Genomic DNA, 57070 nt, shown 5'->3' with positions numbered 1-57070 from the left:
AAACCGGGTGGATTGGGTAAAAGCAACAGGGAGCCGAGTGGCTCCCTGTAAGATCAGTCAATGCGGACTGTTGATGGCCCCTTAACAGGCAGCGATGGCGCTGCGCAACTCCTGCCAGGCGCTGGCCACCAGACGATAGTCAGGATCTTCCAGCTCGCGGGTCGCCTGACTCAAACAGGCAGTCATCTTCTCATCCAATGACACCAAATCTGTACTGCCTTCACTTTCCATCTCAGCCAGTACCACCGCAAAGTGGCCCTGCAGATAACCGCTGGCAAACAGGGCATCGTCATCACCACTGGCCACAATGGACTCAATCCAGTTATCCAGTGTCTGTTCGTACTTCTCTAACATGATGTCTCCGTCTTGCTTGAAATCTTCACTGTGGGTCACACCAGCGCAGGACTGGCAACCTGATACATTACATAATCATGGAACCCGGTCGTTACCCGATAATAACCACACAGTTCCTGATCCAGTTGAGGGTCGCCACTATCCACGATCAGCGGCCGACCTTCAAGTGCTTTAAGTTTGGTTTTGGTAGCGACCAGAACAATATTGTCTTTGCCAACCCGGCGGATAAGCTCTGGCGATAACTGCTGATTCCCCCGCCCCAGAATATGCCCCTGACCGCCGATCAGGGTGATCACCAGCTTGAGCGGTTCTCCCTCGGTTTTTTCCAGCAACTGGGCGGCAGTCAAATCGCTCGCCAGCAGTTGTCGGTCTTGCACTAAATCGACACCCAGCAGGGTGTTGTCCAGCCCAAGTTCATCCATAATGGCCGCCACAGTGCTGCCCGAACCCATGATGAACAGCTCATCCTCCATCTGCTCAATCACATCGGCGGCAATATCAGCCAGCACCAGTTCATCGACTTCACGGCCGCCCATTTTCACCGCCTGCACATATCGAGGTTCAGCCGGCACCCGCATTTCACCGAAACGGCGGGCGCGCACAGTGCCCTGGCGAAACGCCACTTCGTCAATGTCCATGACATCGGCACTCATCAGGCTGACCAGCTCGCCCTGCAGCAGCATTCTGACGACTAACCCGGCTGCCAGCGGGGTTATGGCATACACCCCTGAATGGATTTTCACCCCGGCAGGCACGCCCAATACCGGCAAGGTGGTATCTACTATGCTCAGAATGTCTCTGGCAGTGCCATCGCCACCGGCAAACAGCAGCAGATCCGGCTTGACCTCCTGTGCAAGTGCCCTGGCCAGAGCCTGAGTGTCCGCCTGCGAGCTCGGCTGTGCACTTTGGTGCCACACCTGAGTTTCAAAGCCCATTTCCCGCGCCAGGGTTTCCCCCAACAGGCCACTGCCGGTGTGGATCTCTATGCGTTCTTTAAACGGCAGGAGTACCTCCAGCGCACTGCGCATACGCGCCTGCGCTCTGGGTATCGCTCCCTTTGCCAGTGCCAGCTGCGCTACACCATCGCTGCCTTTAAGGGCGACACTGCCGCCCAGTCCGGCCAGCGGATTAATCAATAGTCCCAGTTGAAAACGTCGGTCCATCATCTCATTCCCTGAACAGTGATTGCATCAGCCGTGGACTGGCAGGGTACTGCGTTGCAGTCTGGGTTCTCTGGGGATAAAGCATACCGCCAGCATAGACAGCAATGCGCAGCCTGCGGCAAATATCCAGGTCCAGGTGGCACCGCTGCCATCGCCCCAGATATAGCCGCATACCCAGATCCCCACCGCGCCGCCCAGACCAAACCCCAGACTGGCGTACAGCGCCTGCCCCTGACTTTGATGACGCTTGTCAAAATGCTGATACACAAACTGAATGGAGGCGGCATGCACCAGACCAAAGGTAAAGGCATGCAGCAACTGGCTGAGGGCAATAATCCACAAATGCTGGACGCCAAAAGCCATCATCAACCAGCGTATGGCGGTCAGCAGAATGCTGATGGCCATCAGCGGCATCACACCATAGCGGCGCAAAAGACGCGGTGCCAGCATAAACATGCCAATCTCCGCCATGACGCCCAGAGCCACCATGATCCCGGCCAGCGATTCGCTGTAACCGGCCTGCTTGAGATAAAGCACAAAGAAACCATAGAAAGGTCCGGCGCTCATTTGTAGCAGCAGGGCCGACAGCAGGAACCAGAAGATCGCTGGTGTCCAGATCTTGCCTGACGATTCAGAGCGCTCAGCCTGCTGTTGTCGCTCGGCGCGCAGCGGCATGGCGCAGGCCAGCATCCCCAGAAACAATATCATCCCCAGATACGGCACTATGCCGGCACCAAAGTACTCAATGGCAAAGCCGCCACCGACTACCAGGCAGATATAGCCGACACTGCCCCAACTGCGAATAGCGCCGTAGCGCTGGGGATTGTTGCCCAGGGTATCCAGGGTCACCACCTCCAGCTGGGCCAGAATGGCATTCCAGAAAAAGGTGTACACCACCAGACTGGCCGCCAGATACAACAGACTGCCTTCAAAAAAGAAACTGGTGTAAGTGACCGCGGCGGCAGCGGCGCCGATTTTCACCAGCTCGACCCGCATGCCGGTGCGGTCAGCCACCCTGGCCCAAACATTGGGCGCTATGATGCGGGTACCCATCACAATCGCCAGCAAGATCCCGATTTCCTGGGGATTAAAGCCGCGACTTTCAAAAAATACGCCCAGGTAGGGCACCATCACACCGAGAATAGAATAAAAGAAGAAGTAACAGGCGCTGAGCCAGAACAACTGCCGCGCCTGAAGGGTTTCACTGGGTAAAGCCTGGGTCATTTACGCATTCCCAGTACCGGTGTGCCGCTGTTGACGCCCTGATTCTGGGCGCGGTGACGCAGCAGATGATCCATCAGCACAATCGCCAGCATGGCCTCAGCAATCGGCACGGCGCGGATCCCCACACAGGGATCATGGCGGCCTTTGGTCACCACCTCGGCAGATTCACCGCGAACATTGATACTCCCCCCCGGCACACTGATGCTGGAGGTAGGCTTAAGCGCCATATGGGCGACGATCGGCTGACCGGAAGAGATACCACCGAGAATACCGCCGGCGTGATTGGACTCAAATCCGGCAGGCGTCATCAGATCTCTGTGCGCTGAGCCCTTCTGGTTCACCACAGCAAAACCATCACCGATCTCCACGCCTTTGACGGCATTGATACCCATCAGTGCGTGGGCAATATCGGCATCCAACCGGTCAAATACCGGCTCACCAAGCCCCACAGGCACATTGGTTGCGACCACTGACACCTTGGCGCCAATGGAGTCACCGGATTTTTTCAGCTCGCGCATATACTCATCGAGCGCTTCAAGCTTGCTGGCATCGGGGAAGAAAAACGGGTTCTGCTCAATTTGCGCAACATCGATATGGTCGGCCGAGATGGGGCCAAGCTGCGACAGAAAACCGTAGATTTCAATACCATGCACCTGACTTAAGTACTTTTTGGCCACTGCGCCGGCCGCCACCCGCATAGCAGTTTCCCGGGCAGAGGAACGGCCGCCGCCGCGGTAATCCCGCAGACCATATTTTTGCTGATAGGTATAATCAGCATGCCCGGGACGGAACAGCTCTTTGATATTGGAGTAATCCTGACTGCGCTGATCTGTGTTTTCAATCAGCAGACCAATGGAGGTACCTGTGGTTTTACCTTCAAACACCCCGGAGAGAATTCGGACCTCATCGGCTTCGCGCCTGGCGGTGGTGTATCTTGAGGTACCCGGGCGACGACGGTCCAGATCCTGCTGCATGTCCTGCTCAGATAACTCCAGCCCCGGCGGGCAACCATCTATGATGCAGCCCAGCGCCACACCATGGCTTTCACCAAAGGTGGTCACCACGAAATTCTGACCTATGCTGTTTCCCGACATCCGTTTTCTCTTCCTCTTATGCTAGGTTTTCTCAGAGTTAGGGTTTCTCAGAGTAATATTATTTTCAGTCGTTTACCTTTTCGCTGCAGCCTGTTGTGCTGTACTAAGCCAAGAAGCACTCAATCGCACTCATTCACATGGAGTGACACTGAGCCACACCACAAAGCATCAAATGCCGCAGTAAGCCGCAGGGAAAAGAGGGCTGCAAGCAGCCCTCATCTGACAGAGTGATTATTCCCTATCCTTATAGATGGCGAACAGTGATTCATTTTCAAGCAGCTGATCACGGGTCAGAATAAACACCCCGTCACCCCCATTTTCAAAGTTCACCCAGGTAAATGGCACTTCAGGGAACTGTTCCATCAGGTGCACCATGGAGTTACCCACTTCCACCACCAGTACGCCCTCTTCAGTCAGGTAGTCGGCAGCATTGGCCAGAATGCGCTTGGTAATGTCCAGGCCGTCACGGCCTGATGCCAGACCGATTGCCGGCTCATGATGATACTCATTGGGCATATCATCGATATCTTCCTGATCCACATAAGGAGGATTGGAAACAATCAGATCATACTGTGGGCCTTTGGGAAGCGCGCTGAACAGATCCGATTGCATCGGGAACACCCTGTCCATGACCCCCAGGTTCTCGACGTTAATCTGCGCCACATCCAGAGCATCTTCGCTGATATCCAGCGCATCCACTTCGGCATCTTCAAACTCATAGGCACAGGCGATGGCGATACAGGCACTGCCGGTACACAAATCCAGAATACGTTTCACCGGCTTGTTATACAGCCAGGGCGCAAAACCGCTTTGGATCATCTCGCCGATGGGCGATCTTGGTACCAATACCCTTTCGTCCACATAAAACTGCAGACCACAGAAATAAGCCACATTGGTCAGGTAAGGCACGGGCACCCGCTCACGCACACGACGCAAAATCATCTCAACAATCTTGTGCTTTTCGCTGCTGGTCAGATTGGCATGGATCACCTGCTGTCCCAGTTCATCAGGCAAATGCAGGGCATGCAGCACCAAAGCCACGGCTTCATCCCACGCATTGTCGGTACCATGACCATAATAAATACCCGCATCGTTGAAGCGACTGACCGCCCAGCGCAGCATATCGCCAATGGTTTTCAGCTCAGTAACGGCTTCATCTACAAAGATCTTGTCCAAAACAGACTCCTGCAATCAATTTACCGCCATTGTAACTGATGAGAGGCTACAAACGACAGCAAACATTTCCCGCCCGGCAGTGGCTTTTGCTGACCTGATAACTCACATAAATGGCGAGTTTAAGGTAAAATGGCGCCATGAATACTAAAAACCCTCATCAAACCAACGACTCCTTCGCGGACATCTTCGCTGATGTCAAACCGCTTGCGCAGGACAGGCAGCACTTTGGCACGCCGCTAAAAGACAAAGTTAAACTGGTGGAAAAGCTGGTGACCATCGAAGCTGACAGTTACTTTTCAGACACTTACCAACCGCTGTTGCCCGTCGAAGGGCCAATGCGCTGGATGCGACCGGACTGTGACAGTTTTGAGCTAAAGCGACTGCGCCGCGGTGACTATGTACCGGATTTACTACTGGATCTGCATGGCTACCGGCAAAGTGAAGCCAAGCTGGAACTGGCGGCATTAATTCATGCCTGTGTGAAAGAGAACATTCAGTGCTGCTGCGTGATGCATGGCTATGGCAGCGGTATTCTTAAACAGCAAACCCCTATGTGGCTGGCCCAACATCCCAAAGTGAAAGCCTTCCATCAGGCGCCCAAAGAATGGGGCGGCGATGCTGCGGTGCTGGTGCTGGTGGATATCGGCGATGAGCCCCATCGCCGATGATGCTGTTCTGGCGCTATTATGCTGGCAGACAGATAACACACCAGCGTTATTGGTGACGGGAATAGAGCAACATCAGCAAGATAACGCTCAACGGTTGCCGCGCAAACCCGTCTGCTGAGCTTAAGCGGGTATTTTTAATGGGCATTTTGGGTGGTCATTTAATGACCAGCAACAGAATGCGTCGCCGGCTTTCAGTCATATAAAAGCAAAAGCGCCATTGGCGCTTCTTTGCTTTGGGTCATAACAACAACTCACTTGCTGCGATTCCCTTGCGGCAATCGTCCTGCAGATGACCACCCCCTCCAGGCTGTTTGGCCCAAGAGTTTTCAGACATGCGCAAAGAGCAGAGATAGCCCGCAGACAGAACTAATCCGACTATACCAGCCCCCGCCCCGACTGAATGATGCAGCGACGTGTCTACTGCGCCTTTAGCCTTTATTTATTTGGCCTTTGGACGTTAGCCAATAGTGTGCGGCGCTTCGAGCCAGCCCAAACTGGCACGCTCACCATGCACGTCTATCATGCTGATGGCCGAGGTAGCAAACAAAGGCGGCTCTATGCCTCTGACAATATCGCTGACCAGATATCCCAGCAGCGGCATATGAGAAACCACCAGCACTTTATCGGCTTTGCAATGCATGGCGTAAGCCTGGATAAGAGACGCAGCTTTAGCCGGATCAGCATTTGGCACCAGTTCATCCAACATCATAAGCTTGCGTGGCTGGGGAAATTGACTGGCCGCCTCCTGCCAACTTTGCTGAGCACGCAGATAAGGACTGACCAGTACCAAATCAAATGCAGCAACACGACCGGTCAACCAATTGGCCATCTGGCGGGTTTGGTAACGACCCAAATCAGTCAGTACACGCTCTCGGTCTGACAACGCATCGAAGCTGGCTTCACCATGCCTCATTAGAAACAGCTGCATTATTGTCTCGCTTCAGGATTGTTTTTGCTTTTTGCGCAATTGTATCCCCATTTATCGGCGGTAAAAACCGCTCGAGGCTAAATCTTTAGTCGAGCATGTCCAGTTTGTTTGCCAAACGTCGCGACTGGTCTCAATATATAAGCTGACTATTCCAAAGGAGCCGGCTCTTGTCTTCTCAATCAGCGCTCATTTCCAGTCCCAATGACAACCGCCAATACCGTTATCTGACGTTACCCAATGCCCTGAGAGTATTGCTGGTTCAGGATGAGCAATCGCAGCAGGCCGCCGCATCAATGGCAGTGAATGTCGGTCACTTTGATGATCCTCTGGACCGTCCGGGCATGGCGCATTTCCTCGAGCACATGCTGTTTCTGGGCACAGAGCAGTTTCCCGATCCCGCTGAGTATCACGCTTTTATTAACCGCCATGGCGGCAATAACAACGCCTGGACAGGAACGGAACACACCAATTTTTTCTACAGTCTGGATGCGGACGCCTTTGAAGCGTCCCTGGAGCGTTTCAGTCAATTTTTTGTCGCCCCTTGCTTTAATCTCGATCTGGTAGACAGGGAGCGTCAAGCAATTGACGCCGAGTACAGCATGAAGCTGAAGGACGACATTCGCAGGGTTTATCAGGTCCACAAAGAAACCGTCAATCAGGCTCATCCTTTTTCAAAGTTTTCAGTGGGGAATCAAATCACTCTGGGAGGAGATAAAACCCAGCTACGCAATGAGTTGCTGCAATTTTATGATACTCATTACAGCGCCAACCTGATGACTTTGTGCCTGGTTGCCCCACTGCCCCTGGATACCTTGGAGCAACTATCACGTCAATATTTTGACGACATTAAAAACAAGCAGCTCATCAAATGCTACCCTGCTGAGCCTCTGTACCAACATGAAGAGCTTACCCGTGAAGTCCTGATCGTTCCGCTGAAAGAGCAAAAACGGCTGACCATCAGCTTCGCACTGCCCGGAATAGACAGTTACTATCGTTCCAAACCCCTGACGTTTATCAGTCATTTGCTTGGCAATGAATCACAGGGAAGCCTGCTGCATTACTTTAAGGAACAGGGCTGGGCGACGGCTTTGTCTGCCGGTGGTGGGATCAATGGTTACAACTTTAAAGATTACAACATCAGCGTTCAATTGACAGACGCTGGTCTGGCGCAAATTGACCATTTGACGGAAGCCTGTTTCGCCTTTATCCAATTGGTGCGGGAGCACGGACTACAGGACTGGCGTTACAACGAGCGGGCCAGCCTGCTGGAGGTGGCTTTCCGGTTTCAGGAACCAATAAAACCAATGGATTTGGCCAGCCATTTGAGCATCAACATGCAACATTATGAGGCGGCAGACACCATCTATGGCGATTATCGGATGGATGGACTGGACAGGGATGAATGTCTGGCGCTGCTGCAATATATGACGCCATCCAATATGCGGCTGCAGCTGATTGCCCCTGAGCTTGACACCGACAAACAGGCAAAATGGTATCACACGCCTTATCTATCAAGGCCTATCGACCCCGCGCGACTGCAGCAGTGGCAGCACCCGGTTTGCATCCGTGACCTGGCATTGCCACAGGCGAACCCTTTTATCGTCAGCAATCCGCAGGCTCGGCCCGGAGGCAGTGAGTCGCCGGTTCCAATAATCGTAGCCGAAGGCAAAGGCTACCGGATATGGCACAAGAAAGATGATGAATTTCAGGTACCCAAAGGTCATCTGTATCTGTCCCTCGATTCAGAAAAAGCCAGCTCTACCCCCAGAGAGGCCGCGCTGACGCGTCTGTATGTTGAAATGCTGCAGGACTATCTGACCGAGTACACCTATAACGCCGAAGTTGCCGGTCTGAACTACACCATTTATCCCCATCAGGGTGGTTTGACATTGCATTTGTCGGGTCTTACCGGTAATCAGGAAAAACTGCTGGCGCTCATCATAGACAAAGCCAGAGAAAGAAATTTCTCCCCCTCCCGATTTCAGGCAACCAAGCGTCAACTATTGCAGGCCTGGTACAACGCGGGGCGTGCCAAACCTATCTCACAACTGTTCACCAGCCTGACAGTCACGCTGCAGCGGCGCAGTTATGAACCGGCCAGACTGGCTGAGCAGCTGGAAGATGTCACTTTGGATGATCTGCATGAACATGTGCGGGCATTTTATGAAAGGATCCATCTTGAGGGATTGGTATACGGCGACTGGCTTGAATCCGAAGCCAGACAGCTGGCCCACAGACTCAATCTGATCCTGTCGCTGGTCTCTTCTCCCAGTGAGGAATCCGAACGTCAATTGGTTGATATGTCCGGCCGGGGAACCCTGCTCAGAGAATTGAATATTCCACATCCCGACAGTGGCATTATTGTGTATTACCAGTCAGCATCGACCGAAGCCCGGGAAATGGCATTATTCAGTTTGCTGAACCACACCATGTCTTCCTCATTTTTCCACGAGCTGAGAACCCAGAAGCAGTTGGGTTATATGGTGGGAACCGGTTATCTGCCGCTGCACCGTCATCCGGGGATGATCTTCTACATCCAATCACCCAGCGCAGGTCCCCTGACCCTGTTGCAGGCCATTGACGAGTTTATCGCCGACTTTAACTATGCGGTGATGCAAATTACCACTGACCAATGGGAAGATACCAAACGCGGTCTGATCCAACAGGTTATGGAGCATGATGCCAATCAAAAGACCCGCAGCCAGCGATATTGGGCCAGCATAGGCAACAAAGATTACAGCTTTAACCAAAGAGAACAGGTGGTCGCTCAAATCAGCCAGATAAGTCGCTCCGATCTGATCGAATTCAATATGGCTCATCTGCGAACCAAGCACGCTGACAGACTGGTAATTTATAACTGTGGCGATCAGCCGGGGGGACAGCAACAGCTGCAACACGGTACTCTGATCACCGACCTCAGACAGTTCAAAAATCAGGCGAACAAATTCAGCATGTAACGTTTCTCTGCATCGACATTTCTCAGAAAACTGCCCATCGGCAAGTCATAATCAGCTGATGGGCTCCCTCCATTGGCTGGTTAATCAGCAAATTCAGGTGTAATTGTCCCGTTTCGCGTACACAGACTGAACTGATACCGGATTGCAACCTTTGACAAATGGCGAACGTTCTGAAAAAGTTAGAGATTGCAACATTTTAAGAACTTAACACCTACACGAATAAGTCGCCCATAATGCCGAACAGAACAGCCATAATAATACTGCTCAGCCTCATCTCACTCCTTGTTCCCCGCGGTGTGTTTGCTCTTACCTCAAGCCCCTACCCCATCAAACTGAATGCCAAATCCTATGGGCTGGAGCAGGGACTATCGCAGATTGCGGTCTCGTCCATCACAGAGGATCACGATGGTTATGTCTGGGCCGGCACGCTGAATGGTCTTAACAAGTACAACGGGCAGAAGTTCAGGCACTATTTTGCAGAAGATGGCAGTGAGTTACCCAGTTCATTTATCAGGCGACTATTTACCGACAGCAAAGGCAGGGTATTTATTGGTACAGACAATGGATTGGTCATTTATGACAGTACCAGAGACAAATTCTATACCCCCGGCAAAATAAGCCATCTCAACAACCAGTCGATTTCATCAATCTCAGAGGTCAGTGACAAAATACTGATAAGCACCACCAGCTCAGTTTACGTACTGGATGACGCCTTCAACACTATTGATGAAATATACAGCAATCAGAGTATCGAAATAAAAGATGTAAAAAAAATCGGCAGTTATATTTATGTCCTGACCTATGACACCAAACTGATTATTTCCTCACCCGCCACCCCCCAAACACTCGACAATATCAAAGACATTGCGGTACTGACTGACCTGCTCATCGCAACCAGAAATAACGACACTCTGCTTATCAGTGGTTTGGAACGTATTGAACTGGATATTAATCTGGATTATCTGTCACAAACCACGGTCGATAACAATCTTGTCGGCATCAATAACAATAAACTATACCGGATATTTCCTGATACCTCTGTAGAATATCTTGGCAGCCTGCCAATCCAGAGCACTGATATTTCCTCCATCAAGACCATCGACAGTACCACTTATATCACTACATTTAACCGCGGTTACTATGCCACATCAGACAAGATGAACATTCTGGCCGACTCTGAGTTATTTGACTCCTATATCTGGGATATCAAGAGAACCGACGGCGGCAACATTTTAATATCAGATGGCTCAGAGAAACTGTTTGTCCTCAATGACAACCTGCAAATCACCGACACCATTCATCTTGGATTTGATGGCCACAAGAAGCTTTGGATAGTCGGCAATTATATTTATTTGAGCTCTCAGCAAGGCCTCTTTGAAGTCGATTTGCAACATTCCACCTGCAAACTGGTCCTGGAAGGCAATTACTGGAGCATTACCGGCGATGACCACACTATCTACCTGGGATCTGACAACGGCACCATCACTACCCTGGATCTGAGCACCGGAATCTCACGCGTTCATACCATCGACCCTAACGGTTTCCCGATATTTGATCTGCTGGTGACAGATACCCCGGATAACACTCTATGGATTGCGACTCAAGGTGGACTGTATACATTTGATGACAACAAGACCAGTACGGTGCTGAGTAAATTCGTTACGTCACTTTATGAACAGGGAAATTACATCTACTTCGGCAGCAACAGCGGGTTATCCCGTTTCAATAAAGTATCAAATAAAATCGAAGATGTGTTCATCAATAACAAACCTATTTACTCGATCACCTCAAAAGCCGATATTTTATACCTGTCATCTGATAAAGAAGTATTGGTTTATGATACAGGCAACAAACAACTACTATCGCTGAACAAATCTTATGGCAGCAAAGATGAGTATAATCTGCAATCCATTGTTGCCCTGCCCAATGCCATTATCCTCGGCAGTGTTGATGGTTTATCAATACTCTCCTTTGATACCCTCAACAGAGTGCTTGATGATGAAGCAGCACCGGGAATAAGCCTGGAAGAACTGAAGATATTCAACCAGACGGAAGTGGTTGGCAGCAGTTATTTACCATTGACACTGAATCATTTAAGAACCCTGAACCTCAAATACTCCGATTATCCTTTTACCCTGACATTCAGCTCTCCACGCAGTCAGGACGTCAGTATCTTCTACCAGCTTGATGGGCTGTCTGAAAACTATGTCAAAGCCGTGGATATCAACGCAGCGACTTATACCAATCTGTCTCCCGGTAATTACACGCTGAATGTTTACGCAATTGATAATCTGTCCAAAAAACAAGGCCAGACCAAATCCATCAATATTAATGTTACACCGCCATGGTGGTTATCAATACAAGCCAAGATGGTGTACTTACTGATCGCCTTCCTTTTCCTCTCTGCCATCGCCAAAGCCATTTTCAGACGGCGGGAAGTGCAAAAAAAGATTGTTCAGAGTGAAGAGCGCCTCAAGCTGTCGTTATGGGGCAGCGGCGATGAAATGTGGGACTGGGATATCGAATCGGGACAAATCTACCGCTCCAATATCTGGGGCTCACTGGACTTTCCCAAAGATGGCCAGCGCTCGGGCGAGCCCGGCGAAGAAAGTAACATTCATCCATTGGATCAGGAGCGGGTCAGAGATGCGCTGAACAGTCACTTCAAGGGAGAAACAGAGCACTTTGAAGCCGCCTACCGGGTCAGAGGCAAAAGTGGTGCCTGGATATGGATCCTCGACCGAGCCAAAATTGTCGAGCGTGACGAGCAGGATCGCGCCGTGCGAATGACCGGTACTATCAAGAACATCAGTAACTTCAAACAAACCGAAGAACAATTGAAGCTGTTTGAGCGCGCAATTCGCAACATGTCTGAAGGGATGTTTATTCTCGACGACAATTTCAGATTTGTCGCCGTCAACGAAGCCTGCTGCCAACTATCCCACCGCCCGCGGGAAGAGTTTATCGGCGCGGAGTTGAATTTCGAGCTATATCCGGAAAATTATTCAAAACAAGTCAAACAACTCCTCAATAAGCACGGTCGCTGGCACAGCGATGTCGAGGCCAGCAGGGGGGACAACAGCCGCTTCCTGATGGAGCTCACCGTGGATGCCATTTATGGTGAAGCCGGAGTTATCTCCCATTATGTCGGCGTATTTTCAGACATTACCCGCCGGAAAAATCAGGAAGAAGAGCTGAGAAAACTGACCAATAATGATGTGCTTACCGGCCTGCCCAACCGCTCGAACATGCAGGTCACGCTGAGTAACCTGGTCAAGAAAGACAGTCATCACACTCTGATGGTCATAGACCTGGATAACTTTAAAAAAATCAATGATTCACTCGGCCATCAGGTAGGTGATGAATTGCTGGTGCTAGTTGCCAGAAGGCTGGAGCAATCCATCCCCAGACACACAGGTCTCTATCGTCTGGGTGGGGATGAATTTGCCATTCTCGAAGACAAGTTACCTGATATCGGCTCAGGTGCGACCATTGCCTCCCGAATCATCGAAAGTTTTGCCACACCTTTTGATATCGGCGGAGAGAAGCTGGTCATAGGTCTGAGCATAGGCATAGTGCTCTATCCGGAAGATGAGCAGAATGAACAGGCGCTGCTGCGAAAAGCCGATATCGCCATGTATCACGCCAAATCCGCAGGCGGCAACAGATATCAGTTTTATTCAGAATCACTCAACAAGAATGCCATTCGCCAGCTGGAAATTGAAAATCTGATCCGCGAAGGCCTGCGCAAAGACTATTTTCAGGTGCATTATCAGCCCAAATACGACATCAAATCAAACCGTCTGACAGGTATGGAAGCCTTGGTCAGACTGGCGCACCCGGAGAAAGGCCTGATCTCCCCCGGGGAGTTCATTCCGTTGGCAGAAGAGAATGGACTGATTGTTGAAATTGGTGATCTGGTGTTGAAAAAAGCCTGCTTTGCGGCACAGAGCTGGCGCGAGCAGGGACTATTCAGTGGCCGGGTTGCTGTCAATTTATCGTCGCACCAGTTTGCCCTGCCGGATCTGCAGCAGCGGATCGAGTCAATTTTACAACTGACCCGGTTACCTGCTGCCAACCTCGAGCTGGAAATCACTGAGGGCACGGTAATAAAGCAACCTGAAAAAGCCATCAAGGTGATGCAGCAACTCAGTAAAATGGGCGTCAGTCTGGCGCTGGATGACTTTGGCACCGGGTATTCGTCACTCTCCTACCTGAAGCGATTCCCTATCAATACCCTGAAAATTGACAAGGCTTTCGTCGACGATATCGATAAGTCTGACAGGGATTTAAAAATGGTGGACTCCATCATTACCATCGCCCACAACATGGGGCTTTCCGTGGTCGGTGAAGGGGTGGAACTGGCAGCCCAACTGTCATTGCTTAAAGCGTTGAACTGTGAAGAAATTCAGGGATTCCTTTACAGCAAAGCGCTGCCGGAACATGAATTCACTTTGCTGTTGGAGCAGCAGGCCAAAGTGAAACAGTCTGCCGTCAGCTGATTAAACCCGCACACTTATTTGCCACAGGCCTCATCTTACAGTGAGGCCTGTTGTTTTTACCACCACACACCAACACATTCAAAACATTGGCACAGCATTTGAATAACATCTCTCGGTGTCAAATAAATCATTAACCAATTGAAACTAAGAGAGATTAGAAATGAAAAAATTTACCAAAGCTTCCGTAACCCTCGCTGTGGCCGCTGTTGTAGGTGTAGTGGGAGCCTTTACCTTTGCTCAAAGCGACGCAACTGAAACTGCGGGTTGGGGTCCTCGCATCAAGTTCGTTGAGCAGACCGCCGGATGGGGCCCACGCATCAAGTTCGTTGAGCAGACCGCCGGTTGGGGCCCACGCATCAAGTTCGTTGAACAGACTGCCGGTTGGGGTCCACGTATCAAGTTCGTTGAGCAGACCGCCGGTTGGGGTCCACGTATCAAGTTCGTTGAACAGACTGCCGGTTGGGGTCCACGTATCAAGTTCGTTGAGCAGACCGCCGGTTGGGGTCCACGCATCAAGTTCGTTGAACAAACTGCCGGTTGGGGTCCACGCATCAAGTTCGTTGAACAGACTGCCGGTTGGGGTCCACGCATCAAGTTCGTTGAACAGACTGCCGGTTGGGGCCCACGTATCAAGTTCGTTGAACAGACCGCCGGTTGGGGTCCACGTATCAAGTTCACCGAGCAGCAAGTTGCCTGATCTCCTGACCAATAAACAATACCGACGAGGTGCAGTATGTTTAAATTAATCGTTAAAGCGCTCAAGCAGGAAAAGCAACTGAACAAGAATATGGTTAAGTGTGACCGTAAAAAAGTTCAGCTGCCAGAAGGGCTTAATACCCTGGAAGTGATCCCGGCCAAAGGTTGGTGGGGATGAGCAGAGTGGTCGGTCGCGGGGAGCAGCCCTCCCCGCCGCCACTGTCTGCCGGAGTACAGGTGGTGACCCACAATATCGACAGCGGAATATTCCGCTTCCCCAAATAAAAAAGCGGCATTAACTGGCCGCTTTTTTATTGGATTTCAACCGCTATCTTCCTCAGACCGGAAAGAAGCTACCGTCCTCTGCAGCCATCTTTTTCAGCAACTCGCAAGGTGCAAATCGATCACCGAATTGCTGCTGATAGCTTTCCAGCATCTCCACCAGGCGTTTGCTGCCAAGGGTGTCCATATAGCGGAACGGTCCTCCGAGGAAAGGTGGGAAGCCAATGCCAAACAGCGCACCGATATCGCCATCCCGTGGCGATGCGATAATCCCCTCTTCCAGACAACGGGCCGCCTCATTGAGCATCTGCACGATACAGCGACGGGAGATCTGATTGTGATCCAGTGCGCCGGAAGGAGTAATACCCAGCACAGAATACACGGTCTCATCCACCTTCTTGCCCTTCTTCGGCGCCTTATCGCCATAGAGGTAGAATCCCTTACCGTTCTTGCGGCCCTTACGGTCATCCGCCATTAATTTGTCGAACGCAGCGGGCGCAACAAAGCGACTGCCCAGTTCCTTCTCCAGAATGGGGGAAATTTTGGCACCAACATCTATGCCCACTTCGTCCAGCAAAGTGATGGGCCCCACCGGAAAGCCGAACTTCACCAGCGCTTTATCCAGATTTTCCACCGACTGACCTTCCAGCAGCACCTGCGCCGCTTCGTTCATATACAGTGCCAGGATGCGGTTCACATAAAAACCGGCGCAGTCCTGCACCACTATCGGGGTTTTGCCCTGCTTCTTGGCGAATGCCACTGTAGTGGCAATGGTCTGTGGGGACGTGCCGGCGTGAGCAATCACTTCCACCAGCGGCATTTTATCCACGGGCGAGAAGTAATGCAGACCAATCACATTCTCAGGGCGCTCAGCCGCCTGGGCGATCTGGGTGATTGGCAACGACGAGGTGTTAGAGGCAAAAATGGTATCCGGGCCACACTCACGCTCAATGTCTTTAACCATCTGGTGCTTGAGCGCGAGATCTTCAAATACTGCTTCAACCACTATGTCGGCATCTTTCACGCCACGATAATCCGTGGTGGTGGTCATCAGTGCCATCAGCTGATCCCGCTCAGTCGCCCGCATATGGCGGCGCTTCACCCGGGTATCCAGCAATTTATAGGCATAAGACAGCGCATTGGATAAGCCCTTCTCATTGATATCCTTCACCCGCACCGGAATTTTGGCCTTGGTGGTGGTCACTGAGGCAATACCACCGCCCATCAAACCGCCACCCAGCACCACCGCCTTTTTCACCTTCGCGGGTTTGGTGTCCCCTGCCCCGGTTTCCTTTTTCATTTCCGTGATGGCGAAAAACACCGCGCGCATCGCCGCCGATTCAGGGGTCATCACCAGCTCGGCAAAATGACGGGCTTCCACTTCCAGCCCTTTTTGCATGCCCTTATCCATGCCCTGACGCACGCAGTCGATGATTTTGGCAGGTGCAGGGTAATTACCCTGAGTTTTCTTCATCACCTGCTTGGCCGCCTGATCAAAAATGATGTTGCGACCCACACCGTTGCTTTCCAGCACCCGGTTCATCAATGGCTGCTTGGGCTTAACTCGGCTTAATTTACCCTTGAGAGCCATCTCAATCGCAGTTTGCTCAAGGATCGAGGCTGGCACCATGTCATCCACCAGCCCCATTTTCAGCGCCTGTTTGGGACGAATTTGCTTGCCGGTCAGCATCATATCCAGCGCCGTGGTGACCCCTACCAAACGTGGCAGACGCTGGGTGCCGCCGCCCCCGGGCAGCAGCCCCAGCTGCACTTCCGGCAGGCCCAGCATGGTCTTGCCATCGTCACTGCACACCCTTTGATGACAAGCCATGGCCAGCTCCAGGCCACCGCCCAGACAGGCACCGTGAATGGCAGCCACCACCGGGATATTCAGGCCTTCCAGTTGGGCAAATACCTGATGACCCTGGCTGGACAATGTTCTGGCATCCTCCGCCGTTTTACAGGCATCCAGCATGCCGATATCAGCGCCGGCGACAAAGGAATCCGGCTTGCCGGAAATCAGCACCAGCCCTTTGATGGCACTGTCAGACTGGATTTCATTGAGCACCTGAGTAACTTCTTCGGCAAATTCAGCTTTGAGGGTGTTCATGGTCTCGCCGGGAACATCCATCACCAGCAGCGCAATACCATCTTCACGGCGCTTGAGGTTAAAAGTCTTTTCCATGACGATCACTCCACTTCCACTATCATTGCAGCACCCAAACCACCGGCCGCGCAGGCCGTGGTCAATCCAATTCCGCCACCGCGGCGTTTCAGTTCGTTACACACCTGAGTGATCAGCCGCGTACCTGTGGCCGCAAACGGGTGACCGTAGGCCAGCGAGCCGCCGAGCACGTTGAACTTGTCCATATCGATTTCGCCAATGGCGCGGTTGCGTCCCAGCTTTTCCTCGGCAAACTTCTTCGATCCAAACATCTTCATATTCGCCAGCGCCTGGGCGGCAAAGGCTTCATGCATTTCAATCAGCGTCAGATCTTCCAGCTCCATACCGGCACGGGCCAGTGCCAGAGGCGTGGCATAAGAAGGTCCCATCAGCATGTCTTCCCACACATCAATGGCGGAGAACGCATAACTCTTGATATAACCAATAGGCTGATAACCCAGTGCCTTGGCCTTGCCCTCACTCATCAGGATCACCGCCGACGCACCGTCGGTGAGCGGCGTGGCATTGGCGGCGGTCACTGTGCCGTGTCTGCGGTCAAATACCGGCTTGAGTTTGGCATAGGAGGCCAGTTCGGAATCTTTACGGATATTGTTGTCTTCATCGATGAAGGACTTGTAAGGCGGCACATGAGCCACCATCACCTCATCACGCAGCACTCCGGACGCCCAGGTTTGGGTTGCCAAAGTATGGGAGCGGTGTGCCAGTGCATCCTGATCGGCGCGGCTGATGCCATGGGTCTTGGCCATCTGCTCAGCTGTCTGGCCCATCGACAGGCCAGTGGTGTATTCCGCGACTGCGGGGGGAACCGGCAACAGATCTTTGAGACCCAGACGGCGGAAAATTGCCAGCTTCTGACCAAAGCTTCTGGCCTTGGTCAAATCCACCAGCGCCCGCGCCAGCTTTTTGGAGACACCAATGGGCAGCACAGAAGAGGAATCTGCGCCGCCGGCCATACCGATATCAATGTTGCCGGCCATAATGGACTCGGCAATATTCACAGTCGATTGAAAACTGGTGGCACAGGCGCGGGTGACACTGTAAGCATCGGTGGCGACATCCATCCCTGTAGTCAGCACAATTTCCCGGGCGATATTGGGCGCGGCTGGCATCTGCACCACCTGGCCATACACCAACTGTTGAATCAGCTTAGGGTCCAGCTCGGCACGGGCAATCAGTTCATTGACCACCATGGCGCCCATCTCCAGCGCCGATACCCCGTGAAATGCCGTCGCCTGTTTGGCAAAGGGCGTTCGCAGCCCGGCAACTATGGCTATCCTCTCGCCTCGGCGGTTGACTAATTCTTGTCTGTCACTCATTTGTCATCCTTATTCCTTGCCGGGTCATGGCTTGCCACGGCTAAATTGTCATGCGTTAAAACCGTCCCTGTTTCCCTGAAAACGACGCTTCAATGCCCATTTCAGAGAAAACACCAACAGGTCAGACCAATAGAAGTGTGATCCGATTCTAACTTCTTGCCGCCAAGTTTTAAACACCTGTTTGTATTTTGCTGTAAAACGGTTGCCGTCAGGCATTTTGCACCGGCAATCCGCAGGTTCAAACACTATTGCGACGGCCAGTACCCACCCGCAGTTACGCTTATCGCCGGCTCGCCCAGCAACCCATTGGCGGAATTAATTTCTGTCCATAAGTGAATGGCTCCCTTGAAACTTCTTCAGGAAATGGCAGTCTATTGTGGGTGTTGGCGCTATGGGTTTGGTGTATCGGTAAAATGCGATAGCCAGTGAGACATTTGCCCGGCGTTACAGGCTTTCGATGCATTATTGCGGTCGGTAATTGCCATGCATAAGGCTGACTGGCGGAAAGCCGAGATGTCGGTTGACCAAGCAGAAGGCGGTAATTAACCGGATGATGATCGGAGAATGTCACTGCAGTGACGCCTCTGCTCAGTCATGCAAAAGCCGCTGGATGGCCGACAATGCGCCCACGACCGCTCAGCACAACACTGAGCCATCAATCTGAGATGTTTGCCATTTTCTGTTTCATTCACATTGAACAAATTGAGTGTAGCCATGCCGTTAAGTCGATTTCATTCCCTGAGAAGTTACCTTGATCAGTTAATTCTCGGGCAACCTGCACTGACAGAAAATCTGCTCATTGCCCTCATTGCCGATGGTCACCTGCTGGTCGAAGGTCCACCGGGTCTGGCCAAAACCCGTGCGGTAAAAGCGTTGTGTGATGCCATCGAAGGGGATTTTCACCGTATTCAGTTCACCCCGGATCTGCTACCTGCTGATTTGACCGGCACAGACATCTATCGTGCCCAGACCGGCACCTTCGAGTTTGAGTCCGGTCCGATTTTCCACAATCTGATCCTCGCCGATGAGATTAACCGCGCGCCGGCCAAAGTACAGTCAGCCCTGCTGGAAGCCATGGCCGAAGGTCAGGTGACTGTGGGCAAGAACAGCTACAGGTTGCCTGAGCTGTTTCTGGTGATGGCCACCCAGAACCCGCTGGAAAATGAAGGCACTTACCCGCTGCCCGAAGCGCAGCTGGACCGTTTTTTGATGCACCTGAACCTGGATTATCCCAGTGCCGCTACTGAGCTGGAGATCCTGCGGCTGTCGCGCAACGAAGCGCTGCATACCGAAGTGACCCGTATCGAGCCTATCTCTCAGCAGGAGATTTTCTCCGCCCGCACCGCGGCGCTGGAGATCTATCTGGCTGAAACCCTCGAGCAGTACATAGTCGATATCATCATGGCGACCCGGCAACCGGCCAATTACAGCCCTGAACTGGCCAGCTGGCTGGAGTATGGTGTCAGCCCGCGGGCGACGCAATCGCTGGAGCGCTGCGCCCGAGCCCGCGCCTGGCTGCATGAGCGGGACTATGTCACGCCGGAAGATATTCAGGCCGTGACCCCCAACGTCCTGCGTCACCGCCTGCTGCTGAGCTACCACGCCCAGGCACAGGGCGTCAGCCGGGATCAGGTGATTAATCACATTCTGAGTCTGGTTGCCGTCCCCTGATGAACAAAGCCACTGAATTACCCCTGTTTGCCGATGGCTGGCACCTGACAGAAGCCGAATTGCTGGCCTGTCAGGGTCAGGCCAGGGCCATACCGGATCGGCACACCCGCGCCAAAGCGGCATTGGCAGGTCACAGAGCCAGCAATATCAAGGGCAGGGGCATGGAGTTTGCCGAAGTGCGCCATTACCAGAATGGTGATGATGTGCGCACCATTGACTGGCGGGTCACCGCCCGCACCGGCAAGGCCCATACCAAGCTGTTTGTTGAAGAGCGCGAGCGTCCCATCATCTTGCTGCTGGATCTAAGCTACAGCCTGTACTTTGGTTCAACCCTGCTGCTGCAGTCGGTGCAGGCCGCCCATCTGGCAGTGACTCTCGGCTGGAGCGCCATCAGTCACGGTGACCGCATTGGAGCCTTGATTGCCAGTGAATCCGGGCAGCTGGAACTCAAACCCAAGAGTCGTCAGACCGGAATTCTGCAGCTGATTTCCGGCATTTGTGCCATTCATCAGCAGCAGCTGCAGCATTTTAAAACCGGCAAACGCAATGAAGGTCATATGACGGCGGCCTGTCAGCGACTGGCCCGCATTGCCAAACCCGGCTCACTGGTGTGGATCATTTCCGACGGCTCAGGTTTTACCGCCGACTGCCAGGGTCCCCTGAGTGATCTTAAGCGTCACTGCGATATTGGCGCCTTTGTAATCACTGACCCCTTGCGTCAGGGAACCCTGAATTTGCCCAACGAATTCAGCCTGCCGGTGCGTGATGGCGATACCGAGCGTCTGCTCAACCGCAGTCAGTACGAGCAGTGGCTGCTAAGCCAGCAGCAACAGCAGGCTCAGTTCCTCAATATGATGGACAGATTGCGGGTGCGGACCCGTCTGATCGATGCAGGTCAAACCCTGACACAACAACTGGAGCTGTTACGTTCATGACAGCAACTTCTGCTGCGAATGTGCCCGCCAATCCGGCGTTGGCACAACTCAAAGATATCCACCTGCCGCAGGAAATTGGCCTGTGGCCGCTGGCACCGGGTTATTACCTGCTGCTGGCGCTGATTATTGTGATTTTGCTGGCACTGTTTTGGCTGTATCGCAGACGTCAGACCCATCTGGCCGCCTGTCGGCAGGCAAAACACTTGCTTGCTGGACTTGATATGACATCAAACGACTACGCTCAGCAGGTCAACACCCTGCTCAAACGTACCGCACTCAGCTATCTGCCGCGCAATGCCGTGGCTGGGCTGGATGATGCCAGCTGGCTGGCAATGCTCAGTCACACACTGCCCGAAGCTGAGCGGCAGGAGTTATCTGTGCTGCTGGGGAATCGTTTTGCGCCACAGCCACTGAGCAGTGATCAGGCTAACGCGCTTAAACAACTTGCGCTGCGGATCCTGGATAAGCTCCCCAGCGCCAGCATGCCGGAGGCCAAATCATGTTGAGTCTTGCATGGCCATGGCTGCTGTTATTGCTGCCTCTGCCGCTGTTTATCCGTAACAAACAACAGCAACAACAAAGCGGTGGTGAACTGAATATGCCGGGCATTGCCCAAACCAGTACCAGCACGCTGAAGGTGAAGCCCGGAGTGAATCGCTGGTTTTATCTGTTGATGTGGGCGGCACTGGTTCTGGCCTGCGCCCGTCCCCAATGGCTGGGTGAACCGATTGATATTCCCACCAAGGGGCGGGATCTGATGGTGGCAGTGGATCTCTCCGGCAGTATGCAGATTGAGGATATGGCCATCGGCGGACGCACGCTGGACAGATTTTCTGTGGTGCAACAGGTGGTCAGTGACTTTATTGATCAGCGTAAAGGCGATCGCCTCGGGCTTATTCTGTTTGCCGATCACGCATACCTGCAGACCCCACTGACCGCCGATCGCCGCTCGGTGGCGCAATACATGCGCGAGGCGCAAATTGGTCTGGTGGGCAAACAAACCGCCATTGGCGAAGCCATAGGTCTGGCGGTCAAACGTTTCGAGCAGGTCAAGGACAGTAACCGGGTACTGGTACTGCTGACCGACGGCAGCAACAACGCCGGTAATATCGAACCTATCCAGGCCGCGGAAATCGCCGCCGAGCGGGGCGTCACCATCTACACCATAGGCGTGGGCGCTGAAGTCATGGAACAAAGGGGATTTTTCGGCAGTCGCCGGGTCAACCCGTCAAGCGATCTGGATGAATCAACCCTGCAGGATATTGCCAATATTACCCATGGTCAGTATTTCCGTGCCCGCGATCCCCAGGAACTGCAGCAGATTTATGAGGAGATTAACAAGTTGCAACCGGTCAGCCGGGATGAGCAAAGCTATCGCCCCAAATCCGAACTGTTTTACTGGCCACTGACGCTGGCGCTGCTGATCAGCATGGGGCTGGCGCTGTCTCAGGCAGGGGTATTGTCGCTGCCGGCGATGAACCGCAAGTCGTGGGGGAGGAAGTCATCATGAGCCTGCACATTATTCGTCCTGAATGGCTGCTGGCACTGGTGCCACTGGCATTGCTGCTGGCCTGGCTGTGGAAAACCAAAGCCCGGCGCTCTGCGTGGCAATCTTATATCGCCCCCCATTTAACCCAGGTGCTGCTGACGCCGGGTGGAAAGACACGCACTCACCGCCTGACGCTGCTGCCCCTGATTTGGCTTATCGGCACTCTGGCGCTGGCTGGCCCGGCGATCAACAAGCAGCCGTTACCGGTGTTCTCCAGCGCCCAGGGGCGGGTCATAGTGCTGGATGTGTCCAGATCCCTGTATGCCACCGATCTGGCGCCCAACCGCCTGACCCAGGAGAAATTCCGCGCAACTGATTTGATTAATGGCCTGAAAGATGGGGAAACCGCGCTTATCGCCTATGCCGGTGACGCCTTTACCATCAGCCCCATGACCACAGACAGGCAAACTCTGCTGAATCTGCTGCCGACTCTGAGTCCGGATATTATGCCGGTGCAGGGCTCAAATCCCGGCTCGGCCATCAGCCTTGCCAAACAGTTGCTGGCACAAAGTGGTCATCAGCACGGGGATATTATTCTGCTGACCGATGGCATCAGTCCGGCTCAGTATGATGACAGCCTGTCACAACTAAAAGACACTGACTATCGCCTCGCCATCCTGGCCATGGGCACTGCCCAGGGCGCGCCGATACGCCTGCCGGATGGCCAGCTGCAGCGTGACAACGCCGGTGATGTGGTCGTCGCCAAAACCGATTTTGGCCTGTTGGGACAACTGGCCAGTGCCACCGGTGGCATCATGGTGCCCTTCAATCCGGATGGCTCCGGGGTACCGACTCTACTGTCCTGGTTGGATAAAGGTGCAGGTCAGGCCAAAGATACCGACATCAAAGGGGAGCAATGGCAGGATTTGGGGCCTTACCTGGCGCTGCTGCTGTTGATTCCTGTGCTGCTGAGTTTTCGCACTGGCATCCTGGCTTGCGTGGGCCTGTTGATGATAGGCCAGCCACAAAGTGCCCATGCCGCTGACTGGTGGCAGGATTTGTGGCAAACCCCCAATCAACAGGGACAATCCGCCTTCGATAATCAGGCTTATCAGCATGCTGCCAATCTGTTTGAAGACAGTAACTGGCGTGGCAGTGCCCACTACAAAGCCGGCGAGTATGAACAGGCGCTGGCCGAGTTTCAGCGGGATAAATCCGCCACAGGCTTGTTCAATCAGGGCAACGCCCAGATGCAACTGGGGCAGTTGGATGAAGCGATTAATAGTTATGAAGCGGCGCTTAAACAGGATCCTGAGCTCAGCGATGCTAAAGCCAATCTTGAGCTGGCCAAACAGCTGAAGAAACAGCAAGAGCAGCAGGATAAGCAAAACCAGCAGGGTCAGCAAAACCAACAGGATCAGCAGAACCAGCAGAACCAGCAGAACCAGCAGAACCAGCAAGGGCAGCAGAACCAACAGGATCAGCAGAACCAACAGAGTCAGCAGGACCAACAGGGTCAGCAAAACCAGCAGGACCAGCAAAACCAGCAGGACCAGCAAAACCAGCAGGACCAGCAGGACCAGCAGGACCAGCAAAACCAGCAGGACCAGCAAAACCAGCAGGACCAGCAGAACCAGCAGAACCAGCAGAACCAGCAGAACCAGCAGGGTCAGCAGAACCAGCAGAACCAGCAGAACCAGCAGAACCAGCAGGGTCAGCAAAACCAACAGAGTCAGCAAAACCAGCAGGGTCAGCAGAACCAGCAGGATCAGCAGAACCAGCAGGATCAGCAGAACCAACAGGGTCAGCAGAACCAGGAGCCGCAGAGCGATAAGCCTGACAACGACGCCAGCATGCAGGCGCAGGTTGACTCATCGACCCAATCAGGCAGTCAGGCAGGCGATAACGCCGAGCAAAAGGACCAGCAAACAGACGCCGGTGCAGCTGCACGACTGCAGCAGGAGATGGGGGAACCCACACAGGGCGACAGCGGCAGCATAGCACCGTCTGAGCTGTCGGCTGAGCCACTGCCGGAAGAGATGCAGCGGGCCCTGCGCGCAGTAACCGACGATCCTCAGGTCTTGCTGCGCAACAAAATGTTACTTGAGTACCAGAAACGCCGTATGAGAGGCGAACAACCAAAGGACACTGAACAGTGGTAAGAAAAGCGATTTTTTTGTTTCTGTTGATGCTGCTGACGCCCCTGTCGGCGCTGGCAGCCGTCACCAAAGTGGACGCCTCGGTCGACAAGAATCCGGTGATGGACGGTGAATACTTTGTTCTCACCGTCACCGCCAACGACAATCTGGATGCCTCTGCGCTGGACACCTCGGCGCTGGGTAAAGACTTTGTGGTGGGGCGTACCAGCGTCGGGCGCAGCACCCAGATAGTCAACTTTGACACCAGCAAGCAAACCAGCTGGCAAATTCTGCTCGCCCCCAAGCAGGTAGGCAAGTTCACTATTCCCGCCTTCTCCATTGATGGCGTCAAATCGCAGCCCATCAGCCTGACTGTGGTTAAGGCCGGCAGCGACGCAGGGCAATCCAAACTGGTGTTTATCGATACCTCACTGTCCGCCAACGAGGTCTATGTCGGTCAGTTGCTGCTGTACAAAGTCAAGCTGTATCTGGGCGCCGATCTGCAGCGCGGCGTACTCAATGCCCCTACCCTCAATGGCGCTGAGCTGAAACAGCTGGGCGAGGATCAGGACAAACAGGAGATCGTCGATGGCAAACGCTATCGGGTGATTGAACGCACCTATGGCATCACAGCCACAGATGCAGGTGTCCTCAACATAGGTCCCGCCACCTTTCAGGGTGATGTGGTGATGAATGGCAACGGCAACCGCGACAGCCTGTTCGGTTTTGGCTTTGGCGACAGTCGCATGGTGCAGACCGCCAGTGAACCGCTGACAGTCGAGGTGCTGCCCAAACCGGCTCATTATCAGGGCAAGTGGCTGGTGGCCGATCTGGTGTCACTGCATGATATCTATGGCGAGCAGCAACAATATCAGGTCGGCACCCCCATCACCCGCACGGTTACCCTGCTGGCTTCCAACGCCGAAGACACGGCGCTGGCGGATTTGGATATTCAGGTACCCGATGGCTTCAAGGCATACCCGGAAAAAGCCCAGCGGGAAAATATCGTGCGCAATGGTCAACTGGTGGCCAAACTGACCCAAACCATTGCCATGGTGCCATCTCAGGCCGGCACCTTTACCCTGCCGGAAATCAAAGTCCCCTGGTGGAATCCGCATCTGCGCAAGCAGGAATACGCCCTGTTGCCGGCACAGACTATAGAGGTCGCTGCCGCCCCGGCGCAGACGGCAGAGCAAGCGCCGATAGCCACCGCACCGCAGGCACAAATGCCTGCAGCAGGTACTCAGACCACAGTCACCGACGCCGGATTCTGGCCCTGGCTGACCGGGCTGTTTGCCCTGCTGTGGCTGATCACTTTGCTGCTGTGGCGCCGCACAGCCCGTCAGGCGGCGCCGACTCTCGACAGCTCAGTGTCGAGCGGCAGCCAGAACTCTGCTTCTGCTAAAGCCGCATTGACGCAGGCCTGCCGTGAGCGCTCCGCATCCAAAACACTGACGGCATTGCAGCAATACGTCAGTGAGCAGCTGGGGCAATCGCTGTCACTGGCACAAATCCGCACCCAGTTGCCTGAGCTGCAGGCCAGCATAGATGCGCTGCAGGGTGCCGGATACAGCCGCGAGGCCAGCGCCCCGGATTTTGATGCCGTACTCAATACCGTACTTGCCATAGAGGTGAATAAAACCAATCACCATACTCAGGGGCTGGCACCGCTGAATCCAGGATAATGGCGCTGGATACCCTCAATAGATTTAACGTCGGCTCAGGCCGGCGTTTTTTTATCCGCCAATTTCAGCTAGCATAAAATTCAGCCACCCTTCCTGAAAAACGTCGACCATAAAAATGATGATAAATTGGCGAAAGAAAAAGTCGGAGCAGTCGGTCAACTCTGACATGCTGAATAAACAACGACTTTACGACAGCCTGGTCCGGGCGCTGCACACAGACATATTCAGATATGCCTTCTGGTTGTGCGGAGATAAACAGGTAGCAGAAGACATCACTCAGGAGACCTTTCTGAGAGCATGGAAATCACTGGACTCCCTGAAGGACGAAAAAGCGGCGAAAGCATGGCTGATTACCATACTGCGGCGGGAAAACGCACGTCGGTTCGAACGTAAACAGTTCGATTATTCCGATGTGGAGCAGGACAGTCTGTCTGACATTGACAGCCTGAGCCACGAAGACCACGCCGAGCAGTATTGGATCCGCAGGCAAATTGCCAAACTGGAACCTGAATACCGGGAGCCTTTGGTATTGCAGATTATCGGGGGCTTCAGCGGCGATGAGATTGCCCAGATGCTGGAGCTCAATCGCAATACTGTGATGACCCGGCTGTTCAGAGCCCGTAATCAATTGAAAGATGCATTGGAGCACAACGAGATCAGAGGTCAATCCAATGGATGAGTTAGAATTTCGCCGCAGGGCCTATGCCAATCCGCGAAACCGCGAGCAGGAGTTTATCGATGCCGCGCAGGCAAGTCCTGAGCACCAACAGTTTTTGCAGGACCTCAATCAGTTGGATGTCAAAATCGCCCAAGCCCTGCAGGTGGATGTACCTGAAGGTTTGGCGGAACGTCTGTTGCTGAATCAACAGTTGGCCGAGCAGCAACGCAGTCGCAAATTTGCACCGCTGTTGATGGCGATGGCTGCCTCGGTCGCCATGGTTTTGGGGGTAGGCTATGCGACCTGGCGGATGGCCCCCATTGCCCTGAGCGAACATGCCATTGCCCATGTTCTGCATGAGCCCGCGGCCCTCAGTGCCCACGGCGACATCAGTTTCAATCAGGTCAATGCGCAACTGGCATCACTCAGCGGTTTCAGCGATCAGGGATTTGTCGCCCAGCCAGGGCGGATCCTCTACAGCACCTACTGTGATTTTCAGGGCGTTCGCAGCCTGCATCTGGTAATGCAGGGGGAAAATGGCAAAGTCACCCTGTTTATTGTGCCAACCGAGGATCGCATGTCGATGGAGACTCAGTTTGCCGATAATCATCTGCAAGGACTGGGATTTACGCGCGGGGATGCGTTTTTGCTGCTGGTGGGTGAAGATCAGCAGGACCTGACTGAGGTCAGTCGCGAACTCAACCAGACATTCATCTAACGCCCCCTGTCAGCAAGCCCCATTCATTATTTCAGGATGGGGCCTGCGATACTGTATTTACCTCTACAGCCCCCCTTTTCAGCCTGACTGCTCTTTCCGGCCAACCCCGGCAATCGTCCATGCTGGCGGCAGCCCATTTTGACACCTGACACAGGATATCTGACACGTCCTGTGATCTATCAGTAATTTGAGAGTTCAGTCACACATCTGCTACCATGGCGCCCATTGCAATGCAGGGAGCCCGGATACGGGTTATCAGCCCCTGTTTGATATACATATTTCCAACAAAAACAATAATTGGGGTCATCATGACTGTTGAATTGCCCATTCTGATAACTTTTGCCGGTTATCTTTTACTGATGCTGGCGATAGGCTTTTGGGCCTACAAAGCCACAGACTCGGTCGACGACTATATACTGGGTGGCCGAAAAATGGGGCCGGCTGTCACCGCCCTGAGTGTCGGCGCCTCTGACATGTCCGGCTGGGTATTGCTGGGGTTACCCGGTGCTGTGTATATGCATGGTCTGGGTGAAATCTGGATTGGTGTTGGCTTACTTATCGGCGCCCTGCTGAACTGGCTGTTTGTCGCCCGGCGTCTGCGGATTTTTACCGAGATGGCAGACAATGCACTCACCTTACCCGAGTTTTTCGAACACCGGCTGGACGACCGCAGCGGTTTACTCAAGCTGGTGTCCGCCGCCACTATCCTGCTGTTTTTCACCTTTTACTCCGCCTCCGGCATGGTTGGCGGGGCTATTCTGTTTGAAAAGGTATTCGGTCTAGATTATGTCACTGCGCTGATCCTGGGCTCGGCGATTATCGTGTCCTACACCTTTATTGGTGGTTTCTTCGCGGTCAGCTGGACCGACTTTTTCCAGGGTATTCTGATGTTGCTGGCACTGATTATTGTGCCGGTGACCATTTTCAGTGAGCCCCAGACGCTGGCAGCCAAAGACAGTATCACACCGCAAATGCTGCATCTGTGGCCTGAATCCATGACCTTGCTGGGCTTTGTTTCGCTGATGGCCTGGGGCCTGGGCTATTTCGGTCAGCCACACATCCTCAGCCGCTTTATGGCCATTGAGTCTGACGCCGCAATTCCGACCTCACGCAATATCGCCATGGGATGGATGCTGCTGGCACTGATTGGCGCCCTGGGTGTCGGCTTTGCCGGCCATTTGTATTTTTATGAAACACCGCTGACCAACGCCGAAACGGTATTTATTCATCTGGTACAGGTTGCCTTCAATCCCTGGGTGGCTGGTTTGCTGATTGCGGCCATTATGTCGGCCATCATGAGTACCATCGACTCCCAGTTGCTGGTCTGCTCCAGTGTGATCACAGAAGACTTCTACCGCCGCTGGATCCGTCCCTCAGCAGATAACAACGAATTGCTGTGGGTCGGCCGTCTGGGCGTGCTTGGCATTGCCCTGATTGCCGGAGTGCTGGCGCTGGACCCACAAAGCAGTGTGCTGGAGCTGGTCAGCTATGCCTGGGCAGGTTTTGGTGCAGCCTTTGGTCCGGTGGTGTTGCTGTCATTGTTCTGGCGCGGTTACAGCCGCAACGGCGCGATTGCCACCATTCTGGCAGGCGCCGCCACAGTGGTATTATGGAAACAGTTAAATGGCGGCGTCTTCGACCTGTATGAGATAGTGCCTGGATTCGTATTTGCGACACTTGCAGGCTGGGGTATCAGCCGTATCAGCAGACCCAATGCCAAAGTTCTGGCCGGATTTGATCGTTTCCATGCCAGGATCAGCCAATAAATTGGTCATTGCGCAGCCTGAAATTTGATCTTTCCCTAAATGGCGTACATGTGTACGCCATTTTTTATGCCACCAGCCAAAACAGCAATCAACAAACATCCAACAGATGCATCAAACAGCAATATCACTGCATAAGCCGACAATACTGAGGTCTGACCTCAATGCGTTACTCAGGCATAAATTTTACCGACAGAACAAGCGTCTGAATTAACTGTTAATTAACATTTTTTAAGCTCTGGTCGGAGTTGTTGGAATCCCCCCACCTCCCTACCATAGCCCGCAATATTAGAGGGGGCGACACAGAGCGACCTCCACGATAAAGAGAAGATAATAATGAAGTACTTCAACAAGACCATCCTGGCAGTAGCCATTACTGCCGCAAGTTCACAAGCCATGGCTGCCGGTTTCCAGCTGAACAGCCAATCTGCCACAGGTATTGGCCGCGCGTTCGCCGGTGATGCCGTTATCGCTGACAATGCTTCTGTACTGGCACGTAACCCAGCTGCTATGGCACTGTTTGATGACAAAGCACTGTCAGTGGGTATGACCTACGCGGATGTGACTGCTGAAATCAACGATGCTTCTCTGAGCACCAGAAATCCTGTTACCGGTCAGCCTATGGCGGTTGAATACGGCAGCCTGGATAATGCGGCAGAAGGCAAGATCATTCCCAACGCTTTCTATATTCAGCCAATTAACGATACTTTTGCCTTCGGTCTGGGTGCTTTCTCCAACTATGGTACCGGCACCGACACCGCTGACCTGACTGCCGGCAGGGGTCTGTCGCCAATCGACCTGATTGGTAAAACTGAAGTCACCACAGTGAACTTCAATGCCAGCATCTCCGCCCGTATCAACGAACACTGGAGCGTGGGTGCAGGTGTTGATGTTATCTACGGTGAAGGCGTTCTGACTCGTGGTGACAAGAAGGTGGTTGACGTTGAAGCTGACGGTGTTGGCTTTGGCGGTATCGTGGGTGTGACCTATGAACTGAATGCCAATAACCGTTTTGGTCTGAGCTACCGCTTCAGTCCTGATATGAAAGTTGAAGGCACCCTGAAAAAGCTGCAAATCCCCGGAAAACCACTGGCTGATCACGATGAACTGACTGTACCTATGGCGGACATCGCCCAGTTCGCCGGTTTCCACCAGCTGACCGAGCAATTTGCCCTGTCCTATACCGCTCAGTGGACCAAGTGGAGCAACTTTACTTCCGTGGATCTGCACGGTCCTGATGAAGTGCTCAAAGAGTACCAGTGGAAAGATTCCTGGTTCCTGAGCGTTGGTGGTACTTACACCCTGAATGATCAGTGGACCCTGCGTGCCGGTTACGCCTATGACCAGGGCGTGGTGGATGACATTCAATCTATCTCGATCCCGGACTCTGATCGTCAGTGGGTTGCCATTGGTGCCACTTACCACCTGAGCAACAAGTCTGCCGTAGACTTCGGCTTTGCCCATGTTATGGGTGAAGAAACCCGTATCACCGAAAAGTCCCTGTTCGGTGAGTTGAGCGCAGTCACCAACACAGGTGCCAACTACTTCTCAGTGCAGTACAGCTACAACTTCTAAGTTAAGCTGCCAGTGTCACTGCCAACGCCCCGCTATTGCTGGGCGTTTTGTTTTGTTGTCGGCAAACAGCGGTAGCGGTAAAGTGAAGCCTGAATTGGCAAACGCAAGGAGCGAATATGAAAGCCTCTTCCCCTCTGGCCGCCCTGATCCTGGGGTTGTTGTTGGCCGCCGGACTGGTGGGTGCCGCCTGGCTGGCAGGCGATACCCTGCTTAAAGTCAAATCCATGGATCGCACCGTCAATGTCAAAGGTCTGGCCGAGCAGGAGGTCAGTGCCAATATCGCCATCTGGCCGATCCAATTTACCGAGGTCGATAATGACCTCAACAGTCTGTATCGCAACGTCGAAAGCAAAACCGCTGTGGTGGTTGAGTTCCTCAAGTCACTGGGCTTTCAGGATGATGAGATCACCATCTCCCTGCCCAACATTGAAGACAGACAGGCCCGCGGCTATGTCGACCCTAACGTCAGATACCGCTACTTCGCCAAATCCACTGTGTCTGTCTATACCAACAACGTAGATCTGGTGCGTCTGAGCCGGGGCAAGCTGACTCAATTGCTGGAAAAAGGCGTCACTATTGCCACAGACGAATATCAAAGCCGCATTGAATATCTGTATACCGGGCTCAACGACATCAAACCCGGGATGATCCAACAGGCCACTCAAAACGCCCGGGAAGTTGCAGAAAAATTCGCCCGGGACTCAGACTCCAGACTGGGGAAAATTAAAACCGCCAGTCAGGGGCAATTCATCATCTCAGACAGGGACAGTAATACCCCTTACATCAAGAATGTCAGGGTGGTATCAACCCTCACCTACTACTTAACCGACTGAATCACAAGGCTGCTTTTGCCCGGTAATTCGATGTATTCTCCAGTTAGATCAGGGAAATAGATCTTTCATTAGATTTTTTTCATAAATATTGTTGTCGTGGCCCTTCGCTTCCATTAGAATTTTCTCATGGATTGCAATCAGCTTTGCAGAGATCAAAATATGAAAAGACGAACCAGGATGTTGAGCCCGCTGCTGTTAGGATTGTCCCTGTGCGGTATTGCCGTGGCCGCCGACAGCCCCATCGCCAGTATGACTGTCAATGACGCCCCCAAAGAAAGATATCTGACGTTGGATGCCACCATTGAACCGGTCAAGGCGGCGACAGTATCCGCACAGACCTCAGGACGAATTCTGTCGATCAGTTATGACGTTAACGATAGAGTGCCGGCCAATGCCAGCCTGTTGCAGATCACCTCAACCGAGCAGGGTGCATCGTTGGCTGCCGCCGAAGCAGAATATGCCCGGGCGCTGGCACTCAATACCGATGCCCAGGCACAACTCAAACGCTTCAGTGAACTGTTTCCCCAGGGCGCCGTCTCCAAAGGCGATATGGACCGGGTGACGGCTCAGGCCAAAAGTGCCCAGGGCGCAGTGGAAGCTGCCAAAGCCCAGGTTGAAAAAGCCCGTGAGTCCGTGGCATACACTCAGGTTTACGCGCCTTTCTCCGGCATAGTGACCCAGCGTCATGTCGAAATAGGTGAAGCTGTTGCACCGGGTCAGCCGTTGCTGTCCGGCTATTCTTTGGATCAGATGCGGGCGGTGCTGATGGTGCCGCAGCAGTACCTCAGCGCCCTCAAAAACAATCCCCAAATTGACATAGTTCTGGACGATGGCCGCCGCTTTGAGCTGGCTGATTTTCAGGTGTTCAATTTCGCCTCCGGCGTTGGCCACAATTTTGAAGTCCGGGTGCCGTTTCCCGATAAGACCCCGGAACTGGCTCCTGGCACTATGGCTAAGGCCAGCTTCGTCGTGGACAAACGCCCAATGGTGACCATTCCCCAGAGTGCGCTCTATACCCAAAATGAACTGAGCGCGGTGTACCTGAAACAGGGCGACAACTTTTTGCTGACTCAGGTGCGCGTCGGTGAAAAACAGGGAGATCAGGTGGTGATCCTGGCAGGCCTCATAGCCGGGGATGAGATTGCACTCAATGCCTATGATGCACTGCTCAAGCAGAGGACACCATAATGGACAAACAGACAGATAATCTGGGAATTTCAGGCCGGATTGCGGCGCTGTTTCTGGGCAATGCCATCACACCTTTACTGGCGCTGCTGGGACTGCTGCTGGGTCTGTTCGCCATTCTGGTGACCCCGAAAGAAGAAGAGCCGCAGATCGATGTGACCTTCGCCGATGTGTTTGTGCCCTTCCCCGGTGCCACCCCCAGGGAAGTGGAGCAGCTGGTGACTCTGCCGGCGGAGCAGGTAATTTCGCAGATCCGCGATATCGACACCCTGTACTCCTTCTCCCGCGCTGATGGTGCCATGTTTATCGTGGCCTTCGATGTGGGTGTGCCCCGCTCGGAAGCCATTGTACGCCTGTACAATCAGCTCTATTCCAATATGGACAAGCTGCCGGCGTCTTCCGGTGTGGGTGAGCCGCTGATCAAACCCCGCGGCATTGATGATGTGCCCATCGTTAATCTGACACTGTGGAGTGAAGATCCGGGCGTTACGGCGCCCGCCCTCACCCGGGTTGCGCAAAATCTGGAGACAGAGCTCAAACGCATTCCCGGCACCCGTGAAGTCTACACAGTGGGCCAGCATCAGCTGGTGCTCAATGTGCGTATCGATCCGGCCAAGCTCAGAGGCTATGGTCTGTCGTTTGATCAAATCGGCCAAAGCCTGAAAAGTAACAACCTGATATCCATGCCAGCGCCATTGGTACAGGACAATCAGGTGATCAAAGTGCAGGCCGGGCAATTCCTGCACAGTCAGGCAGATGTCGAGCAGCTACTGGTTGCCGTTATTGCCGATGACAATGGCCGCCAGCAGCCGGTGTATCTGGGAGACATCGCCGATATTACTCTGGCGGCAGATATTCCTGACAACAACGTGTTTTACACAGGCAAGACCGGCACCTTCCCGGCGGTCACCATTGCCATTGGCAAGCAGGCCGGACAAAACGCGGTGGATATCGCCAAAGCGGTGCGCGAGCGTATTGCCGCAGTGGAAAATGTGCTGCTGCCGGACAACATCAAGGCCGAGATCACCCGTGACTATGGTCAGACCGCCGCTGAAAAATCCAACACCCTGATTTTCAAACTTATCTTCGCCACCGCGGCCGTGGTGCTGCTGGTTGTGCTGACCATGGGGCTGCGAGAGTCCGTGGTGGTGGGCATCGCCATTATCATCACCCTGGCTATCACCCTGTTCGCCAGTTGGGCCTGGGGCTTTACCCTCAACCGGGTGTCACTGTTTGCGCTGATTTTCTCCATCGGCATTCTGGTGGATGATGCCATTGTGGTGGTGGAAAACATTCACAGGCATATGTCGATGACAGACAAACCGCTGCGCAGCTTAATCCCGGGCGCAGTGGATGAAGTGGGCGGGCCGACCATTCTGGCCACCTTCACCGTCATCGCGGCATTGCTGCCCATGGCATTTGTGTCCGGGCTGATGGGCCCTTACATGAGCCCCATCCCCATCAATGCCAGCATGGGCATGCTCATCTCGCTGGTGATCGCCTTCGCCGTAACGCCCTGGCTGGCAGAAAAACTGCTGAAACGTCACACAGGTGCGCCCCATGATGTGGACGGCACCGACCCTCGGCTGCACAGGCTGTTCAATAAGTTAATGGGTCCCTTCCTGCACGGCCGTGATGGCCGCAAAGCCCGTGGCTTACTTGGCCTTGGCATAATTGCCCTGATCGCCATGGCACTGGCACTGCCGCTGACCAAACATGTGGTACTGAAAATGCTGCCGTTCGACAACAAATCTGAGTTCCAGGTAATTGTCGATATGCCCGAGGGCACACCGCTGGAAGATACCCAACGCGTGCTCAGGGAGATGGCGGACTATCTGCTGACTGTTGAGGAAGTCAAAGATCTGCAACTGTACGCAGGTACAGCGGCGCCAATGAACTTCAACGGTCTGGTGCGTCACTACTTCCTGCGCCAAAGCCCGGAGCTGGGCGATATTCAGGTCAACCTGCAGGATAAACATCACAGAGACAGAGACAGCCATGCCATCGCGCTGGCGGTACGGCCACAGCTGACCCAAATCGCTCAAAATCACAACGCTGTGGTCAAGGTGGTGGAAGTGCCGCCCGGCCCACCGGTTTGGTCTCCTATTGTGGCTGAGGTCTATGGCCCGAGCCCGGCCATCCGTAAACAGGCGGCGCTGGAAGTTAAAGCCCAGTTTGAAGCCACAAAGGATGTGGTGGATATCGACATCATGATCCCGGCGGATCAGCAAAAGTGGCAAGTGCGCATTGACCGTCAGCGCGCGGCGCTGCTTGGCGTCTCCTATGCCAGCGTGGTGGATGCCATCGCGACCTCCATCGGCGGTAAGGATGCCGGCACCCTGCATCTGGATGGTCAGAAGACCCCTGTGCCCATCCGGCTGGAGCTGAAAGAAGGCTGCAAGATGGATTTGGATGCGCTGCTGAACATGACCCTCACAGGAGCCCGGGGACCTGTGTCAATTGCTGAACTGGTACATATCGACAAGGGCTTTATTGAGCGTGAAATTGTGCACAAGGACATGGTGCCCATGATCATGGTGACCGCCGATATGGCAGGGCCGCTGGACAGCCCGCTGTACGGCATGTTCGATATCGCCGCTGAGCTTGAGCAGAAATTCCCAAATATGGCGCAGAACTATATCCAGCAGCCCTCAGGACTGGATCAAATCGCCGTGCTGTGGGATGGCGAGTGGAAAATCACCTACGAAACCTTCCGCGACATGGGTATCGCTTACGGTGTGGGCATGATTGCCATCTACCTGCTGGTGGTCGCGCACTTCCGCTCCTATCTGGTGCCACTCATTATCATGGCGCCCATTCCGCTGACCATCATAGGGGTGATGCCGGGGCACGCGCTGTTGCATGCTCAGTTCACCGCCACCTCGATGATCGGCATGATCGCCCTGGCGGGGATTATCGTGCGCAACTCCATCCTGCTGGTGGACTTTATCAAGCTGCAACAGGCTCGGGGAATAGAACTGGCTGAGGCAGTGATATCCGCCTCCACAGTGCGGGCCAAACCCATCATGCTGACGGCAGTCGCCGCCATGATAGGCGCGCTGTTCATTCTGGATGACCCGATATTCAATGGTCTGGCCATCAGTCTGATCTTCGGCATTCTGGTATCGACCGTGCTCACGCTGGTGGTGATCCCGCTGCTGTATTACGCATGGCAGTATCCAAAACAAGCGCAATCCTGAACGCACAATCAATCTTAAGCAACATCAATCTTGAACAACATGGGCGGCACTCAGGTGCCGCCGGGAGAACAACAATGAATACTGCACAAACAAGCAAAAAGCCCATGTCACTGGAGCGCGCCATCATGGCCTTCGCCGGTTTTATGGTGATCCTGTCATTAATTCTGACGGCAACTGTCAGCCACAACTTCATCTGGCTGACGGCCTTTGTCGGTGCCAACCTGTTTCAGAGCGCCTTCACGGGATTTTGCCCGGCGGCTATGCTGATGCGTCGTATGGGCGTAAAATCAGAAGCTGAACTTTCCATCAGAAGGAATTGACATGTTTTCAGCTTCTACCATTGTCAGACGCATACTGGCGCCTGTGTTTTTATTTACCTCCCTGTTTACCGGTATGGCTCAAGCCAATGATGACATATACCGGCAAGCCTGGGAGCGGGCCGCCAATGGCGCGATGGTGGTCGATGTCCGTACTCCGGCAGAATTTGCTCAGGGTCATCTGCCCGGCGCGATTAATATCCCGTTGCCGGAAGTCACACAGCAATTTGCCGCCCGCCAGATCCCCAAAGATGCCGATATTGTGCTCTATTGCCGCAGCGGCAACCGCAGTGGCCAGGCACAGCGGGCACTGATAAACCTGGGCTACAGCAATACGTTCAATGGCCTGGGCTATGATGGCCTGATGTCCCACCAGCCTGGCAATGGCAGTAAATAAGACGCCAAAACGTCAAAGCCCGGCAATAGCCGGGCTTTTTGTTTGCTGCATCAAGCAGGGTTACTTCAGACGTTCTGGCGTGACCAATACGGTATCTGCGCCGTTGGACACGTAAATTTCACCGTCGCTGACCGAATAGTTCAACTGCATACTGCGGCTCACCAGTTGTCCCATGGCCTGCACCTGCTCGGCGGGAATATTCCACACTTCCAGATTCTGATAACGGCCGAAGGTAGACTGGTTCTTCTGCCACCACACAGGTACACTGCGGCCACCATAGGCATAGAGTTTCACCTGTTTGGCGCGTCCGGCCGCTTTGCGCAACCACTTCTCATCGGCCTCACCAAATTCCACCCACAAACGAATGTCACCGGACAGCTCTTTCAGCCAAAGTTCGGCTTCATCATCGACACACAACCCCTTACTGAATTCCAGCCCTTCATCGGCATTGAGCGCATACGCCAGCAAACGTACCATCATACGTTCATCGGTTTCTGAGGGGTGCTGGGCCAGCGTTAACCCATGGTCATGGTAGTAATGCCGGTCCATGTCGGCGATCTGTAAGTTGGCTTTAAAAACGGTGGCTTTGAGTGCCATGTATCGGCTCCGGGTAAAAATGCTCACCGAAGCCTAACAGGCATCGACTTATTGTCAACCTGGATAAGCGGTTACAACAAATTGAAAGCAATATGTATGCTTTGGGTCATCAAAGGTGGACCCGTCGACGGACTATCCGGCAAGGCTGGATACGGAACTTAGATACAGGAAGCGGTCACGAAAGCCACCAACCGCCGCCACGTCTGTTTAAGGCGGGTCTACAGCGCACCTGGCTGCACATACCTGGCCTCGGGGAAATGCGCCCTGAGCTGAGAGATAGTTGCGCTATCAGCATAAATGAGCATGCGCTCGCCGCGCTGAATCGCCTGGCTGAGCTCGCTGAGTCTGGGTAATTTCCCCCGACTGGCATCGCGGCGCAGCAATTCATTCAGCGTTTCGGGCAGCTCCACTTCCGCGTATACTGCATCAAGCCGCTGCAACAAAGGTACCACCGCCAGAGGTAACAGCTCAGCATGAATATCCTGCCGCAGCAATAACAGCTCCCCCGGGGTGGCGACATTGTTGAATGACAGGTCATAACACAGCTCGGTCTGGCTGTCGAAACGCTCACCGTTGAAATGAAAGAAACGCTCCCAGAATACCCGACGGGCTTTGCCTGACGGCAGCTTGTGCTGCACATCATCCCGTCTTGACGCGACAAAATTGAGCAACGGACTCAAAGAGGCAGGCAACATGGCTTCAAGCTTGGCGCGGATTTGCCGGGCAAACACAGGCGCCGCGCCGGCGGTGCTGATGGCCACCACCAGACGGCCACGGTCCACTATGGATGGGGTGATAAAATCACAGTCATCCGGGCTGTCGACCACATTCACCAGCGCGCCGCCTGCTTTGGCTGCGGCGGCAAGTGACTGATTCAGCGCATCAATGTCCGTGGCCAAATACACCAGATCCCAGCCTGGCATATCGGCATCCACTGCTTCCCGATGAATTAAGGTAACAGCACGACTGAGGGACTTTGTCTGGATCTCGTCACAGATATCCGGCGCGATAAGACTGATCTCCGCAACGGTGCGGGCCAGCAAATCCAGTTTGCGGGCAGCGACTTCACCGCCCCCCACAATCAGCACCCGCAACCCTTGAGTATCAACAAACAGAGGAAAATACTGCATCAGGCAGAGTCCACAGGCTTAAGCCTCAATCTTTCACCAAAGGCAGCAATCGCTGGACCCAGGCCTTGTAACCACCAACCAGCGAAGCAACCCTGGTATAGCCCATCAATTGCAGATTGTGAGCCGCCAGCGCACTGCGATAACCACCACCGCAATAGAGCAGCAAAGGCGTGGACTTATCAGGAAAACGGCTTTCAACGTCACGCTCGATAACGCCCCGCCCCAGATGTACCGCTCTGGGCAAACGATCCTTGAGCCATTCCCTGTCTTCACGCACATCCACCAGCTGCCAGCTGTCGTCGGCCTGATAATCTTCAATGGTCATTTCGATGATCCCCGGGCGAATGCTATCGACCAGAGCTTCAAATCCGGGATTATGCTGCACAATCAACTCCTGCATGGTAACGGATCAAGACGATACCCCAGTGTAATGCGCCCAGCCGCGTACGGGCAACTCAATAGCGTCAAAAATACCGGCTATCACATTGACAGAGTTCGGGATTTATCGACTTCCATGAGGTTTCAGCAGTCATTGTGGCGCTCGCAGCACTCAGCGCTGCAATTCCAGCACAATTCGAAACTGGCATCGTTCCACTCCTGACACTGCAAACATTGCCACTGGGGCAAATCAGCCTGAAGTTGACTGAGCAGTTGCCTGGCAGCATCAATACTCAGCTCAGGCACCCACAATTCAACCGTCTGCATGTCCACGGGTAACTCACCAACGCCGCCCATCAGGGCCTCGCCGCGAAGTTCCACCATTATGCCGCTGGCTTCCAGCAATCCTTTCCAGGTATGTGCCTGAAGCAAGTTCCCTCCGGCAACCAAACATTTACGTTCTTCCATGGCTATCCTGCTCATTTTTTACCGCTGTGCTCATCTTCCGCAAAGCGCTGACACTGTCAAGTAGCAATCACTTGATTACCAAATACACATTTAGCCCCAATACCATTGCAAGCCAGTGCCGATGCAGGTTTGTCGCGCTTTCTATAAACACAAAAAAAACGCCTGCATCAGGCAGGCGTTTGGGTGTCATCAGAGCTTGTCAGCTTAAGGCATAATGCTTGGCTGATCAGCACCTTCTTTTTCCACTTCCACTGGCATCATGTGCTCGCGGTTTACCCCCAGCTTGTAAGCCATGTAACTGGCCACATAGATGGATGAGTAAGTACCGAACAGAATACCCATCAGCAGTGCTGTCGCGAAACCGTGGATCATGGTGCCACCCTTGAGGAACAGCGCCACAACGGTAATCAGCGTAGTACCTGTGGTGATAATGGTCCGGCTCATGGTCTGGGTGATGGAGGCGTTAATCACTTCATAGGCAGTTGCTTTACGCATCTTAAGGAAGTTCTCACGCACCCGGTCATACACTACGATAGTATCGTTGAGTGAGTAACCCACAACCGTGAGTACGCCCGCCAGAACCGTCAGGTCAAACTCCAGCTGCAGCAGCGAGAACACCCCAAGGGTGAGGATCACGTCGTGCGCCAGAGACGCCACAGCGCCCGCGGCCAGACGCCACTCAAAGCGGAAGGACACATAGATCAAAATACAGATCAGTGCCACCAGTACCGCCAGACCACCCTGCTCAGCCAGCTCTTTACCGACCTGAGGTCCCACGAACTCCACCCGCTTCTGCACCACACTTGGGTCCAGCTTCTGAGCGGCAGCCATCACTTCAGTGACCTGAACATCACTCTTGAAGCCTTCTTTTGCCTGCAGGCGCACCAGGATATCGCGGGTTGAACCGAAGTTCTGTACCACGGCACCTTTCACTGAATCGGCAGTCAGATTATCACGCAGGGCATTAAGTTCGGCTGGCTTGGAAAACTCCAGCTCCACCACAGTCCCGCCGGTGAAATCCAGCCCCCAGTTGATCCCTTTGGTTCCCAGACACACCACAGAGGCGATGGTCAGCAGCACAGACAGCGCCGCAATCACTTTGGCGTGCTTAAGGAAGTCGATGGTGTTTTTAAATGCGGTTAATTGCATCATGACAGTCGTCTCCCTTAAATCGACAGTTTCTTCACACGCTTACCACCCCAGATGGCATTCACGATAGCGCGAGTGCCGACAATGGCAGTAAACATGGAGGTAGCGATACCTATCATCAGGGTCACGGCGAAGCCTTTAATGGCACCGGTACCCACAGCAAACAGGATCAACGCTGTGATAAAGGTAGTAATGTTGGCATCGGTAATGGTTGAAAACGCATTGCCGTAACCTTCACTGATGGCTTGCTGCACGCTGCGACCGGCCCGCAGTTCTTCGCGGATACGCTCGTAAATCAGCACGTTACCGTCAACCGCCATACCGACCGTGAGCACCATACCGGCAATACCCGGCAAGGTGAGCACAGCACCCGGGATCATCGACATAATACCGACAATCATGATCAGGTTGGCACACAGTGTCAGGTTGGCAATCAAACCAAAGGCGCGGTAGTACACCATCATAAAGATGAGCACGATAACCATGCCCCAAATCATCGCCTGCAGACCGGATTCAATGTTCTGCTGACCCAGACTTGGACCAATGGTACGTTCTTCGACGATAGACACAGGCGCAATCAGGGCACCGGCACGCAGCAGCAGCGCCAGGTTCTGGGATTCGCCATGAGTCAAACCGGTGATCACGAAGTTACGACCCAGACGCGCCTGAATGGTCGCGACCGAGATCACTTCTTCGATCTTCTTCATCTTGATGCTGCCGTCTGGGTTCTTGTCACCGGTATCTTTATACTCGATGAACAAAGTCGCCATCGGCTTGCCGATATTGTCTTTGGTGACGTTGGAGAAAATGTTGCCACCCTTGGCATCCAGACCGATAGCCACCTGAGGACGGCTGTACTCGTCGAAGGTTGGCTGAGCGCTGGTGATATGGTCGCCAGTCAGCATCACTTCTTTATACAGCACTACAGGTTCACCGCTGCGACGCTGATAGACTTCGCTGCCGGCAGGCACACGACCTTCCAGAGCATCTTTCATGTCAGCACGCTGATCGACCATATGGAATTCAATGGACGCAGTAGCACCCAGAATTTCCTTGGCACGGGCAGTATCCTGCACACCAGGCAGTTCAACGATGATGCGCTCGGCACCCTGACGCTGCACCACCGGCTCAGCCACACCCAGTTCGTTTACCCGGTTACGGATAGTGGTGATGTTTTGCGACAGCGCCTCTTCCTTCACCTGCTTGAGATAGGTTTCACTCATGGTAGACAGCAAAGCGTACTTGTCGCCTTCGGTCACATCAGTAAATACCATCTCATTGCCGTTACGGGACTTGAGGAAACTCTCAGCCTTTTGCAGGTTTTCTTCATCACGGAAACGGATTTCGATACCTTTAGCTGTGCGGTTGATACCTGAGTAACGGATACGCTCTTCACGCAACTGATTGCGGAAATCCGCGACCTTGGCTTCTTCCATCTTGCGAATGGCTTCGTTCATGTCCACTTCCATCAGGAAGTGCACACCACCACGCAGGTCAAGACCCAGTTTCATTGGACTGCCGCCCAAATCTTCCAGCCATCTTGGGGTCGCAGGAGCCAGGTTGAGGGCAACGGTATATTTGTCACCCAGCGCGGCCGCGATAGCTTCTTTGGCTGCCAGTTGCTGATCTGCGTTCGCCACGCGAACCAGCAATTGACCGTTCTCCAGATCCGAACGCTTGACCGCAATACCCTCTTTGGTCAGCAAGTCATCGATTTGGGTCTGGGTTGCAGCAGTCACCTCAACTCCGCGGGTGCCCACTACCTGCACAGCATGATCCTCACCGAAGAGGTTTGGCAGTGCATAGAAAAAACCGACGGCGATGATCAAAATCACCATCAGGTTTTTCCACATGGGGTATTTATTTAACACACCTTTGCCCTCTTGGCGTTACAGCGACTGGATAGAGCCTTTTGGCAGCACAGCGGCGATGTAGTCCTTTTTGATGGTGATCTGAGTGCTGTCATTCAGGTTCAGCAGCACGTAATCATTGTCATCGCTGATCTTGGCAATCTTACCCAGAATACCGCCACTGGTCAGGACTTCATCACCCTTACCCAGCGCAGACATCAGGTTCTTGTGTTCTTTAACGCGCTTGGCCTGAGGACGGTAGATCATGAAGTAAAAGATCAGGCCGAAGATGACCAGCATGAAAATCAGTTCCATGGTACCGCCACCCTGAGGTGCACCGGCAGCGTTGGCGTAAGCGTTTGAAATAAACATTGTCTTCTCTTCTTGTTGATAAAAAATTAATCAGCCAATTCAGGCACTTCACGACCTTGACTGGTATAGAAATCTGCCACGAAGGCATCTAATGTACCTGTCTCGATCGCACCGCGCAAACCTTCCATCAAACGCTGGTAATAACGCAGGTTGTGAATGGTGTTCAGGCGGGCGCCCAGAATCTCGTTACAACGATCCAGGTGATGCAGATACGCCCGTGAGTAGTTCTTACAGGTGTAACAGTCACACTTGGCATCCAAAGGTGAAGTGTCATCGCGATGACGCGCATTGCGGATCTTGATAACCCCTTCACTGGTAAACAGATGACCGTTGCGGGCATTACGGGTTGGCATCACACAGTCAAACATGTCAACGCCGCGACGTACGCCTTCAACCAGATCCTCTGGCTTACCTACCCCCATCAAATAACGTGGTTTGTCCGCCGGGATTTGCGGGCACACATGCTCCAGTACGCGGTGCATGTCAGCCTTGGGCTCACCCACAGCCAGACCACCGACGGCATAACCGTCAAAACCGATTTCCAGCAGGCCTTTAAGGCTCTCATCACGCAGATCTTCGTACACGCTGCCCTGAATAATACCGAACAGGGCATTGGGGTTTTTCAGACGGTCAAATTCATCGCGGGAGCGTTTTGCCCAGCGCAGTGACATCTGCATCGACTTGCGGGCTTCATCGTGAGTCGCCGGATAAGGCGTACACTCATCGAAAATCATCACGATATCTGAGCCCAGAGAGTGCTGGATCTGCATAGACTTTTCAGCGTCCATAAAGATTTTTTCACCATTGATGGGCGAGCGGAAATGTACGCCCTCTTCGGTGATTTTACGGATATCACCCAGACTGAATACCTGGAAACCGCCGGAGTCAGTCAGGATAGGACGCTGCCAGTTCATAAAGTCGTGCAGGTCGCCGTGCTTGCGCATGATCTCTTCACCGGGACGCAGCCACAGGTGGAAAGTGTTACCCAGCAGGATCTCCGCGCCAGTGGCACGCACTTCTTCCGGGGTCATGCCCTTAACAGTACCGTAGGTGCCCACTGGCATAAATGCCGGGGTCTCAACCGTACCACGTTCAAACACCAGACGGCCGCGACGGGCGCGCCCACAGGTTTTATCCAGTTCAAATTTCATCGTATACCTCGTCAGAGAAACAGTCTGACAGTGCAGAAAGTCACGAATATCAAAAAAGTAGATGGGGTCAAATTGCCCGTCTTCAAGAGCGGCAAAAGAAAAATACCCATCCGTAAAGGGATGGGTATTTTAAATCAATTTCCGCTGTTATTGGGGCTTTTTAGTCACAAACATCGCATCACCATAGCTGAAGAAGCGGTATTTTTGCGCAACTGCATGACTGTAGGCGTTGATCACATGGTCAAATCCGGCAAAGGCACTCACCAGCATGATGAGTGTTGACTCGGGCAGGTGGAAGTTGGTCACCATGGCATCCACCACTTTGAATGCATAACCAGGATAGATAAAGATATCGGTATCACCGCTGAATGGCTCCAGCTCACCCTTGCTGGCCCTGGCGGCGCTTTCCAGTGAGCGCACTGAAGTGGTTCCCACTGCGATCACCCGCTTGCCCGCGGCTTTGGTGGCTTTAATCAGTTCAACCACATCCGCCGGCACGTTGGCCCACTCAGAGTGCATCTTGTGCTCGAGGATATTGTCTACCCGCACCGGCTGGAAAGTGCCTGCGCCCACATGCAGGGTCACAAACGCCATATTCACGCCCTTGGCTTTCAAGGTCTCCAGCATGCCGTCATCAAAGTGCAGACCGGCAGTCGGCGCCGCCACAGCACCGGGATTCTGGTTATACACGGTTTGATACCGCTCTTTGTCAGCGTCTTCATCGGGGCGATCGATATAGGGTGGCAGTGGCATATGGCCGACCGCTTCCAGCACTTCCAGAATAGTCAGTTCGGACTGCAGTTCCAGCTCGAACAGCGCGTCATGACGGGCCAGCATTGTCATTTCAAAGCCGCCATCGAGATTAATCATGGCGCCTTCTTTGGGCGACTTGGAGCTGCGCACATGGGCCAGAATGCGTTTGTCATCCAGCATGCGCTCCACCAGAATTTCCAGCTTGCCGCCCGTGGCCTTCTGGCCAAACAAACGTGCCGGGATCACCCGGGTGTTGTTGAACACCATCAGATCGCCGGGATTAATCATCTCCAGCAAATCGATGAACTGCCTGTCAGCCAGCGCGCCGGTTTCACCATTGAGTGTCAGCAAACGGGAGGCAGTACGCTCGGCCATTGGATAGCGGGCGATGAGTTCATCAGGAAGGTCAAAGGTAAAATCTGAAACGCGCATGAAAATACGACTCGGCTTGGCTTAAGACGGCGGCCAGTCTAGTGTCAGTGGACATGAAGATCAAGGAAATCAGCCGCCGCGCCATGGCCTTTTATCAGCGCTTATCCGAGGATTCGCCGTCAATAGGCTGGGTTGCCGGAGGATCACTGCGCGTTGCAGAAGCCACATCTTCCAGACGATAAGGATGACTGGTGAATGGGATATCGATATTGATAGGGCGACGCGGTCGGGGCCGGAAGAACCGGTATAGTCGGGCAAATCTTTTTTTTGCGTAGCTAAGCATCTTCCATGATCTCCAGAGGTGTTGGCTGCCAAACCGGCAAAACGGTCGCATTCCTTGCGAATTTGTGTATGCTTGCCAGTCTTCGGGCTGCTTTGCTTTGTCAGACTGCCTGGGCATGTTACCTTTTGTTTCAAATTTCGCCAATGCTAAATTATGAATTTTCTAGCCCATCTTCACCTGGCTGACAACAGTCAGACCAGTCTGGCCGGCAATCTGGCCGGTGACTTTGCCAAAGGCAATATCCAGGATTTTGCCAAACCACTGCAACAGGGGATCTGGTTGCATCGCCAGTTGGATCAATTGACTGATGAGCATGAGATCAGCCGTGATCTTATCCGTCAGTTCCCCAAAAAGTACAGCCGCATTGCGCCTGTGCTGATGGATTTGGCCTTTGACCATATGCTCGCCCGTTATTGGGATGAGTACCATGGCGATACGCTGGAAGTGTTCACCCAGCGGGCTTACGAGGAGCTGGCTCAGACCCCGGATCTGCCGGAAAAACTCAGTAAATTGGTACCTGTGATGCGTCAGCAAAACTGGCTGCTGGCCTATGAGTCCCGCACAGGTCTCAATGATGCCATCCTTGGTGTTGGTCGCCGTTTCTCAAAACCCGAGCTGTTTGTGGGCGCTGACAAAGTGGTTAAACAGATGGACACCGACATTGAAATCGCCTTCCGTACACTGTATCCACAATTGATGGCCTACAGCCGTATCCTGAGTCGTAAAACTCCGGACGATTATCTATAACCCGTTTTCAACCCAGAGTTAAGGCATGCACACATCGTTTTTATCTCGTTTCCGTCAAAAGTCGTTCTGGCTGAAGTTGCTGCGGGATCTCGCGCTGATGGGCGCAGTCATCTATGGCGTCAGCCTGTTTTTACAACGGGATATGGCAAGTGGTCAGGCGCCTGCACTGGCCGGGGAATCCATTCAGGGCACGCCAATAAAACTCAGACCCCATGAAACCACGCTGGTATACTTCTGGGGCACCTGGTGTCCTGCCTGTAAAGTCACCTCTCCGGCGGTAGACTCCCTCAGTGAAGACTACAAAGTGATTTCTGTCGCCGTGGCTTCCGGTACCCGACACGAAATTCGCGACTATATGCAAAAACGCGATTACAGCTTTCCGGTCATTGAAGGGACTCAGGCTATGTCTGACGCCTGGGGCGCCTCGGCATTGCCCGCTATCTATATTGTCAGAAATGGCGAAGTGCAATTTGTCACCCGCGGCGTAACCAGCGAGTGGGGACTGTCCTGGCGATTGTGGCTCAGCGACTGGCTGGCCTGATAACCGGTAAGCCTGTGCATACTGACCGGACAAAGCACTGGTATCCCACTCTAAACCCCGTTATATTTCGGCGCCTTTAAAGACCAAGCGGAGCCTTCATGCAGATTTTTGACTATCATCCTCCCGCCCTGCCCTGGCTGGATATTCGTTACCGGGACAGAGACATGATTGTGATATCCAAGCCCTCTGGCTTGCTGTCCAATCCCGGCCGGGCTGAAGTGACTCATGACTGCGCGCTGACACGGCTGCAAAGCCTGTATCCGGAAACCATTCTGGTGCACCGCCTGGATTGTGATACCTCAGGCATCATGGTGTTCGCCCGCAATAAAAAGGCGGAGTCCAACCTCAAGACCCAGTTTCAGGACAGGAATATGCAGAAGGTGTATATCGCCGAGGTAGATGGCTTGCTGGAGCGGGATAGCGGGGTTATCGATCTGCCTATCGGAGCGGATCTGACACGCAGACCACTGCAGCAAATTGATGTGAATGGCAAGTCAGCAGTCACTGACTATCGGGTACTTGAGCGCCGGCAACATTCAACCCTGGTTGAGCTGCGGCCACACACAGGCAGAACTCATCAGCTGCGGGTGCATATGAAAGCCCTGGGGCATGTGATTCTGGGGGATAATTTCTACGGTGATGAACGTACACGCAGTGCCCGTGAGCGACTGTGCCTGCATGCCGAAAGTCTGACGCTGGCTCATCCTTTCAAAGGTAAAACCCTGAGTTTTACCAGCCGGCATCCGTTTTAACCGGGTAACGGCTTACCCGGTCAATAAGCTATCGTTAGCCCTGAATCAGGCGCTTTGCAGTGCCTGACAGCCTGATTCAGTGCACAGGTGCAACTGATCGTCACGCAGCAGAAAATATTCACCGAACAAATTGCCGCCTCTGTCTTCCAGTTTCAATCCATCGACAGTCTCGGTTACCTGCATCAGATCCCGGCTGTGACAGCCATCTTCAGACCAGGTTTCCAGCACCCACTGTTCACCACTGCGGTATACGTTAATTTTGTCGCCTTCCCCATCGCGGGTATCCAGCCACTCTCCCACCAACTGCTGCGCTTCCATTGTACTGACGCCTCCCATGACTCGTCTGCGATTTGAACTGCCCTGCAACCCCTGGATCCGGAAAAACTCGATGGCAGCATCCAGTATTTCGCGGGGTACGGCATTAAGCATAGTTGTCATGGTCAAACTTTCTCCAGAAGGAATCAACAGTTACACAGCGTTTTTTTACGGCTGTTGGAATTGGCCGCAAGTGTACAAATTCCGACAGACAAAAAAGTGATATAAATCACCAAAATCAACTTTTGCGGCGAAAAAAACGGCAAGTCTGAACGGGTTGCTGCGGTTACTGCCAGGCCATCATTTATTGCTGCAAGTTTGACCTGATGAAGTGTTTTTCTGATATAAGATGCAAAACCAGGGATCAGAACAATAACAATTCAGGAAATAGTATGTCGCAATTCAACAGAAGAGATTTTCTCAAAGCCGCTACCGCAGTGACGGCAACTGCCATGGCCAGCGGATTGGCAGGGTGCCAGCACACACCCACAGCACCGAAAGCCTCTGGCAACCGTGTTATTGGCCTGACGGTGGTTCCGATGGAGGTGGTCAGAGTCGGTTTCATCGGCGTTGGCCAACGGGGCTCTGGTCATGTGAAGCATTTCTGTCACCTCGATGGGGTTGAGATTAAAGCCATCTGTGATCCACATCAGGAGTCCCTGGCAGCCGCCGTCAAACAGGTGACTGACGCAGGTCTGCCGACGCCGGATGCCTATGGCGCCGGTGATTATGATTACCGCCGCATGCTGGAGCGTCAGGATATCGATATAGTGATAATCTCCACGCCCTAGCGCTGGCATGCACCGATGGCGATCGACACCATGGAAAGCGGGAAACACGCTTTCGTGGAGGTACCGCTTGCACTGACGGTGGAGGAATGCTGGCAGTTGGTCGACACCGCCGAGCGCACCCAAAAGAACTGTATGATGATGGAGAACGTCAATTACGGTCGCGACGAGCTGATGGTGCTCAATATGGTACGTCAGGGTCTGTTTGGTGAACTGCTGCATGGCGAAGCTGCCTATATTCACGAACTGCGCTGGCAGATGAAAGAGATAGACAAAAGCACCGGCTCATGGCGCACTTACTGGCACACCAAACGCAACGGCAATCTCTACCCTACCCATGGACTTGGACCGGTTTCCCAGTATATGAATATCAACCGCGGCGACCGCTTCGATTACCTGACCTCCATGAGTTCCCCGGCGCTGGGCCGCGCTCTGTATGCCAAACGGGAATTTCCCGCCGAGCATGAGCGCAATCAGCTGCACTATATCAACGGCGATATGAGCACGACCCTTATCAAAACCGTCAAAGGTAGGACCATCATGGTGCAACATGACACCACAACGCCAAGGCCCTACAGCCGTCACAACCTTATTCAGGGCACCAACGGGGTATTTGCCGGTTTTCCCAATCGCATCGCACTGGAGCAAGGCGGCAATGGCAACTTCCACCAATGGGATTATGAGATGGATAAGTGGTATGCCAAATATGACCATCCGCTGTGGCAACACATGGGCAAGGAAGCCGAGCGCAACGGCGGTCACGGCGGCATGGACTTTCTGATGTTGTGGCGCATGGTGTATTGCCTGCGCAACGCCGAGCCGCTGGATCAGGATGTGTACGACGGCGCCAGCTGGTCAGTCATCAATACCTTAAGTGAGCAGTCACTCAACAACAGATCCTGCTCAGTAGACATCCCGGACTTTACCCGCGGTGCCTGGCAAACCGCCACTCCGCTGGGGATCATCACGCCAGCCGACAATAACAAGACCTCAGCCTAGGACTTATCTGGGCGGGTGGGCATTGGCTTATACGGCCTCAACCGACAGGATCTGCAGGGTGAAATCCCCACCCTGCCTGTCGCCTATCACCAGGCCCAGGCTTTTAATTGCAGAAAAATCCGCGCTAATCCCCGGCAACGGCTGACCCCGGCGGCGAGCATGAAACTCAGTCAATGGCAGATTGACCTGCTGCCACACGTCATCATCTGCCCGACTGACAAACGCCTGCTGATATACAGGACTGTCAGGCGCCAGTGAATCCCTGAGATTCACCTTGTATTGCCTGCCATCCCCTTTGACCAACAGCCTGATATAACCGGCTGCGCTCAGATTTGTGTCAGCAAAATCGCAACGCACCGAGGCGAAGCCACCACCATTTGCCAGAGACACATGGCCACTGAACACCGCAAAACCCAGTGGAGATGCTGATAACCGGCTGCGGGAGAGTCCCCCCATTACACCATCATTGATGCTGTACCAGTCGCGGGCACTGTCCAGGGTTGAGAAATCAAACAACTTCATCACTAATACCAAAAAAAGGGAGCCAGTGGCTCCCCTTGTATCAAATTACGCTGACGCTTGTCATCAGACTGACTTGCGCTCAGCGGCCTCGCAGGCTGCAGCGGTAAAGACCACGTCAGTAGATGAGTTCAGTGCAGTCTCAGCCGCATCCTGGATCACCCCGATGATAAAGCCCACAGCAACTACCTGCATGGCCACATCGTTGGAGATACCGAACAGGCTACAGGCCAGCGGGATCAGCAGCAGCGAACCACCTGCAACACCTGAAGCACCGCAGGCTGATACAGCCGCCACCACACTGAGCAGCAGTGCAGTGAAGATATCCACCTGAATACCCAGAGTATGTACCGCTGCCAGCGTCAGAATGGTGATGGTAATGGCTGCGCCGCCCATGTTGATGGTTGCGCCCAGCGGGATAGACACGGAATAAGTGTCTTCATGCAGCTTCATCTTTTCACACAGCGCCATGTTCACCGGAATATTGGCGGCAGAGGAGCGGGTAAAGAAGGCAGTCACGCCACTTTCACGCAAGCAACGGAACACCAGCGGATAGGGATTACGACGGATATTCAGATAAACAATCAGTGGGTTAATCACCAACGCAATGATCGCCATGGCACCCAGCAAAACGGCCAGCAAATGGGCATAGCCGGTCAGCGCAGAGAAACCGGTTTTGGCAATGGTGCCGGATACCAGACCAAAGATCCCCAGCGGCGCCAGACGGATGATGAAACGTACCATCTGCGACACACTGTGGCTCATGTCCGAGAACACCATCTTAGTGGTGTCATTGGCATGATGCAGCGCCATACCCAAACCCACACCCCAGGCCAGAATACCGATGTAGTTGCCGGTCAGCAGCGCATTTACCGGATTATCCACCAACTTGAACAGCAGCGTGCTGATCACTTCGGCAATCCCCTGAGGAGGCGTCGCGCCTTCAGCTATATCGGCCAGAACCAGATCAGTCGGGAACAGGAAGCTCATCACCACGGCGGTTACCGCCGCAGCAAAGGTTCCCACCAGATACAGGACCACAATAGGACGCATGTTGGTCTGGGCATTCTTCTTCTGATTGGCAATGGAAGATGCCACCAGAATAAACACCAGCACCGGCGCGATGGCTTTCAGCGCGCCAACAAACAGGCCACCGAGAAATTCGACCTGCAATGCCGCAGACGGAGACAGCGTCGCCAGCAGTACGCCGGCAATAATCCCCATCAGAATTTGCAGTACCAGACTGCCGCCGGCGATACGCGCCAGCAATGATTGTTGTTTCATACTTGACCTTAAATAACAATATCGGAGTCGTTTCCTGACCCAATGACAGGCGACTCTCTATAAGATTGTTGATTGCATAAAAAAGGGTAAGCAGGGTTTGTATCGAATGCCGTCCGGTTTGTCTAGCAAAAGCCGTGACCCATCCCCCAGAATGAGACACGGTGTACATTCAACAGGCAATTTCGACTGATTTTGGTACTGAAGTGGGGAACTTTTGCTGCCACCAAGGGTCGGGCTCAGGATTCTCTGTGGCGAGTTGCACCGGTGAGCATGGCATGGATCAATTCATCTGCGTCAAACTTGGTCAGCGCTTCATCGGCACCGACTTGACGGGCCTGACTGACACTGATCTCGCTGGACAAAGAAGTGTGTAGAATCAAATAAGCATCGGCCAGTGCCGGATTATTTTTAACCTCGAACGCCAGCTCGTAGCCATCAAGCCCTGGCATCTCAATGTCGCTGACCAGAATATCCACCGGCCGACCGGCAGCAGCATCAGCCTGCATCAGCTCAAGCGCCCGGGCGCCATTGTCAGTCACCTGGTAGGGAATATTCAGGTCATCCAGAGCATCAGACAACTGTTTGCGTGCAACCTTTGAATCATCAACCAGCAAGATATTCAACGGCTTAAGCATTTCCCGCTGGACATCCGTCACTGCGGCATATTGCTTGGTGAATGGAAATATTGCGGCCATCAAGAGTTCGACGTCCAGCAGTTGTACCAGTTGCTGATCAAGACGGGTAATACCGGTGAGAAATGCCCGTTTGCCCAGGTTATCAGGCGGAGATTCAATCTCCCGCCAGTTGCACTGAACGATACGCTCGATGTTGCGTACCAGAAAGCCGGTAATTTGCCGGTGGCAGTCCGTTACTATGATAAAAGCATCTTTTCGCTCACTGTCGGTCAGCGGCCGATAACCTACTGCGCTGGCCATATCCACCACAGGGATACTCTTGCCCCTGAAATTAATGGTACCTACGACGGCCTGATGGGAATGAGGCAATTGATGTAAACGAGTGAAGGGGATCAATTCACGGATCTTCAGCGTTCCGAGCGCAAATACCTGCTGCCGGGTTAACCGGAACAACAGCAGTCCCTGCGATTGATTAGCCTTGGAAGTCATATTGATAAACCCATTTCCCCTGTAGTTCCAGTATGGCACGCGCCATCAAAAGAGATACAGACCCGCGCGCCGTTTAACCATACTGTTTTAACACATGCATTCTCAATGATGTCGCGCCGATAACCGGCATTGGCCATCACAGGCGACCTCAATACCGGGTGACTTTAATCCAGCGCGATCTCCGGCAGCGCATAGATCAGATCAAACACGCCCTGATCCCAACCGGGCAATGAGAAGGCGTCGGCATTCAATGCCCGTACCTGACTGACAGCATGCACAGGCGCAGCGCCTGTCTGGGTCAGGTAACAGGCCAGCAGAGCTGAGGTCAGTTCGTTGCCACTGGGACAACAGACCAGCGCCGGCTTGCCGGCAGTTCGCCACTGATGCAGCCGTTTTAACGCATCAGTCAAACCGTTAAGCAGTTCATCCGTCGGGGCGACATCAGGAAAACCGGCCAGTGACAGCGTTGCTCCATGCCATTCTATGTGCGTCGCACTCAGAGCTGCGCACTGCTGTGCCGTCAACCCACAAAAGCTGAGTATTGCCTTAACCCCCAGTTCGCTGAGTCGCTCACACTGCGGTGACTGCAGCAGACACTGATCGCCACCGGCCAATTCACCATCAATCAACCAAAAAAACTGTTTCATCATTCCCTCAGCACATGAGACTTCAACCGATGAATTAACACATAAGCCGGTTTTCAGCGCCCCTTGGATTGCGGATTTTTGTCCTGGCTCACATCCGGCTGCTGCGCCGGGAGCTCAAAGCCACAGACCTGCTCCCTTGGCAATCTGAGCTTGTGTTTCTTCTCAATCACCCGGAAGTGATGAAATTCGTCAGGGCAGATCAGGGACACTGCCAGGCCCGACTCCCCTGCCCGTCCTGTACGGCCAATCCGGTGAATGTAATCTGCCGGACTGCGGGGCAGTTCATAGTTGACCACGGCGGGCAGCTTGTCGATATCCAATCCACGGGCAGCAATGTCAGTAGCGATCAGGATTTGTAATTTGCCCTGCTTGAAGTCATTGAGCACAGCACCCCGGTTTCCCTGGGATTTGTCGCCGTGAAATACCTGAGTATTAATACCGGCACGCTGCAACTTTTGTTGCAACCGATTACAGCTTTGTTTGGCATTGGCAAACACCAGCAGCTGAGGCCACTGATTTTGTTTAATAAGCTGGATCAGCAGCTGGGTTTTGCGCTCAGCGGCCACTTCAATGACGCGTTGACAGATATCCGCCTTGTCGGTTTCCGCCGTCATGGTGATATCCAGCGGCTGTCTGAGCACCTTGCCGGCCAGCGCAGTCACTTCATCACCAAAGGTGGCTGAAAACAGCGCGGTCTGGCGATTTTTGGGCAAACGCGCAAACAGTTGCGACAGTTCATCGGCAAAGCCCAGGCTCAGCAGTTTATCGGCTTCATCCAACACCAGAGTCTCAAGCCGATCGAGCTTAAGGGCATTTTTCCCCAGCAGATCCAGCAGCCGCCCGGGCGTTGCCACCAGCACATCAGCGCCACCGCGCAGAGCCATCATCTGTGGATTGACCGACACCCCGCCATACACAGTCAGCACGCTTGGTGCCGGGCTAATCTGCGCACAGTACTGGCGGATACTTTCCCCCACCTGCATGGCCAGCTCGCGGCTGGGAACCAGCACCAGAGTGCGCACAAAACGCCCACGAGCGGACGGTGGGATCATCATCAAACGCTGCAGCAATGGCAGTGCAAAAGCGGCGGTTTTTCCTGAGCCGGTATTGGCCTGCACTTTGACATCCTGTCCCTGCAACATGGCAGGAATGGCGGCAAGCTGCACGCCCCGGGGCGCGTCATAACCGAGCGCAGCAAGCTGGCGGGTCAATGGCGCCAGCAGACCAAGTCCGGAGAAAGTGGCGTTGTGAACACTCATAATAAACATCCCAAATAAGCAAGGGGCGAATAGTACTCTATCCTGCCAGTCAAAGCTTGTGCTAATGGGAAAGCTGCGATGCAGGCGGGAAATTTGTTGTGCATTGAATAAGCAATTGACCCTGTCTTGGGTTAACCTGATGGCACGCTTATTCCCCTATTGGGGTATTTTCAGGAAAGGATGCAGATGTTCCGTATTTTCGAGCGATGGACCCAACCACTTCCCGCCCATGAACCCACTCAGCCGCCGACCGGTTTATTTGCTTTTTGCCGCCACTATACCCGGGGATTTGAAAAGCCCCTGCTGCTGATGTCGCTGCTCACCGCCGTCCTCGCCATGCTCGAAGTCAGCCTGTTTGGTTTTCTGGGGCAATTGGTCGATTGGCTAACGACCAAAGATCCGGCCACCTTGTTGTCTGAGGAAGGCGGCAAATTGCTGCTGATGAGCCTGTTGGTACTGGTCGCCCTGCCGCTGGTCACCCTGTTGCATGGCTTATTGGTCTATCAGGCATTGCTTGGCAACTACCCCATGTCTATCCGCTTTCTGGCTCATCGCTATCTGCTGAAGCAGAGTGTCTCATTTTATCAGAATGACTTTGCCGGGCGGGTCGCCACCAAGGTGATGCAAACCTCGCTGGCGGTGCGGGAAACCGTGATGAAACTGCTGGATGTACTTGTCTATATTCTGGTGTATTTCACTTCCATGCTGGTGATGATCGCCAGTGCCGATACCCGCTTGGTTATTCCCATGTTGATATGGTTGATGGTTTACGCCGGGCTGCAGTTTTATTTTGTGCCCCGGCTCAAGGCCGTTGCCTCCGCCCAGGCAGAGGCGCGCTCCATGATGACCGGCCGGATTGTCGACAGCTACACCAATATCACCACAGTTAAATTGTTTGCCCACACAGATCAGGAAGCGCAATACGCCAAAGCCGGTATGACAGAGTTTTTGCAGACAGTGTACCGGCAAATGCGGCTGGTCACCGGACTCAATGTCAGCGTGCAGGTGTCCAACTATCTGCTGGCGTTTGCCATCGCCGCCCTGTCTATTTATCTGTGGACCGGCAGCGCCATCAGTGTTGGCGCCATTGCGGTGGCCGTCAGCTTGTCATTGCGGCTCAACGGCATGTCACAATGGATGATGTGGGAAGTCAGCTCACTGTTTGAAAATATCGGTACCGTCGCCGATGGCATCAGTACACTCTCCAAACCCACAGCAATAGTCGATGCAAGTGATGCCAGCGCCCTTGACGTCAGCAAGGGTGAAATCAGGTTTGACCAGGTCAGTTTTCACTATGGCAAAGATGAAGCCATTATCGAGGGACTGGATCTGACCATACGCCCGGGCGAAAAAGTCGGTCTGGTAGGCCGCTCCGGCGCCGGTAAATCGACCCTGGTGAATCTGCTGATGCGCTTTTACGATGTAGAGCAGGGACGGATTTTAATCGATGAGCAAGATATTCGGCGGGTTACTCAGGATTCATTGCGTTCACAAATCGGCATGGTGACCCAGGATACCTCCCTGCTGCATCGCAGCATTCGGGACAATATTCTTTATGGTCGGCCAGATGCAGACAACAACGCACTGCACCTGGCGATCAAACAGGCGCAGGCCGATGGATTTATTCAGCAGCTGACCGATCCCCACGGCAATCAGGGACTCGATGCTCTAGTGGGCGAGCGCGGTGTAAAACTCTCTGGCGGGCAGCGACAGCGAATCGCCATCGCCCGGGTGCTGCTAAAGGATGCCCCCATTCTGCTGCTGGATGAAGCGACATCGGCACTGGATTCAGAGGTGGAGGCCGCTATTCAGGAAAGTCTGTATCAGTTAATGGAAGGCAAAACGGTGATCGCCATTGCGCACCGACTGTCGACCATAGCGGCGATGGACAGGCTGATTGTGCTGGATAAAGGCAAAATCATTGAGCAAGGCACCCATCAGCAGCTCATCGCCCTTGGCGGTATCTACGCTCAGCTGTGGGCACATCAGACCGGGGGATTTCTGGGCATTGACTGAATCCGGCTAATTCGCGCTCGGCAAACAATGGCACTGACTTTTATGCGAAGTTTAACTGTGCTTCTGACGCTCTTAAGATAATCCATTAACGGATCTAAGCCACTCAGGCAGAACAAATTCGGCTCCGGATCAGATATATCATGGTGCACTACAGGTAATAGACAGTACACATTCAGATTACCTGGCTTGGGAAACAGTCACTGCCATTTCCCGAGGTATTCGACATCCGTCATGCTTAGTGACTTTGCCCCTCAGCCAATTTACATCGCTGATTTTCAGACACAAAAAAACCGCCATTGCGGCGGTTTTGTCTCTTTCAATAAGAAAGAGTGGTGGAGCTACGCGGGATCGAACCGCGGACCTCTTGCATGCCATGCAAGCGCTCTCCCAGCTGAGCTATAGCCCCT

47 protein-coding genes, 1 tRNA gene and 1 pseudogene are annotated in these 57070 nt (G+C 53.5%); 24 read left to right on the top strand and 25 right to left on the bottom strand.

Annotation, left to right across the window (positions count from 1 at the left end):
- Nucleotides 1-81: 81 nt before the first annotated feature.
- From ACRRUX_RS19575 to prmB, 5 genes are all read right to left on the bottom strand, one after another.
- The gene (locus tag ACRRUX_RS19575; protein WP_432533758.1) at nucleotides 82-354 is read right to left on the bottom strand and encodes a YfcL family protein; all 273 of its coding nucleotides are present in this window, start codon (nucleotides 352-354) and stop codon (nucleotides 82-84) included.
- 35 nt (nucleotides 355-389) lie between these two features.
- Nucleotides 390-1517 carry an ATP-NAD kinase family protein gene (locus ACRRUX_RS19570; RefSeq protein ID WP_432533762.1) on the bottom strand — a complete coding sequence of 376 codons (1128 nt, stop codon included), beginning with the start codon at nucleotides 1515-1517 and terminating at the stop codon, nucleotides 390-392.
- A gap of 27 nt (nucleotides 1518-1544) precedes the next feature.
- Nucleotides 1545-2741, bottom strand: a complete 1197-nt coding sequence (locus ACRRUX_RS19565) for an MFS transporter (protein WP_432533756.1) — start codon at nucleotides 2739-2741, stop codon at nucleotides 1545-1547.
- Nucleotides 2738-3835, bottom strand: coding sequence for a chorismate synthase (aroC, locus tag ACRRUX_RS19560; RefSeq protein WP_432533754.1), 1098 nt, complete (start codon nucleotides 3833-3835; stop codon nucleotides 2738-2740). The genes ACRRUX_RS19565 and aroC overlap by 4 nt, the downstream gene beginning before the upstream one ends.
- Nucleotides 3836-4066: 231 nt before the next feature.
- Nucleotides 4067-5011, bottom strand: coding sequence for a 50S ribosomal protein L3 N(5)-glutamine methyltransferase (prmB, locus tag ACRRUX_RS19555; RefSeq protein WP_432533752.1), 945 nt, complete (start codon nucleotides 5009-5011; stop codon nucleotides 4067-4069).
- Between the two features lie 137 nt (nucleotides 5012-5148).
- On the opposite strand from prmB, the gene smrB reads away from it, so the two are divergent.
- The gene (smrB, locus tag ACRRUX_RS19550) at nucleotides 5149-5679 is read left to right on the top strand and encodes an endonuclease SmrB (protein ID WP_432533750.1); all 531 of its coding nucleotides are present in this window, start codon (nucleotides 5149-5151) and stop codon (nucleotides 5677-5679) included.
- Between the two features lie 457 nt (nucleotides 5680-6136).
- On the opposite strand, the gene sixA is transcribed toward smrB, so the two are convergent.
- On the bottom strand, nucleotides 6137-6607 hold the full coding sequence (gene sixA, locus ACRRUX_RS19545; protein WP_432533748.1) for a phosphohistidine phosphatase SixA: 471 nt from the start codon (nucleotides 6605-6607) through the stop codon (nucleotides 6137-6139).
- Between the two features lie 167 nt (nucleotides 6608-6774).
- Here sixA and ACRRUX_RS19540 point away from each other — a divergent pair, with 167 nt between their 5' ends.
- Both ACRRUX_RS19540 and ACRRUX_RS19535 read left to right on the top strand, forming a co-directional pair.
- Entirely contained in the window at nucleotides 6775-9564 is a 2790-nt protein-coding gene (locus tag ACRRUX_RS19540; RefSeq protein WP_432533746.1) for an insulinase family protein, read from the top strand.
- A 233-nt stretch (nucleotides 9565-9797) separates the two neighbouring features.
- The gene (locus ACRRUX_RS19535) at nucleotides 9798-14066 is read left to right on the top strand and encodes an EAL domain-containing protein (RefSeq protein ID WP_432533744.1); all 4269 of its coding nucleotides are present in this window, start codon (nucleotides 9798-9800) and stop codon (nucleotides 14064-14066) included.
- Between the two features lie 154 nt (nucleotides 14067-14220).
- Here the strand turns inward: ACRRUX_RS19535 and ACRRUX_RS19530 are convergent, their stop codons facing one another.
- Complete coding sequence (locus ACRRUX_RS19530; protein ID WP_432533742.1) at nucleotides 14221-14754, bottom strand: hypothetical protein; 534 nt, start codon at nucleotides 14752-14754, stop codon at nucleotides 14221-14223.
- A gap of 45 nt (nucleotides 14755-14799) precedes the next feature.
- Here ACRRUX_RS19530 and ACRRUX_RS19525 point away from each other — a divergent pair, with 45 nt between their 5' ends.
- The gene (locus ACRRUX_RS19525; RefSeq protein WP_432533740.1) at nucleotides 14800-14940 is read left to right on the top strand and encodes a hypothetical protein; all 141 of its coding nucleotides are present in this window, start codon (nucleotides 14800-14802) and stop codon (nucleotides 14938-14940) included.
- 159 nt (nucleotides 14941-15099) lie between these two features.
- Here ACRRUX_RS19525 and fadJ read toward each other — a convergent pair whose 3' ends face one another.
- Both fadJ and fadI read right to left on the bottom strand, forming a co-directional pair.
- Entirely contained in the window at nucleotides 15100-17229 is a 2130-nt protein-coding gene (gene fadJ, locus ACRRUX_RS19520; protein WP_432533738.1) for a fatty acid oxidation complex subunit alpha FadJ, read from the bottom strand.
- 5 nt (nucleotides 17230-17234) lie between these two features.
- Nucleotides 17235-18545 (bottom strand): acetyl-CoA C-acyltransferase FadI, encoded by a 1311-nt coding sequence (gene fadI, locus ACRRUX_RS19515; RefSeq protein WP_432533736.1) that lies wholly within the window; start codon nucleotides 18543-18545, stop codon nucleotides 17235-17237.
- A 714-nt stretch (nucleotides 18546-19259) separates the two neighbouring features.
- Between fadI and ACRRUX_RS19510 the strand changes: the two genes are divergently transcribed.
- The 15 genes from ACRRUX_RS19510 (at nucleotide 19260) to ACRRUX_RS19440 (ending at nucleotide 37109) form a co-directional block, all read left to right on the top strand.
- On the top strand, nucleotides 19260-20216 hold the full coding sequence (locus ACRRUX_RS19510; protein WP_432533734.1) for an AAA family ATPase: 957 nt from the start codon (nucleotides 19260-19262) through the stop codon (nucleotides 20214-20216).
- A complete protein-coding gene (locus ACRRUX_RS19505) occupies nucleotides 20216-21151 on the top strand; it encodes a DUF58 domain-containing protein (RefSeq protein ID WP_432533732.1) in 936 nt (311 codons plus the stop codon). The genes ACRRUX_RS19510 and ACRRUX_RS19505 overlap by 1 nt, the downstream gene beginning before the upstream one ends.
- Nucleotides 21148-21657, top strand: a complete 510-nt coding sequence (locus ACRRUX_RS19500; RefSeq protein ID WP_432533730.1) for a DUF4381 domain-containing protein — start codon at nucleotides 21148-21150, stop codon at nucleotides 21655-21657. Before ACRRUX_RS19505 ends, ACRRUX_RS19500 begins: the two co-directional genes overlap by 4 nt.
- On the top strand, nucleotides 21651-22661 hold the full coding sequence (locus tag ACRRUX_RS19495; protein WP_432533728.1) for a vWA domain-containing protein: 1011 nt from the start codon (nucleotides 21651-21653) through the stop codon (nucleotides 22659-22661). Before ACRRUX_RS19500 ends, ACRRUX_RS19495 begins: the two co-directional genes overlap by 7 nt.
- Nucleotides 22658-24802 carry a VWA domain-containing protein gene (locus tag ACRRUX_RS19490; RefSeq protein ID WP_432533726.1) on the top strand — a complete coding sequence of 715 codons (2145 nt, stop codon included), beginning with the start codon at nucleotides 22658-22660 and terminating at the stop codon, nucleotides 24800-24802. The genes ACRRUX_RS19495 and ACRRUX_RS19490 overlap by 4 nt, the downstream gene beginning before the upstream one ends.
- Nucleotides 24796-26463, top strand: coding sequence for a BatD family protein (locus tag ACRRUX_RS19485; RefSeq protein WP_432533724.1), 1668 nt, complete (start codon nucleotides 24796-24798; stop codon nucleotides 26461-26463). Before ACRRUX_RS19490 ends, ACRRUX_RS19485 begins: the two co-directional genes overlap by 7 nt.
- Before the next feature lie 115 nt (nucleotides 26464-26578).
- Nucleotides 26579-27142 (top strand): sigma-70 family RNA polymerase sigma factor, encoded by a 564-nt coding sequence (locus tag ACRRUX_RS19480; protein ID WP_432533722.1) that lies wholly within the window; start codon nucleotides 26579-26581, stop codon nucleotides 27140-27142.
- Nucleotides 27135-27839, top strand: coding sequence for a DUF3379 domain-containing protein (locus ACRRUX_RS19475; RefSeq protein WP_432533720.1), 705 nt, complete (start codon nucleotides 27135-27137; stop codon nucleotides 27837-27839). Before ACRRUX_RS19480 ends, ACRRUX_RS19475 begins: the two co-directional genes overlap by 8 nt.
- A 308-nt stretch (nucleotides 27840-28147) precedes the next feature.
- Nucleotides 28148-29605, top strand: a complete 1458-nt coding sequence (gene putP, locus ACRRUX_RS19470; protein ID WP_432533718.1) for a sodium/proline symporter PutP — start codon at nucleotides 28148-28150, stop codon at nucleotides 29603-29605.
- Between the two features lie 333 nt (nucleotides 29606-29938).
- Nucleotides 29939-31177, top strand: a complete 1239-nt coding sequence (locus tag ACRRUX_RS19465; RefSeq protein WP_432533716.1) for an OmpP1/FadL family transporter — start codon at nucleotides 29939-29941, stop codon at nucleotides 31175-31177.
- 116 nt (nucleotides 31178-31293) lie between these two features.
- Complete coding sequence (locus tag ACRRUX_RS19460) at nucleotides 31294-32010, top strand: SIMPL domain-containing protein (RefSeq protein WP_432533714.1); 717 nt, start codon at nucleotides 31294-31296, stop codon at nucleotides 32008-32010.
- 159 nt (nucleotides 32011-32169) lie between these two features.
- Nucleotides 32170-33198: an efflux RND transporter periplasmic adaptor subunit gene (locus ACRRUX_RS19455; protein WP_432533712.1), complete on the top strand. Its 1029-nt coding sequence runs from the start codon at nucleotides 32170-32172 to the stop codon at nucleotides 33196-33198.
- Nucleotides 33198-36395 carry an efflux RND transporter permease subunit gene (locus ACRRUX_RS19450; RefSeq protein WP_432533710.1) on the top strand — a complete coding sequence of 1066 codons (3198 nt, stop codon included), beginning with the start codon at nucleotides 33198-33200 and terminating at the stop codon, nucleotides 36393-36395. The genes ACRRUX_RS19455 and ACRRUX_RS19450 overlap by 1 nt, the downstream gene beginning before the upstream one ends.
- Nucleotides 36396-36499: 104 nt before the next feature.
- Nucleotides 36500-36715, top strand: coding sequence for a YgaP family membrane protein (locus ACRRUX_RS19445; protein ID WP_432533760.1), 216 nt, complete (start codon nucleotides 36500-36502; stop codon nucleotides 36713-36715).
- Between the two features lies 1 nt (nucleotide 36716).
- On the top strand, nucleotides 36717-37109 hold the full coding sequence (locus tag ACRRUX_RS19440) for a rhodanese-like domain-containing protein (RefSeq protein ID WP_432533708.1): 393 nt from the start codon (nucleotides 36717-36719) through the stop codon (nucleotides 37107-37109).
- 60 nt (nucleotides 37110-37169) lie between these two features.
- On the opposite strand, the gene ACRRUX_RS19435 is transcribed toward ACRRUX_RS19440, so the two are convergent.
- The 9 genes from ACRRUX_RS19435 to queA all read right to left on the bottom strand — a co-directional run bounded on the left by ACRRUX_RS19435 (nucleotide 37170) and on the right by queA (nucleotide 45389).
- Nucleotides 37170-37706, bottom strand: a complete 537-nt coding sequence (locus ACRRUX_RS19435; protein WP_432533706.1) for a YaeQ family protein — start codon at nucleotides 37704-37706, stop codon at nucleotides 37170-37172.
- Nucleotides 37707-37924: 218 nt separating this feature from the next.
- Nucleotides 37925-38836, bottom strand: a complete 912-nt coding sequence (locus tag ACRRUX_RS19430) for a precorrin-2 dehydrogenase/sirohydrochlorin ferrochelatase family protein (RefSeq protein ID WP_432533704.1) — start codon at nucleotides 38834-38836, stop codon at nucleotides 37925-37927.
- A 25-nt stretch (nucleotides 38837-38861) separates the two neighbouring features.
- Nucleotides 38862-39236 (bottom strand): rhodanese-like domain-containing protein, encoded by a 375-nt coding sequence (locus ACRRUX_RS19425; protein WP_432533702.1) that lies wholly within the window; start codon nucleotides 39234-39236, stop codon nucleotides 38862-38864.
- Nucleotides 39237-39358: 122 nt separating this feature from the next.
- Entirely contained in the window at nucleotides 39359-39682 is a 324-nt protein-coding gene (locus ACRRUX_RS19420; RefSeq protein ID WP_432533700.1) for a DUF2007 domain-containing protein, read from the bottom strand.
- 204 nt (nucleotides 39683-39886) lie between these two features.
- Nucleotides 39887-40834, bottom strand: a complete 948-nt coding sequence (secF, locus tag ACRRUX_RS19415) for a protein translocase subunit SecF (RefSeq protein ID WP_432533698.1) — start codon at nucleotides 40832-40834, stop codon at nucleotides 39887-39889.
- Between the two features lie 14 nt (nucleotides 40835-40848).
- On the bottom strand, nucleotides 40849-42702 hold the full coding sequence (gene secD / locus ACRRUX_RS19410) for a protein translocase subunit SecD (protein ID WP_432533696.1): 1854 nt from the start codon (nucleotides 42700-42702) through the stop codon (nucleotides 40849-40851).
- A gap of 18 nt (nucleotides 42703-42720) precedes the next feature.
- A complete protein-coding gene (gene yajC, locus ACRRUX_RS19405; protein ID WP_432533694.1) occupies nucleotides 42721-43053 on the bottom strand; it encodes a preprotein translocase subunit YajC in 333 nt (110 codons plus the stop codon).
- A gap of 26 nt (nucleotides 43054-43079) precedes the next feature.
- On the bottom strand, nucleotides 43080-44204 hold the full coding sequence (tgt, locus tag ACRRUX_RS19400) for a tRNA guanosine(34) transglycosylase Tgt (protein ID WP_432533692.1): 1125 nt from the start codon (nucleotides 44202-44204) through the stop codon (nucleotides 43080-43082).
- A 147-nt stretch (nucleotides 44205-44351) separates the two neighbouring features.
- The gene (queA, locus tag ACRRUX_RS19395; protein ID WP_432533690.1) at nucleotides 44352-45389 is read right to left on the bottom strand and encodes a tRNA preQ1(34) S-adenosylmethionine ribosyltransferase-isomerase QueA; all 1038 of its coding nucleotides are present in this window, start codon (nucleotides 45387-45389) and stop codon (nucleotides 44352-44354) included.
- A 436-nt stretch (nucleotides 45390-45825) separates the two neighbouring features.
- Here queA and ACRRUX_RS19390 point away from each other — a divergent pair, with 436 nt between their 5' ends.
- The 3 genes from ACRRUX_RS19390 (at nucleotide 45826) to ACRRUX_RS19380 (ending at nucleotide 47712) form a co-directional block, all read left to right on the top strand.
- Nucleotides 45826-46419 carry an ACP phosphodiesterase gene (locus ACRRUX_RS19390; RefSeq protein WP_432533688.1) on the top strand — a complete coding sequence of 198 codons (594 nt, stop codon included), beginning with the start codon at nucleotides 45826-45828 and terminating at the stop codon, nucleotides 46417-46419.
- Nucleotides 46420-46444: 25 nt separating this feature from the next.
- Entirely contained in the window at nucleotides 46445-46960 is a 516-nt protein-coding gene (locus ACRRUX_RS19385; protein ID WP_432533686.1) for a protein disulfide oxidoreductase, read from the top strand.
- 98 nt (nucleotides 46961-47058) lie between these two features.
- A complete protein-coding gene (locus ACRRUX_RS19380) occupies nucleotides 47059-47712 on the top strand; it encodes an RluA family pseudouridine synthase (RefSeq protein WP_432533684.1) in 654 nt (217 codons plus the stop codon).
- A 45-nt stretch (nucleotides 47713-47757) separates the two neighbouring features.
- On the opposite strand, the gene ACRRUX_RS19375 is transcribed toward ACRRUX_RS19380, so the two are convergent.
- Nucleotides 47758-48150 carry a hypothetical protein gene (locus tag ACRRUX_RS19375; protein ID WP_432533682.1) on the bottom strand — a complete coding sequence of 131 codons (393 nt, stop codon included), beginning with the start codon at nucleotides 48148-48150 and terminating at the stop codon, nucleotides 47758-47760.
- Nucleotides 48151-48419: 269 nt separating this feature from the next.
- On the opposite strand from ACRRUX_RS19375, the pseudogene ACRRUX_RS19370 reads away from it, so the two are divergent.
- Nucleotides 48420-49814, top strand: a pseudogene (locus ACRRUX_RS19370) (Gfo/Idh/MocA family protein).
- A gap of 27 nt (nucleotides 49815-49841) precedes the next feature.
- Here ACRRUX_RS19370 and ACRRUX_RS19365 read toward each other — a convergent pair.
- The 5 genes from ACRRUX_RS19365 to ACRRUX_RS19345 all read right to left on the bottom strand — a co-directional run bounded on the left by ACRRUX_RS19365 (nucleotide 49842) and on the right by ACRRUX_RS19345 (nucleotide 54647).
- Nucleotides 49842-50336 carry a CIA30 family protein gene (locus ACRRUX_RS19365; RefSeq protein ID WP_432533680.1) on the bottom strand — a complete coding sequence of 165 codons (495 nt, stop codon included), beginning with the start codon at nucleotides 50334-50336 and terminating at the stop codon, nucleotides 49842-49844.
- Nucleotides 50337-50399: 63 nt separating this feature from the next.
- Complete coding sequence (gene sstT, locus ACRRUX_RS19360) at nucleotides 50400-51617, bottom strand: serine/threonine transporter SstT (RefSeq protein ID WP_432533678.1); 1218 nt, start codon at nucleotides 51615-51617, stop codon at nucleotides 50400-50402.
- A gap of 236 nt (nucleotides 51618-51853) precedes the next feature.
- The gene (locus tag ACRRUX_RS19355) at nucleotides 51854-52741 is read right to left on the bottom strand and encodes a chemotaxis protein (RefSeq protein ID WP_432533676.1); all 888 of its coding nucleotides are present in this window, start codon (nucleotides 52739-52741) and stop codon (nucleotides 51854-51856) included.
- A 164-nt stretch (nucleotides 52742-52905) separates the two neighbouring features.
- Nucleotides 52906-53391 (bottom strand): protein phosphatase, encoded by a 486-nt coding sequence (locus ACRRUX_RS19350; RefSeq protein WP_432533674.1) that lies wholly within the window; start codon nucleotides 53389-53391, stop codon nucleotides 52906-52908.
- A 50-nt stretch (nucleotides 53392-53441) separates the two neighbouring features.
- The gene (locus ACRRUX_RS19345; protein ID WP_432533671.1) at nucleotides 53442-54647 is read right to left on the bottom strand and encodes a DEAD/DEAH box helicase; all 1206 of its coding nucleotides are present in this window, start codon (nucleotides 54645-54647) and stop codon (nucleotides 53442-53444) included.
- 186 nt (nucleotides 54648-54833) lie between these two features.
- Between ACRRUX_RS19345 and ACRRUX_RS19340 the strand changes: the two genes are divergently transcribed.
- Nucleotides 54834-56663, top strand: a complete 1830-nt coding sequence (locus ACRRUX_RS19340) for an ABC transporter ATP-binding protein (RefSeq protein WP_432533668.1) — start codon at nucleotides 54834-54836, stop codon at nucleotides 56661-56663.
- A gap of 330 nt (nucleotides 56664-56993) precedes the next feature.
- Here ACRRUX_RS19340 and ACRRUX_RS19335 read toward each other — a convergent pair.
- Nucleotides 56994-57069: transfer RNA gene (locus tag ACRRUX_RS19335), tRNA-Ala, on the bottom strand.
- Nucleotide 57070 lies beyond the last annotated feature (1 nt).

This window comes from Shewanella sp. GXUN23E (assembly GCF_050865035.1).
Taxonomy (GTDB): domain Bacteria; phylum Pseudomonadota; class Gammaproteobacteria; order Enterobacterales; family Shewanellaceae; genus Shewanella.
The sequence above is the reverse complement of the archived record's forward strand: the minus strand, read 5'-3'. Positions and strand labels throughout refer to the sequence as shown.

Excerpts from the sequence above, each read along its gene's own strand:
- ACRRUX_RS19450 (WP_432533710.1), top strand. The coding sequence starts at position 33,198 with ATGGACAAACAGACAGATAATCTGGGAATTTCAGGCCGGATTGCGGCG.
- queA (WP_432533690.1), bottom strand. The coding sequence starts at position 45,389 with ATGCGCGTTTCAGATTTTACCTTTGACCTTCCTGATGAACTCATCGCC.
- ACRRUX_RS19355 (WP_432533676.1), bottom strand. The coding sequence starts at position 52,741 with ATGACTTCCAAGGCTAATCAATCGCAGGGACTGCTGTTGTTCCGGTTA.
- ACRRUX_RS19385 (WP_432533686.1), top strand. The coding sequence starts at position 46,445 with ATGCACACATCGTTTTTATCTCGTTTCCGTCAAAAGTCGTTCTGGCTG.
- ACRRUX_RS19390 (WP_432533688.1), top strand. The coding sequence starts at position 45,826 with ATGAATTTTCTAGCCCATCTTCACCTGGCTGACAACAGTCAGACCAGT.
- putP (WP_432533718.1), top strand. The coding sequence starts at position 28,148 with ATGACTGTTGAATTGCCCATTCTGATAACTTTTGCCGGTTATCTTTTA.
- secF (WP_432533698.1), bottom strand. The coding sequence starts at position 40,834 with ATGATGCAATTAACCGCATTTAAAAACACCATCGACTTCCTTAAGCAC.
- ACRRUX_RS19435 (WP_432533706.1), bottom strand. The coding sequence starts at position 37,706 with ATGGCACTCAAAGCCACCGTTTTTAAAGCCAACTTACAGATCGCCGAC.
- ACRRUX_RS19440 (WP_432533708.1), top strand. The coding sequence starts at position 36,717 with ATGTTTTCAGCTTCTACCATTGTCAGACGCATACTGGCGCCTGTGTTT.
- ACRRUX_RS19570 (WP_432533762.1), bottom strand. The coding sequence starts at position 1,517 with ATGGACCGACGTTTTCAACTGGGACTATTGATTAATCCGCTGGCCGGA.
- ACRRUX_RS19455 (WP_432533712.1), top strand. The coding sequence starts at position 32,170 with ATGAAAAGACGAACCAGGATGTTGAGCCCGCTGCTGTTAGGATTGTCC.
- ACRRUX_RS19350 (WP_432533674.1), bottom strand. The coding sequence starts at position 53,391 with ATGATGAAACAGTTTTTTTGGTTGATTGATGGTGAATTGGCCGGTGGC.
- fadJ (WP_432533738.1), bottom strand. The coding sequence starts at position 17,229 with ATGGAAAAGACTTTTAACCTCAAGCGCCGTGAAGATGGTATTGCGCTG.
- tgt (WP_432533692.1), bottom strand. The coding sequence starts at position 44,204 with ATGAAATTTGAACTGGATAAAACCTGTGGGCGCGCCCGTCGCGGCCGT.
- ACRRUX_RS19535 (WP_432533744.1), top strand. The coding sequence starts at position 9,798 with ATGCCGAACAGAACAGCCATAATAATACTGCTCAGCCTCATCTCACTC.
- ACRRUX_RS19375 (WP_432533682.1), bottom strand. The coding sequence starts at position 48,150 with ATGACAACTATGCTTAATGCCGTACCCCGCGAAATACTGGATGCTGCC.
- sstT (WP_432533678.1), bottom strand. The coding sequence starts at position 51,617 with ATGAAACAACAATCATTGCTGGCGCGTATCGCCGGCGGCAGTCTGGTA.
- sixA (WP_432533748.1), bottom strand. The coding sequence starts at position 6,607 with ATGCAGCTGTTTCTAATGAGGCATGGTGAAGCCAGCTTCGATGCGTTG.
- ACRRUX_RS19345 (WP_432533671.1), bottom strand. The coding sequence starts at position 54,647 with ATGAGTGTTCACAACGCCACTTTCTCCGGACTTGGTCTGCTGGCGCCA.
- ACRRUX_RS19475 (WP_432533720.1), top strand. The coding sequence starts at position 27,135 with ATGGATGAGTTAGAATTTCGCCGCAGGGCCTATGCCAATCCGCGAAAC.
- ACRRUX_RS19500 (WP_432533730.1), top strand. The coding sequence starts at position 21,148 with ATGACAGCAACTTCTGCTGCGAATGTGCCCGCCAATCCGGCGTTGGCA.
- ACRRUX_RS19365 (WP_432533680.1), bottom strand. The coding sequence starts at position 50,336 with ATGAAGTTGTTTGATTTCTCAACCCTGGACAGTGCCCGCGACTGGTAC.
- ACRRUX_RS19445 (WP_432533760.1), top strand. The coding sequence starts at position 36,500 with ATGTCACTGGAGCGCGCCATCATGGCCTTCGCCGGTTTTATGGTGATC.
- ACRRUX_RS19380 (WP_432533684.1), top strand. The coding sequence starts at position 47,059 with ATGCAGATTTTTGACTATCATCCTCCCGCCCTGCCCTGGCTGGATATT.
- ACRRUX_RS19425 (WP_432533702.1), bottom strand. The coding sequence starts at position 39,236 with ATGCAGGAGTTGATTGTGCAGCATAATCCCGGATTTGAAGCTCTGGTC.
- ACRRUX_RS19575 (WP_432533758.1), bottom strand. The coding sequence starts at position 354 with ATGTTAGAGAAGTACGAACAGACACTGGATAACTGGATTGAGTCCATT.
- ACRRUX_RS19565 (WP_432533756.1), bottom strand. The coding sequence starts at position 2,741 with ATGACCCAGGCTTTACCCAGTGAAACCCTTCAGGCGCGGCAGTTGTTC.
- ACRRUX_RS19430 (WP_432533704.1), bottom strand. The coding sequence starts at position 38,836 with ATGCAGTATTTTCCTCTGTTTGTTGATACTCAAGGGTTGCGGGTGCTG.
- ACRRUX_RS19460 (WP_432533714.1), top strand. The coding sequence starts at position 31,294 with ATGAAAGCCTCTTCCCCTCTGGCCGCCCTGATCCTGGGGTTGTTGTTG.
- ACRRUX_RS19505 (WP_432533732.1), top strand. The coding sequence starts at position 20,216 with ATGAACAAAGCCACTGAATTACCCCTGTTTGCCGATGGCTGGCACCTG.
- aroC (WP_432533754.1), bottom strand. The coding sequence starts at position 3,835 with ATGTCGGGAAACAGCATAGGTCAGAATTTCGTGGTGACCACCTTTGGT.
- ACRRUX_RS19465 (WP_432533716.1), top strand. The coding sequence starts at position 29,939 with ATGAAGTACTTCAACAAGACCATCCTGGCAGTAGCCATTACTGCCGCA.
- yajC (WP_432533694.1), bottom strand. The coding sequence starts at position 43,053 with ATGTTTATTTCAAACGCTTACGCCAACGCTGCCGGTGCACCTCAGGGT.
- ACRRUX_RS19340 (WP_432533668.1), top strand. The coding sequence starts at position 54,834 with ATGTTCCGTATTTTCGAGCGATGGACCCAACCACTTCCCGCCCATGAA.
- fadI (WP_432533736.1), bottom strand. The coding sequence starts at position 18,545 with ATGAGTGACAGACAAGAATTAGTCAACCGCCGAGGCGAGAGGATAGCC.
- ACRRUX_RS19495 (WP_432533728.1), top strand. The coding sequence starts at position 21,651 with ATGTTGAGTCTTGCATGGCCATGGCTGCTGTTATTGCTGCCTCTGCCG.
- smrB (WP_432533750.1), top strand. The coding sequence starts at position 5,149 with ATGAATACTAAAAACCCTCATCAAACCAACGACTCCTTCGCGGACATC.
- ACRRUX_RS19525 (WP_432533740.1), top strand. The coding sequence starts at position 14,800 with ATGTTTAAATTAATCGTTAAAGCGCTCAAGCAGGAAAAGCAACTGAAC.
- ACRRUX_RS19480 (WP_432533722.1), top strand. The coding sequence starts at position 26,579 with ATGATGATAAATTGGCGAAAGAAAAAGTCGGAGCAGTCGGTCAACTCT.
- ACRRUX_RS19490 (WP_432533726.1), top strand. The coding sequence starts at position 22,658 with ATGAGCCTGCACATTATTCGTCCTGAATGGCTGCTGGCACTGGTGCCA.
- ACRRUX_RS19510 (WP_432533734.1), top strand. The coding sequence starts at position 19,260 with ATGCCGTTAAGTCGATTTCATTCCCTGAGAAGTTACCTTGATCAGTTA.
- ACRRUX_RS19420 (WP_432533700.1), bottom strand. The coding sequence starts at position 39,682 with ATGGAAGAACGTAAATGTTTGGTTGCCGGAGGGAACTTGCTTCAGGCA.